Source organism: Paraburkholderia sp. A3BS-1L (genome assembly GCF_051125215.1).
Classification (GTDB): domain Bacteria; phylum Pseudomonadota; class Gammaproteobacteria; order Burkholderiales; family Burkholderiaceae; genus Paraburkholderia.
The window spans coordinates 804,037-859,791 of record NZ_CP120444.1 but is presented as its reverse complement, the minus strand read 5'-3'; the positions used below and the strand labels follow the sequence as shown (position 1 = coordinate 859,791).

The following is a 55,755-nucleotide window of genomic DNA, read 5'->3' as shown; positions in this document are numbered from 1 at the left end:
CAACACGGACAGGCGCGGCATGAACGACACCCCTCCCAAGCCCCTGCGAAGCCAGGCCTGGTTCGGCAAAGCCGGCAAGGACGGCTTCATCCACCGCTCCTGGATGAAGAACCAGGGCATCCCGCACGATGCGTTCGATGGCCGCCCGGTGATCGGCATCTGCAATACGTGGTCGGAACTCACGCCCTGCAACGCGCATTTCCGCGAGCTCGCCGGGTACGTGAAAAAAGGCGTCTACGAGGCCGGCGGCGTGCCGTTCGAATTTCCCGTGATGTCGCTCGGCGAATCGAACCTGCGGCCCACTGCGATGCTGTTTCGCAATCTCGCGTCGATGGATGTCGAGGAGTCGATCCGCGGCAATCCCATCGACGGCACGATCCTGCTCGTCGGCTGCGACAAGACCACGCCGGCGCTGCTGATGGGCGCGGCGTCGTGCAACCTGCCCGCGCTCGCCGTCTCGGGCGGCCCGATGCTCAACGGGCGCTTCCGCGGCCGCGAGATCGGCTCGGGCACGGGCGTGTGGCAAATGTCCGAGGAAGTGCGCGCGGGCACCATGACGCAAGCGGAGTTTATCGAGGCGGAGTCGTGCATGAACCGCTCGCGCGGCCATTGCATGACCATGGGCACGGCGTCCACGATGGCGTCGATGGTCGAGGCGCTCGGCATGGGGCTACCGCACAACGCGGCGATTCCCGCCGTCGACGCGCGCCGCCAGGTGCTCGCGCAACTCGCGGGCCGGCGCATTGTGGAGATGGTGCGCGAAGACCTCACGATGTCGAAGATCCTCACGCGCGAGGCGTTCGAAAACGCCATCCGCGCCAACGCGGCGATTGGCGGCTCGACTAACGCGGTCGTCCATCTGATCGCGCTGGCGCGGCGCATTGGCGTGCCGCTCTCGCTCGACGACTGGGAGCTCGGCTCGGACGTGCCCTGCCTCGTGAATCTTCAGCCCTCGGGTCAGCACCTGATGGAAGATTTTTACTACGCGGGCGGCCTGCCCGCAGTGCTGCGGCAACTGGGCGAGCACGGCCTGCTCCATCGCCAGGCGCTCACGGTCAACGGCAGGACGATCTGGCAAAACGTCGAGGACGCGCCGAACTACAACCACGAGGTCATCACACCGCTCGACCAGCCGTTCAAGCCGAAGGCGGGCATCGCGGTGCTGCGCGGCAACCTCGCGCCCAATGGCGCCGTCATCAAGCCCTCGGCGGCGACGCCCGCGTTGCTGTGTCATCGCGGGCGCGCGGTGGTGTTCGAGAACGTCGAGGAACTGCACGAGAAGATCGACGACGAATCACTCGATATCGACGAGCACTGCATCATGGTTCTCAAGGGCGCGGGGCCGAAGGGCTATCCTGGGTTCGCCGAGGTCGGCAACATGCCGCTGCCGAAAAAGGTGCTGCAAAAAGGCATCACCGACATGGTGCGCATCTCGGACGGCCGCATGAGCGGCACTGCGTATGGCGCGGTGGTGCTGCACATATCGCCCGAGGCGGCGGCGGGCGGCCCGCTCGCGCTGGTGCGCACGGGCGACATGATCGAGCTCGACGTTGCGGCGCGCCGCCTGCATCTCGACGTATCCGACGAAGAACTCGCGCGCCGCCGGGCCGAATGGAAAGCGCCGCCGCTGCCCGAGCGCGGCTACTACCGGCTCTATGTCGAGCACGTGCTGCAAGCCGACCAAGGCGCGGATCTCGACTTCCTCGTGGGCGCGAGCGGCGCGGACGTGCCGCGCGATTCGCACTGAAAGCGCTCGACTGGGCACGCTTCCTTCAGCGTGGGTTCCCTGAACAGACCCCGGTGATTGTTCACCGGTAAAAACAATCAATTCAGCGCGCGCGCCTTTGCAGCGCGCCGGCGCCTCCGTACACTGGCCTGCATCAACCCACTTCGCGAGGAGACGATATGCAGGCCTACACGGATAGCGCGGACGTAGTCCACTTCATTGGCGGCAAGAGCGAGCGCGGCACGGGCGAGCGCAGCCAGCCGGTGTTCAACCCTGCCACGGGCGCAGTGGCGCGCCGGCTGGTGCTGGGCGAAGCGGCCGACGTCGACGCCGCCGTGGCCAGCGCGAAAGCCGCGTTCCCGGCCTGGCGCGACACGCCGCCGATTCGCCGCGCACGCGTCATGCTGCGCTTTCTGGAGCTGATGAACCGCCACAAGGACGACCTCGCGGCCATCATCACCGCCGAGCACGGCAAGGTGTTCGCCGACGCGCAGGGCGAAGTCACGCGCGGCATCGAAATCATCGAATTCGCCTGCGGCATTCCGCAACTGCTCAAGGGCGACTACACCGAGCAGGTTTCCACCGGCATGGACAACTGGACCGTGCGCCAGCCGCTGGGCGTGGTAGCCGGCATCACGCCGTTCAACTTTCCGTGCATGGTGCCGTGCTGGATGTTCCCGGTCGCGCTGGCGGCGGGCTGCACGTTCGTGCTCAAGCCGAGCGAGCGCGATCCTTCGGCGTCGCTGCTGATGGCGCGGCTTCTGAAGGAAGCGGGCCTGCCCGACGGCGTGTTCAACGTCGTGCAGGGCGACAAGGTCGCGGTCGACGCGCTGCTCGCGCATCGCGACGTGAAGGCCGTGAGCTTCGTCGGCTCCACGCCGATCGCGAACTACATCTACGAGACCGGTGCGAAGCACGGCAAGCGCGTGCAGGCGCTCGGCGGCGCGAAGAACCATATGGTCGTGATGCCCGACGCCGACATCGACCAGACCGTGGACGCGCTGATCGGCGCGGGCTACGGCTCGGCGGGCGAACGCTGCATGGCGATCTCGGTTGCGGTGCTGGTGGGCGAAGTGGCCGACAAGATCGTGCCGCGCCTTGCCGAGCGCGCGAAAAACCTCGTCATCAAGAACGGCATGGAAGCCGATGCCGAAATGGGCCCGATCGTCACGCGCCAGGCGCTGGAGCGCATTGAAGGCTGCATCGCGAACGGCGTGGAAGAAGGTGCGACGCTCGTGGTGGACGGTCGCGGCCACAAGGTGCCGGGCCATGAGAACGGCTTCTTCACCGGCGGCACGCTGTTCGACCACGTCACGCCCGAAATGCGCATCTACAAGGAAGAAATTTTCGGACCGGTGCTGGCCTGCGTGCGTGTGAAGGACTTCGCCGAAGCCGTGCAGCTGATCAACGATCACGAGTTCGGCAACGGCGTGGCCTGCTTCACGCGCGACGGCAACGTGGCGCGCGAGTTCGGCCGCCAGATCGAAGTGGGCATGGTGGGCATCAACGTGCCGATTCCGGTGCCGATGGCATGGCACGGCTTCGGCGGCTGGAAGCGCAGCCTGTTCGGCGACATGCACGCGTACGGCGAAGAAGGCGTGCGCTTCTACACGAAGCAGAAGTCGATCATGCAGCGCTGGCCGGAAAGCACCGAAAAGGGCGCGGAGTTCACGATGCCCGTGGCGAAGTAATTCGCATATCGAAGTAATTGCGAAGTCAACGTGCTGCGCCGCTGCTCCGGTGAAACGGGTAGCGGCGCGGCCGTGCATCGCGAATGCGAAATGCACGGGGAAAGCGGTTTTTAGGAATTATCCCGTTCAAGGTCCGAAAAAGGCGTAGGAGGATAAGCGATCTCCGGACAGACGTAGGTGAAAGCATGTCGAATGCCGAATCCTGGCCGACATCTCAGTCGCTTTATTCATCGGGCCATTACGACGAGGCGTTGGCTCGCCTCGATCAACTGCTTCAGAACTCGCCCTCGCACCAGCCGGCCATCGAGCTTGCCGCGCTGTGCCTCCACGAATGCCAGCATGCGCACCGTCGTCCGGTCGATCGACTGGAGGCGCTCAACAATCTCGGCTGCTGGTTTTATGGCCGCAGGCAATGGCCACAAGCGCAGCACGCCTTCGAACTCGCGCTGTCGAGCCATCCGGACTTGCCGTCGGCGCTGAACCATCTCGGCCTCGCATTGCGCGCACAACAGCGCGAGCCGGAAGCCGAGGCCGCTTTTCGGCGTGCACTGGCCGTCGCGCCAGACTATGTCTCGGCCCGAATCAACCTCGCGGTGCTGCTGTGGCACACACAGCGCTTTGCCGATGCCGAAGCCGAATATCGCCAGATTCTCCGCGTTCAGCCCGACCACCCGCTCGCACAGAACAATCTCGGCCTGCTCCTGCTCGACCTCGGCAGGCCAAAGGACGCGGAAGCCGCGTTCCGGCACGCCCTCGCCATCGACGCGAGCGCGCCGGAAATGCACAACAACCTCGGCAATGCGCTGAATCGGCAAGGGCGCGCGCACGAGGCCATTGCGGCCTATCGTCAGGCGCTCGCGCTGCGGCCCGATTACTCGACGGCGCGCGGGAACCTCGCCATGCTGCTGCTCGGGCTCGGCGCCTTCGAGGAAGGCTGGCGCCTCTACGAATCGCGCAACGACGAATCCGCAGGCGCGGTAAACGGGACGCTGCCGCCCGTGCCCTACCCGAAATGGCGCGGTGAGCCGCTGCGGGCCAAGTCGCTGCTGGTCTGGCCGGAACAGGGTTACGGCGACCTGCTGCAATTCTGCCGCTATCTGACCTTGCTGAAGTCGCGCGGCGTCGCGCACCTCGGCCTCGCCTGCCCGCCCGCGCTCACGCGGCTGTTCGCAAGCCTGGAAGGCGTGGACGCGATCTATCCGCTCGACGGCAAAACCACGATTCCGGGCCACGATTACTGGTGCCTGATGCTCAGCCTGCCGATGCATTGCGCCACGACCATGGAAACGATCCCGGCACGCACGCCCTACCTCCACGCATCCGCCGACCTGACCCGCGCGTGGCGCGCACGCTTGCCCGCGCACGGGTTCAAGGTCGGTCTCGTGTGGTCGGGCGACCCGCGCACTCACGATCGCGGCTCGAATGCAATCGACAAACGCCGCTCCGTGCCAGCGCAGGCGTTCCTGCCCTTGCTCGAGCTCGCGGGTGCCACCAACGTGACATTCGTGAGCCTGCAAAAAGGGGCCGCCTCGCAGTCCCAAATCGAAGACTTGCCGCGGCCCCTGCGCCCCTTCGACCCGATGCACGAAGTGCGCGACTTCGCCGACACGGCAGCCATCGTCGAATGCCTCGACCTGGTCATCAGCGTGGACACCTCGGTCGCGCACCTCGCCGGCGCGCTGGACAAGCCCGTGTGGATACTCTCGCGCCACGACGGCTGCTGGCGCTGGCTGCGCGACCGGGACGATTCGCCGTGGTATCCGCGCACGCGCCTGTTTCGTCAGACCGAGCCCGGCAACTGGGCCGGTGTCATCGACCGCGTGGGTCGAGCGCTCGTGGATCTGCGCAAACCGTAAGCTGGACCACCGTGTCGCTCATGACCTCGCTCGCGGCCTCGCGCATGAGTCCACGCGGGGTCACGCCGAGCACGCGGTTCATCCAGTGCGCGAGGTGGCTCTGATGCGCGAACCCCACTTCCAGCGCCGCCTGGGTCGCATTGAGGCCGCCCTTCAGCAGCAGCGCCCGCGCGCGCTCCACCCGGCGCCGCACCACGTATTGATGCACCGGCATGCCCAGCGTCCCGCGAAACAGCACCTTGAAATGGGGCACGCTCAGGTCGACGAGGGCGGCCAACTCAGCGAGCGTGAGACGCGCATCGAGATGGCTCTCGATGTAATCGGTCACGCGCGCGGCGAGACGCGGCGACAGCGCGGCGCGGCGCGCCTGAAGCGGGTCGGCGGCGTCGAGCAGACGCACCGCGAGCGCCGTGCCGATGCTCTCCGCGTAGAGCGGGTCCGAGGCCTCGCCCGCATCGAGTTCGGCGCGCAGCGCCCATGCGAGATGCTGCACGCGCGCGTCGCGCAGTTGCAGGCGCGGTGCAATGGTGGCGGTGTCGGGCTTGCGCACAAGCTGCTCGGCAATCGTGCGCACAAAGGCGTCTTCCAGGCGAATGCTCAGCACGGTGCAATCGGCGTCGTCGACCCATACGCCGTCGAGCCCTGCGGGAACGACATCGGCATCGCCTTGCGCCTGCATGCGCGCGAGACGCCGGCCATCGCAGACGCAATTGGCGCGCACCGGCGCGCCGAAATGCACGCCGACACGATGATACGCCGTGCCCGCAATACGATGGCGGCCCGCCGAAATCGCCAGCATTTGCGCGCCAAAGCCACGCCAGCCCAATGCGTTGCTGCTTTTCAGTACAACCCGGCCGGCGGCCGGCGCCATCGCGTCTTCCAGCACTGCATTCATGGCCTATCCCTTGGCGCGCTATCAGAGCGGCCAGTCTAGTACGGGGCAGGCTGCACGTCTCGAATCCATCATCTAGTTTTGCTCGCCGCGATCCTTCCCTGCGCGTTTCGCTGTCCCGGCCCATTTACGATCATGACGACCACATTCACGAGGAGTCGTCATGTACGTCATTTTCGGAGCGTCGGGTAACGCCGGATTCGCCACCGCCACGGCCTTGCGCGGCGCGGGCCACGCCGTGCGCGCGGTGCTGCGCGAGACGCGTCGCGGTGCGCATCGCAGCGCCCGGCTCAGTTCGCATCGCGGTTCGCATCACAGTTCACATCAGCGCGATCGTCTGGCCGCGCTCGGCTGCGAAATCGCATTCGCGGAGCTGAGCGACTGCGCTTCGGTGGCCGAAGCGATTCGCGGCGCGCAGGCGGTGCAAATCCTCTGCCCGGTGCCCATGGCCGATGCGCATCCCGAGGAGACGATGCGCACGATGATCGACGCAGCCGCCGGGGCGCTGCGCGCGGACCCGCCTGAGACCGTGCTCGCGCTGTCCGACTACGGCGCCGAGCTGAAAGGGAACACCGGCATCACGCGGCTTTATCACTATCTCGAGCAACGGTTGAAGGCCGTGTCCACGCGGCTGATTCTGCTTCGCTCCGCCGAGCACATGCAGAACTGGCGCCGCACGATTCCTGCCGCGCTGGCTTCTGGCGTGCTGGCGAGCTTTCATCATCCGCTTGACAAGCGCTTTCCCACGGTCGCGGCGCAAGACGTGGGCGTGGCGGCAGCCGAACTGCTGCGCGACCCGGCGCACAGGCACGGCACGCGCGTCGTGAGCATCGAAGGCCCGAGTCGCATCAGTGCAGCGTATGTCGCCAATGTGCTTGCCGAGATCAGCAACCGGGAAATCGTCGCGCGGGAACTGCCGCGCGACCAGTGGACGCCCGTGCTGCTGCGCGCGGGGCTAGGCGAGCGGCATGCGCAACTGATCACGGACCTCTACGATGCGCACAACGCCGGCAAGATCGACGTCGAGTTCGGCATGCCCGAGCGGCGCTTCGGCAAAACGGAATTAGTGGAGGTGCTTGCGCCGGTTGTGGCGGGGCTGAATGGCCAGCCGCGCGTGGAGCGGGCATGAAGGCTGGGCTTTATTTCACGGTTTTTCCGCTTGCCGCCTGAGCGATTCCGCCAGCACGAGAATTTGTTGCGCTCGCAACATAACGGGGCGATCGACCATTTTCCCATCCACCGTGATCGCCCCCGCATCGGCCTTGCTTGCCGCTTCAGCCACGCGCGCCGCCCACGCGAGCTCCTGCTCGCTGGGCCGATAGCAGCGGTGCACCGGCTCGATCTGCTGCGGATGAATGCAGAGCTTCGCGCCAAAGCCAAGCCGCTTGCCATTGAGCGCATCGCGCTCGATGCGCGCGAGATCGTGAATATCGGGCGTGACCCCGTCGACCGGCGCATCGATGCCGGCCACGCGCGAAATCAGCGCAAGCTGGCTGCGATAGTGATTGAGCGGCTCACCGTCGTCGGGCATGCCCATTTCGGCGATGAAATCGAGCGTGCCGAACATCAGCCGCTTCACGCAGGGCGCCTTTGCGATGGCCATCGCGTGCCACATCCCCTGGGCGCTCTCGATCAGCGGATAGACCGGCACGCCGCGGCGCGCGAGCGCGATGGCCGACGCGACGTCCTCCGCGCACTCGGCCTTCGGCAGCACGATGCCCGCCACGCCATCGAGCGCACCGAGCTTCGCGTCCTGCTCGAACCACTGCGTCGCGCGCGCGTTGATGCGCACGAGCACCGGATGACGGTGCGATACCCAGTTGGCGATGGCCTCACGCGCCGCGTCCTTCGCGTCGTGCGCGACGGCGTCTTCGAGGTCGACGATAACCGCATCCGCGCCGCTCGCAAGCGCCCGCTCGAAGCGCTCCGGACGACTGCCCGGCACAAACAGATACGACTGCGGCGAGAACGTTGCTCGCCCCGCGTCATCAGCGTTGTTATCGGCAACACGCCCATCGGGCGACGCAATCCCCATTTCGTCTTCTCCACGATTTCATTTGCGCTAGCAGAGCACGCATTACACGTGGGATCGCGGCGAACGGCAACTATCGTTTAACTCTGCCCGTCATAGTTCACGCCTATTGGTAACGAGGTCGCGAGATCGGCACGTTCGGGCGGCGCGGCGAATTTGCGTCCTACAATTTCATCACCCATCCCGCTGGCCGAACCGCCATCCGCGAATTTTTCGACGCCACCTGTCCGCCGGCCCGCGGCTCGCGCGTCATTGTGATGACGGCCCGATATTGCGGCGACCATCACCTGAGCATCGCCCGGCTATCGTTCGGCCGCCTCAACCCCATGACGGAGGCTCATATGCAATATCTATTGCTGATCTATTCGAAGGAAGCCGGCTGGAGCCAGATGACCGACAGCGAGCGGCAGCAAGGCGTTGCCGCCTATCACGCGTACACCGAAGCGCTGAAAAAGGCCGACGTGCTGTTGGGCGCCAACCGGTTGCAGCCAACGAGCACCGCCACCACGGTGCGGCTCGTCGACAGCAAGCCGCAGGTGCTCGACGGGCCGTATTCCGACTCGAAGGAGCAGCTCGCGGGCTACTACCTGATCGACGTGCCCAATCTGGACGCGGCAATTGCGTGGGCATCGCGTTGCCCCGGCGCGGGGCACGGCGTGATGGAGGTGCGCCCCGTCTGGACCGCGCCCTACGACGCGCCCGCCGCTGCATGAGTCCTTCTCGCGGCGGTAACGACCGCGGCGGCAGCGGCGCACGCAGCGCCGGGACCGCCGCGCATTCGATTGCCGGGGCCGTGGCACGCCGCAGCTACGGCAAGCTCGTCGCGCTGCTGGCGATGCGCACGCGCGACGTCGCCGCCGCCGAGGATGCGCTAGCCGAAGCGTTTGCCGCCGCGCTCGCGGACTGGCCCGAGCGCGGCTGCCCCGCGAATCCCGAAGCGTGGCTGATGACGGTCGCGCAACGCAGGGCGATCGATGGCGCACGTCATCGCCGCATCGGCGACGAGGTGTCGAGCCAGCTCGCGATCCTCGCCGACGAGATCGACGAGCATGAAGCAGATGTGCTGCCCGACCGGCGGCTCGCGCTGCTGTTCGCGTGCACACACCCCGCGCTGGACGCCACGATTCGCACGCCGCTGATGCTGCAAGTCGTGCTGGGGCTCGAAGCAAAGACGATCGCGTCCGCGTTCCTGATGTCGCCCGCCGCCATGACCAAGCGCCTCGTGCGCGCGAAGCACAAGATCCGCGAGGCCGGCATTCCGTTCGACGTGCCCGAGCGCGAGGCGCTGCCCGGCCGGCTCGCTGCAGTGCTGGAAGCGGTTTATGCCGCGTATGCGCAGGGGTGGACCGACCCGCTCGGCAATGACACCGAACGCCGCGATCTCGCCGATGAGGCGCTATTTCTCGCGCAGTTGCTCGTCGAACTGATGCCCGACGAGCCGGAGACACTCGGCATGCTCGCGCTGATGCTGTTCGCGCAAGCGCGGCGCGATGCGCGACGCGATGAAGCCGGCGAGTACGTGCCGTTATCGGCGCAAGATCCGTCGGCATGGAACGCGCCGATGATCGACGCCGCCAACGCGCTGCTTCGGCGTGCGAGCGCCTTCAACGCGATCGGCCGCTTTCAACTCGAAGCTGCGCTGCAATCGGCTCATGTGCACCGCTGCCAGACGCGCCGCCCGAACTGGGATGAGGTCGTGCAGCTCTACGACGCGCTGCTCGCGATTGCGGCGTCGCCGGTGGTCGCGGTGAACCGCGCACTCGCGCTCGCGGAACGCGACGGCCCGCAGGCGGCGCTCGACGCGCTCGAACCGTATGCGGACGATCCGCGGCTGGCCGACTATCAGCCGTACTGGGCGGCGCGCGCCAATCTCCTCGCGCGAGCGGGCGCGAAAGCTCAGGCGCTCGATGCCTATGATCTCGCGATCGGTCTCGAACAGGACCCGGCCGTGCGCCGCTTCCTGCAACGCAAGCGGCTGGAATTGTCGTTGGCCGGAGGCTAGCGCGGCAATGCAGCGGTGGCCGCACGCGTAGCGTCGCTTACTGCGTGCACGCCTCATGCAGCACGTTGAGCCTGCGCACCGGGTCCGCCACGAAGGGATTGCTTTCGTCCCATGCGTAGCCCGCCAGTACCGCGCTGATCATGCGCCGGATCGAAGGGGCCTGCTGCGGGTAGTAAATGATGTCCTGCAACTCGCCCGTGTACCAGCGATCGACGAACGCACGGAACGTGTCGATGCCCCTGCGCAACGGCACATCGTATTCGGCATGCCAGTCCACCGTTTCGCCGGCAAGTGCGCGCCTCAAGACCTCCACGGCCAGATGCGCCGATCGCAACGCGATCGTGACGCCCGACGAAAACACCGGGTCGAGAAACTCGCCCGCATTGCCGAGCAGCGCATAGCCTGCTCCGTGCAGGCTCGCGACGTTGGCCGAATAACCGCTGATCTGCCTCACCGGCATCAGGAACGGCGCGTCGCCGATCAGGCGGTTCAGCGTCGGCTCCTCGCGAATCAGCGTGCGCAGGCGCGCCTCGCGCGCGGCTTCCGGAACATCGAGGAAAGCCGCCTCGGCCACGCATCCCGCCGAGGAACGCCCGCCCGCGAGCGGAATCATCCAGAACCACACGTCGCGATGCTCGGGGTGCGTCGCGACGCAGATCTTGTTGCGATCGAACGCGTCGAGCGCCAGCCCATCGCGAACATGGCTGAAGATCGCGGTGCGCGTCGGCTGGCGCGTGGGCGCTTCCAGATCCAGCAGTCGCGGCAGCACCCGGCCGAAGCCGCTCGCGTCGAGCACGAAGCGCGCGTGCACCTCGTAGCGCGCATCGCTCTCGTCGGCGACCTCCAGCACTGGCGCAGCGCCCGTGCGCATGGCCAGCACCGTGTGACCGAAGCGCACTTCGGCGCCTTGCTGCGCGGCGCAACCGATCAGCACTTCGTCGAATTTCGCGCGCTCGACCTGATAGGTCGTGCCCCAGCCCGGACTATGCTTGTCGCGGAAGTCGAACGACGACGCACGGTCGCGCCACACGAAATGCGCGCCGTTCTTGTATTGAAAGCCCGCCTCCACCACGGCCTGCAACATGCCCGCTTCTTCGAGGTAGGCCATGCTTTGCGGCAGCAGGCTCTCGCCGATCGAAAAGCGCGGGAAATGCTGCCGTTCCAGCACCAGCACCGAATGTCCGGCCTTGCGCAATAGCGCAGCCGCCACCGCGCCGGACGGGCCGGCGCCAATGATCGCCACATCCACGGCTTCGTGCCGGGTCGCGAGGGTTTGCACAGCTTCTGCGAGGTTATGTTCCATGCTTCGTTCCGTCCTGTGATCCTGTATATCCTGTGCGTCCTGCACCTTCTAACCCAACGTATGCCCGATATCGCTCTTCGGCGAGCCGTTGGGCATGTGCGCGCCGCCCATGCCGTTCATGACGACACGCTTCATCAGACCATCCCGCCGTTCACGCCGATCACCTGACGCGTGACATACGAGGCCGCATCCGACATCAGAAAACCGACCACGGCCGCCACTTCGGCGGGCTGCCCCACGCGATTCATCGGCACGGCCTTCAGCGCGTGCTCGAGCGGCACGTCGTCGAGCATGCCGGTGTCCACCAGCCCGGGCGCGACGCTGTTGACCGTGATATTGCGCGTGGCCAGTTCCACTGCCAGCGCCTTGGTCGCGCCGATCAGGCCAGCCTTGGCCGCGCTGTAGTTGACCTGGCCGCGATTGCCGGTCACGCCGGACACCGACGACACCGTCACGATCCGGCCACCCTTGCGCGCGCGCACCATCGGCATGATCAGCGGATGGACCACGTTGTAGAACGCGTCGAGGCCCGTTTCCAGCACGATGTCCCAGTCTTCATCGGTGAGCGCCGGAAACGCCGCGTCGCGCGTCACGCCCGCGCAGCAGACGATGCCATAGTACGGGCCGTGCGCGGCCACATCCGCTTCGAGTATCGCGCGGCACGCGGCACGATCGCGCACGTCGAATTGCAGTACGCTGGCCGCGCCGCCCTGCGCGGCGATATCGGCCATCACGGCTTGCGCTTCGTTGAGGCCGGTTCGGCAATGCACGCTGACGGCAAAGCCGTCCGCGGCCAGTTGATGCGCGATCGCGCGGCCAATGCCGCGGCTCGCGCCGGTGACGAGGACACGCCGGCTCATGGTTTGTCATTCTCCTCGATAAAATTCCGAAAAATATTCGACTGAACGGATCGCACGCATATAAGGGGTAAGGTCAACTCCGAACACGCGCTCGAACGCGCAGTCGTTAAAATGCGAGCTATTTTCGCGCCGTTTCAATCGCCCACGCCAGCCCCTCTTCTCACCAACCTTTCATGCTCTCCCTCCCGACCGCCGGACTGATGGCTTTGAGCTGCGCGATCGTGCTCCTCATGCCGGGCCCCACCAACACCCTCCTCGCCGCCGCCGGGCTGAGACAGGGCGTGCGCCGATCGGCACCGCTCACCGCTGCGGAACTGGCCGGCTACCTCGTTTCGATTTCGCTTTGGGGCATTTGCTTCACCCACGCCTCGCATTCGATGAGCTGGCTGCCCAAGCTCCTGCGCGTGGCCAGCAGCGTCTACCTTGCGTGGCTCGCCATTCGCCTGTGGCTCACGGCGGATTCGGTTTCGTCGTCGGCTATCGGCGTGGTCAGCGCGCGCTCGCTATTCTGCGCAACGCTGCTCAATCCCAAGGCCACGCTATTCGCGGGCTCGATTTTTCCTGCCGCAGCGTTTTCACGCCCCGCAACGTGGCTCGCGGCCATGGCGATCTTCTCGGCCCTGTTGGTGCCCATTGGCCTCGTGTGGATCGCCATCGGGGCCGCGCCTCGCAGCGGACGCGTGCCGGGCATTCGGCCCGCGCGGGTTCAGCGTTGCGCCGCGATGGTGGTGGCGACCTTCTCCATGTCGCTGATGTGGCCGCTCGTTCGGTAGGGGTCGGCACCGTCCGTTACCTGGCCACCTGACGGCTGGGCGGCGCGCAGTTCCCCGAAGTTGTCTGCCTGCAACACGTGCAATGCGCGACGCATGATCCTCACTAGGATAAATCCGAAGTTCATTGAAACGGGCAATTTGACGTTTTCTGAGATGCTACCCCTGTAAGGATTTCGAAAAATCTACGGGGTGACGGGATGAACCAGAGTTACAGGCTGGTGTTTTCGCGCGTGCGCAATATGCTCGTGGCTGCCGAGGAAACGGCCATCGCAGCGAGGAAACGGCGCCCACGCTCAATGAACTGAGCGGCTCGATTGCGGCATCGAATCCGCCCGGTGATGCGGATGTGAACACGGCGCTCGGGAATATCGTTGCGAATGTGGTGGCGACGGGTGCCGGCGCGGCGGCGGGAGGTGCGGGGGCGCTCCGAATAGCAGGCGCTGACGAACCTGACTATAAGCAGCCGTACAGAATCAGGCGGCGCGCGGGTAGCGACGCACCGCCCAAAATAGACCGTACATTGCATTGAGATTAGCATCGGTCATGATCGCATCATGGAGAAAAAAGAAGATGTGAAATATACCGAATCCCGGGAATACCGGCGTGCGCACGAGAAACACCACCGTCGCTATTGCATTGATTTCGCTGGCCGCCTGCGGTGGAAGCAGCAGCAAAAACAGCGGCGTTTCCACGAATTCGACCGGCAGCGAAACAGTGGCTGATAACACGAATACGATACCACCAACGCCCTCAACGAACGCCAGCTTCTTCGACGGCATCTTCATGAAGGACGCAGGCGCGGGCTACTACCAGTTCGATCTGCGTCCTGCCAGGTCAGGCCCGATAGATTCGCTGCCCGATCCGACGCCGTCGTCAACCTGGGAGGCAACCTGGTGCGCTCCGTACCCGACCGCTCACAGACCGAGCCGGCGTGGGCACGCTTGCGCCTGACCGTGAATGTGGCCACCAGGCTGAACCGGAGCCACCTCGTCCACGGCGAAGTTTCGTACATACTGCCTTGCCTGAGCCGGATCGAGTTCCATCGCACCCCGTCTGGCGAGCAAGCGGTGTCGATGGAAGACAGCACGGGCTGCATGCACGGCTCAAGGGGCGTAACGGAACCGGCAAGCGACAAGGCCCGGCCGGAGCCGTATATCGTCGCGGGCATTGCGAAGGCGACGCTCGGTCATCGATCGACCGTCAACTGGGACGTGTGGCGGATGACTACTCGCTGGTGCGCGATGAAATCACCAAAACGTACCCCGACATATTTCACGATTTCAATTCGCGCATGTGGGAACCCGGCGGCTTTCATCGCCCTATTCCGGCACAACACCGACAATGGAAGACGAAGTCAGGCAAGGCCGAATTCCTTGTAACGTATTCGCTCGGCGAAGACCCGGACATGCCCGACAAGTTTCCCGAAGGGCTGCGTTTGATGACGCTGCGCAGCGACAGCCAGTTCAACACGACGCTCTATAGCCTGGACGACCGTTTCCGCGGGGTAAAGGGCAGCCGCATGGTCATCCTGATGAATAAGGTCGACATCGAGAAACGCAATCTTGCCGAGGGGCAAAAAATCACGCTCCAGACGATCGCCGACGATGGCATCGATCGACGCCTTGCCGGCCTCGAAATCAAGGCCTACGAAATACCGGAAGGCTGTATCGGCGGTTATTACCCCGAGTGCAATGTGCTATTGCCGCTCTGGCATTATGCGAAGGAAAGCAAGGTGCCGGGAGCGAAGTCAATTCCGGTGCGCATCATTTGACGCCCCGGCGCGTCGATGTATGGAATCGCCGGATCTTCGAGATTATTTCCGCCGATACAGGCTCTCCTGTTGCAAGGGCGAAATCTCGTTTTCTGCTGAGATTTCTGCCTCCGCCCTATGCCAATACTCGTCGGTGTGGTCATCGGGCGAGCCCGCCTTTTCCCACAACTCGTACGCACGCCGCCGAATACGTTCTTCGCGGCTGCTCTGCGCCGGCGTCTCTTCTATCCTCGTGGCGCCCCCGATCGCCGGCGGATCACTTGCTGGAAACGTCGCCTCCACCGCTTTATCGATCTTCCCTTCGGACTTTTGGGTTGCGCTTTTCTGCTCCTGCATTTTCGCCTTCGCCTTCGCCGCCATTTGTGCCTCCGTTTAGGTGATTAGCGCAGAGCGCAAGCGGCGTTCCGGTCTGCGGTCAGTTTGATAGCGCGAATTGAAGTCGTTGTTCTATCTTCCGCCCCTACAAAGTTTCATGCATGACCGCCCAGAATTACATGCCATCGCACAGGCCCCGCATCCTTGACGGGCGCCGCGCTTCGCGATGCGCGATGAGCGCGTCGTATGCAGCAACGTAATCGTCACACATGCGCTCCGCAGTGAAGCGTCGCTCGAACTCGGCGCGGCAGCGCTCACGGGAAAGCAAGGGCAAGCGTGCAACGGCGTCGACTGCCGCATCCGGTCCATCCACGACGAACCCGCTCACGCCATCCGAGAGCACTTCGGCGACGGCGCCGCGGCGGGTGGCGATCACGGGCGTTCCGCTCGCGAGCGCCTCGATCATCACCAGGCCAAACGGCTCGTCCCAACTGATCGGCATCAGCAATGCTTCGGCGCGTCGCAGCAACATCGCGCGCAATTCGCCCCCCACTTCGCCTACGTACTCCACACAGTTGGCGTTGCGCGCGATCAGCGGACGCATATGGTCCTCGAACCATGCACGCTCCCCCGGATGGACTGCCGCGGCCATCTTCAACGGCTTGCCGGCTCGTCGAGCGATGTCTATTGCCCTGTCCGGCCCCTTGCCCGGCATCATGCGGCCCATCCACAGAAGATAGCCGTCGTGAGCCGCGCTGGGCACGAAGAGATCGGAGGGCAAGCCGTGCGCGATCGTCGCTAGCCAGTTCGCGTGCGGAGCGCTCCTGCGCTGCGCTTGCGACAGCGCGACGAGCGCTTCGCCCCGCGATACGTCGAGCAGCACACCCAGGTCCTGGCGGCGGATTACGCCGTGCATCGTGGAGAGCGAAGCGACGTTCAATCTGCACGCGAGCGGCAGATGCAGCGGTTCGGTGTGGAAATGCACGACGTCGAATTCATGCGCGCGCGCGGCCACCCGCTCGAGTTGCGCAACGTGGTGGACCAGCGTGTCGGTTACGTCCCGGTCGTGCCACAGCGCCCGTGCGCAACAAGGTACGAGAACGGCGTGGGTTTGCGAATCGCCGCTCGCGAACAGCGTCACGTCGTGGCCGCGGTCGATGAGTGCTTGGGTCAGGTAATGAACGATCCGCTCAGTGGCGCCGTAACGCACGGGCGGTACGCGTTCATAGAGCGGAGCGACCTGGGCGATACGCATGGCATTCCTTCACAGGACCGGCCGGCGCCGGGGAACGCTATTCCGCACTCGTCGTTCCCGGTTCGGCTGCGTGCAGCGCAGGTCGCTGCACGCGTGCTGCATTTCCCGGCTCGAAGCCTGATGCAATTGCCCGCGTGGCTCGTCGCTGATCAAGCGAACCGTTTGCGCCGCGCCTGAGCTCGCCGGTCGGGTACGCACAGTGCTAATCGAGGCATGTCCCTGCGGAGCGATACCATGAGCAAACCTGAACAATCCACCGACGCGCTGGAGCTGTTGACCGCCGACCACCGCGCCGTCGACAAACTCTTCGATGCCTACCAGGAAGCCGGGCAAGCCACCGAGGACGCCCGCTTCACGATCGTCAAACGAGCGTGCGAGCAACTGACTGTGCATACGATGCTCGAGGAGGAGTTGCTGTATCCCGCCGCAAGCGACGCATTGTCCAAAGATACGCTTGATGTGGACGAGGCACGAGTCGAACACTATCTCGTGAAAATGCTCATCCAGCGCTTCGTTACGCTCACGCCCGCGCACGCGGGCTACGACGCGACGTTCCGCGTGCTAGCCGAACTGGTCCGCCACCATGTACAAGAAGAAGAAAACGGACTGTTTCCGCTCTTGCGCGGCAGCAACGTTGATCTTGCGGCGCTGGGCCGGCGTATTGCGTTGCGCAAGGCCGAACTCGATGCCAAGCTCGAAGCCGCCGGAGCGAAGACCACGGGCGACAAGACGCTGGTGCTCTCGCATTTCGATATGCCGCTTTGAGAGCGAGCCGATGCCGCAAACGCCGCTTCTCACTTGTGGAGAGTCCGACGCGAGGTCGCTCACGTCATTCGTCGTGATGGCCTGGGCATTGTTGCCCCATGCGCTGCGAATATAGGTGAGCACATTGGCGATCTCCAAGTCCGCGAGCGTCCCGGCGAACCCGGCATCGCCTGGCGCGGCGTCCCAGCGAGCGTCGACGGGCTGCTACCGCCCTCAACGAGCAGGCGTATCAGCGACGTCGTATCCTCTGTCAGCACCATGGAGTTGCCCACGAGCGCGGGAAATGCCGGGGCTGGGGCCGCTGCGGCGGCGAGCGCCGCCAACGCCAACGAAAAGAAGACAACGCCATGCTTGTGGTCTTTGTCATATCGCCACACACATGCTGCGGTTTCGGGACGAGTGGGCAATCGTTGCGTGTGCGAACTTCTTTGCGCAAGGGTTGCTGGCGTTGAACGAAAAATTAGGACCTCTACTCTGGCAGTTCCCGCCAACCTACCCCTTCAATGCCGATCGCCTGGAACGGTTCCTCGCACTGCTGCCGCGCGATACGGAAGCTGCGCTACGTCTGGCGAGACGCCACGACTCACGGGTGAAGACGCCGCGGCTCACCATCGACCGCAACCGGCCCATGCGCCACGCCATCGAAATTCGCCATGCGAGTTTCGTTGCCCCCTCTTTCGTGGATCTGCTCCTACGCCATCGCGTGGCGCTCGTGGTATCCGATTCCACGGAGCCCTGGCCCTATGCCGAAGATGCCACCGCCGACTTTACTTATGCACGGCTGCACGGTTCAACCGGAAAATATGCGGGGGCCTACAGCGACGCGGCGCTGGACGAATGGGAAGCCCGCTTCAGAGCATGGCGCGAGGGAAAGCCCGCAGCGCACGCGCGACTCATCGCGCCCGCGCTCGGCAATCGCGAGTGCAAACCGCGCGACGTGTACTGCTATTTCGACAATGATCAGAAGACGGAAGCGCCCTTCGACGCGGGCCGCTTGATGACCCGGTTTGGCTTCGCCGAAGAACCGCTCGCTCCCGGCTCGACATCTCGCGCACCCGCCGCTTTGCGTCGCTCTTCAGAAAAGCGACGAGCGCTGCCTCGTCAGCCTTGAGTCCGCGGCGGCGCGCGGCGGGCAGCGCCTGGGCGAGGGCACCCGCCTCGAACGCTTCGATCACGGCCGGATGGACATAGCATTTGCGGCAAACCGCCGGCGTATTGCGCAGCAGTTGCGATATCTTCTTGATGGTGCCGACGACGTGTTTGCGCGCCTGCGTCGCCGTTTCCCATTCCAGCTTGCGCAGCGCCGCCAGCGCGAAAACGCTGCCCGCCCACGTGCGGTAGTCTTTCGCGGTGAACTCTACGCCGGTGATCTCGCGCAGATACTCGTTGATGTCCGAGGAGCTAACGGAATGCCTCGCACCATCGGCGTCGAGATACTGAAAGAGCTCCTGGCCCGGCAGTTCCATACAGCGCCTGACGATGCGCGCGACGCGCGCGTCGCTGACCGCGACATCGTGCTCGATGCCGCTCTTGCCACGAAACCGGAAGCGCAGCCGGTCAGACGACACCGTCAAATGCCGCTTGAGCAGCGTCGTCAGACCATAAGAGCGGTTCTCCCGAGCATACTCCTCGCTGCCCACGCGAATCAGTGTGATATCGAGCAGGCGCACGACCGTGGCCAGCACCTTGTCTCGCGGCATGCCGTCGAGCGCCAGATCGCGCGCCAACTGGGCGCGCAGTTTCGGCAGCGCCGTGCCGAACGCCAGCAAGCGCTCGTACTTGGTCGCGTCGCGCGTTTCACGCCAGCGCGGGTGATACCGGTATTGCTTGCGACCGCGTGCATCGCGGCCCGTCGCCTGCAAATGGCCGTGCGGATCCGGGCAGATCCACACGTCGGTATAGGCAGGCGGCACCGCCAATGCATTGATACGGCGAATCTCGGCATCGTCCTTGATGCGCTTGCCTCGCGTATCGAAGTAGACGAACGCCCCATCGATCCGCTCGCGCGTGTACCCGCGATGCGAGTCGTCGACGTAGCGCAGGCCCGAGGGCATGACGTCAGTGAAGGATGCGCTGCGCTCGCGCGCGGCGCTTTTGCGGCCCGGCCCTCCAGCATTTTCCTGATTGTTTGCCACGGCTTGCCTCGGTCGATTGGCCTGATTGGGTAACGAACGAGCAATGCCCGTGCCGCGAACGCCGTTGCGATTCTTGCGCGAGACCAGCGCTCAGTCGGACTTGCCGCACTTCGATGAACCGTTGAGCCGAACCGGGAATATTCAATGCGGCAATCCAGCAATGCAGCACGACGGCGAAACACCCGGACACCCGATTCAACCCCAAAGTGGAGCCAATGATGACTGAACCGACGATCGCCCTCCCCGACGCAGGCCCGGGCCAGGCGTCTGAACGCGTTGCGTCACTGAGTACAGGAATGACCGATCTCGCACGCCTTTGCGTCGAGACCGCTGGCCGCATCGTGGAACTCAATAGCCGCGCGTTCAATACCGCCCTGAATGAGCAGCGCGCCATCGCACTGGAATCGGCCGCCGGGCATTCGGCGTTTGACACATGGCGCCTGAATGCAAGCTATGCATTAGCGGGCACTGCAAAGACTGCGGCCTACTGGCGGCACGTCAACGAGATCATGCTTGGCGCGATCGTCGATTGCGTTAGCGGTACTGAAAGCCGTCTTAACCATGACTTCATGGTGTGGACCGCCGCGTTCGAGAGGCCCGCCTCTTAAAGCATCCGCACTGATTCGCACCGCCGGCGCCACCGCCCTTCATCCTGTATTCGGCATCGTTCGGACAAGTGGCGCGGCACGTTCCCTGCGGCAGGACACCTGCTACGTCCGCCGCTCTATTGATTCAGCATCGAACCTCGAGGTGATCATCATGCAACCTGCGAAGCCCGCACCCAGCGAGAACGAGAGCCCACTGAACCCGGGCGACGAAGGCCCCCCGGGCACCCCGGGCGTCGGCGAAGACCTGTGCGGCGCCTGCCATGGCACCGGTCTCGTCGAAGGACAGCGCTGCGCCGTCTGCGGCGGTACGGGCAAGGTCCTGCAGGGCATCGGTGGTGGTTAGTGCGGCCTCCCGGCGATAGCGCGGCGATGTCCGCGGCTGCGTCGCTCGCGCTGGCGACAGGCGAGATTGGCGCGGCCGGGGCCGATGGGGAGAAGGCGCGGTAGCCCGTGTTGAGTCACGCACTATCGCCTGGCGAGATTTATTGCCCGGATAAAAAAACGCCAACCCGTATTACCGGGTTGGCGTTTCGCCTCGGGTACTGCCGAAATCAGAACTGGTTCATCGTGTTGTCCTTACCCGCCGCCTTCAGCGCTGCTTCGCCGCTGAAGTACTCCTTGTGGTCGTCGCCGATGTCCGAGCCCGACATGTTCTGGTGCTTCACGCACGCGATGCCCTGGCGGATTTCCTTGCGCTGCACGCCAGCCACATAACCGAGCATGCCCTGGTCGCCGAAGTATTCCTTCGCGAGGTTGTCAGTCGACAGCGCCGCGGTGTGATACGTCGGCAGCGTGATCAGGTGGTGGAAGATGCCGGCTTCGCGCGACGCATCGGCCTGGAACGTGCGGATCTTTTCGTCGGCCAGTTTCGCCAGTTCGGTCTGATCGTATTCCACGCTCATCAGCTGGCCGCGCTCGTAGGCCGACATATCCTTGCCCTCGGCCTTCATCGCGTCATATGCCTGCTGGCGGAAATTCAGCGTCCAGTTGAACGACGGGCTGTTGTTATACACCAGCTTCGCGTTCGGGATGACCTTGCGGATCTCGCTGACCATGCCGCCGATCTGCGCGATATGCGGCTTTTCGGTTTCGATCCACAGCAAGTCGGCGCCGTTTTGCAGTGCGGTGACGCAATCGAGCACGCAGCGCGCTTCGCCCGTGCCGGAGCGGAACTGGAACAGGTTGCTCGGCAGACGCTTGGGACGCAGCAGCTTGCCGTCGCGCTTGATGATCACGTCGCCGTTGCCCAGTTCGTCAGCCGACAGTTCTTCGCAATCGAGGAACGAGTTGTACTGGTCGCCCAGGTCGCCCGGCTTGTGGGTCACGGCGATCTGCTTGGTCAGGCCGGCGCCCAGCGAGTCGGTGCGCGCCACGATAATGCCGTCGTCCACGCCCAGTTCGAGGAACGCGTAGCGGATCGCGCGGATCTTCGCGAGGAAGTCCTCGTGCGGCACCGTGACCTTGCCGTCCTGATGGCCGCACTGCTTCTCGTCCGACACCTGGTTTTCGATCTGGATGCAGCACGCGCCCGCTTCGATGAACTGCTTGGCCAGCAGGTAGGTGGCTTCGGCGTTGCCAAAACCCGCGTCGATGTCGGCGATGATGGGCACCACGTGCGTGACGTGGTTGTCGATCTTTTGCTGGATGGCGGCCTTGGCGGACGCGTCCTTTGCGGCGTCGAGTTCGCGGAACAGGCCGCCCAGTTCACGGGCATCGGCCTGGCGCAGGAACGTGTACAGCTCGCGGATCAGCGCACTGACCGAGGTCTTTTCGTGCATCGACTGGTCCGGCAGCGGGCCGAACTCGGAGCGCAGCGCAGCCACCATCCAGCCCGACAGGTACAGATAGCGGCGCTCGGTGCTGTTGAAGTGCTTCTTGATGGAGATCATCTTCTGCTGCCCGATGAAGCCGTGCCAGCAACCCAGCGACTGCGTGTACTTCGACGGGTCGGCGTCGTAGGCGGCCATGTCGGCGCGCATGATCTTCGCGGTGTACTTCGCGATGTCCAGACCCGTCTTGAACTTGTTCTGGGCACGCATGCGGGCGGCGTATTCGGGATTGATGGCATTCCAGGCGCTGCCGTTGTTTTCCTTCAAGCCAGCCACTGCCTTGATGTCGTCTTGATACTGGGCCATGTGTCTCTCCTAAGAGCAAAGCGCGTTTGATCAAATGGTTTCAGCGTGCCGCCGCGTTTGTCGAAGCGAACTGCATGACTCAATAGTAACGCCGCCCACCGCGTTTGGGTGAAGTCTTATATAAGACATAAGACATAATTTACGCTTTAAATTCAATAAGATACGCACATGTTTTTGCGATACAAAACAGGTTTTCGAGTGACGAAAAAATCTCACCCCGGAAATTTCCCGCATATCCCGCAATGTGAAATTCACTTTCAGCGGCTGGAGAGTCGGGCTCGCCACGCGCATGGCCGACGATCCGCTGGCCCTCTCGCTCACCACCGCGCGTGAAATCGCGCAACGCAGCCCCGACGCGATTCGCGCCGCCAAGCGCCTGCTGCAGGTCGCGTCGCGCGGCGACGCGGCGGCGCCCTTTAAAGGCAGCCGGTGACAGTCGTGCTCATGGCTGGGGGGCGTGCGTGCGCAACATCGCGATCTGCTCGCGCCAGCGCGCTATCACCTTCTCGCGCTCGTGCAGGCGGAACGTCACCCCGCTCAGCACCTCGGCATATTTCGCGCGATGCACGTCCACACGCTCGACGCGCAGGCGAAACACGCTGAGGTCGAGTGCGGTCTGATGCTCGGCGACGAGGCTTGCCTGCGCGCGTATCTCCAGCACCGCGCCGTCATGCACCAGCGTGAGCGTGAGGCGTGCGTCGCGCTGCATGTTCTGCGCGGTGTTCGAGCGCGGCCATATCGCCACGAGCAGGGTTTGCGCGTCGAGCGCCAGCACTTCCCCCACACTTAGCTGCGCACCGTGCGGCCAGCCATCGGCGCCCACGGTCGAGAGGCGAAAGGCTTCGTCCGCGCGCGTCTCGAGGTGCTCGCCGTCCAGCGCGCGCACGAGCGAAGGCGGCAGCTCGCGCGCGTCATGCTGCGCGTCCGCGTGCTTGCGCTCCGGCGCGGAATCGCGGGTTTCATCTCGATGCATCGATCAGGCTCTCCGAAGGGGGCAAGCGGGTTCGCAAGCGCCACGCCAATCTACCGCATCGCGTACGACGATGGAATTGCTCGGCCAGGCCACCGTCACACTGTACGCGCCGACATTTTCTCGGCATATACTCGGCGTCTTCCCCTCCGCGACGTTCCGACGACTATGAAACGTGTGACCGTCCGGCAATCGCCGGTGCATGGCAAAGGCGTTTTCGCGCTGCTTCCGTTGCGCGCCGGGGAGCGCATTTTCGAGTACAAGGGCATGGTGACCACGTGGCGCGAGGCGGCGCGCTGGAACGCGCGCCGCAGCGACTCGGGCCACACCTTCCTGTTCGGCCTGTCTGACGGGCGAGTGATCGACGGCGGGCGCGGCGGCAATGGCGCACGCTGGCTCAATCACGCGTGCGCCGCGAACTGCGAGGCAGTCGAAGGAAACGGGCGCGTGTTCATCGAGGCAATCCGCGATATCGCACCCGGCGAGGAGCTCTTCATCGACTACGCGCTCGAGATCGAGCAGCAGGCCGACGACGACGCGCAACGCGACTATGCCTGCCGCTGCGGCGCCCCGCTCTGCCGCGGCACCATGCTGGGAGCATTGGCCGCGGGTGCACTTGTTTTAGCGGTGTGAACCCGCCGATGTAAAGCAACCATTCACATCGACGATTTGATCAGGAATCCATATAAATCACGCGATTGCCGCCATTACCCCGGAGGCCGCCGCAACTGGCGGTGAATCCAATGCCGCGCATCGCGGCGTGCCTCAGGCGGCGCTTTGCTTGAGTCTCGCGTACACGAACTGCCCGAAATACCACGCGAGATCGGAATGGCTGAGGATATTCGCGTCCGACAACGCGGAGGCTTCGAGCTTCAGGCGACGCAGCATGAGCTTGCCGGCTTGCGACACGATGTACAGGCGCACGAGTTCCTTGCGGGTCTTCTCGTCGGCAGACTCGAAATGCTCGCGCCCGCGCTGGACTTCATCGTTGCGGCGCGCGCGCGCTTCTTCGTCGCGCGCGGCGATGCTCTGCTTCACGGCGCTGCCGGCCTCGGCTTTCGCCGTTTCCGCCGCGCTCTCGGCCGCCGCCCGCTCGGTCTGGATCGCCACCATCTTGCGCTCGGCCTCCGACACCTGCCAGTTGTGGCTCAGCGCCTTCATCAGGTAGCCCGCCGGGCTCTTGGTGACCTTGCCCTGATTGAGGCGAAAACGCGTGTATTCGATGGCCTGCTGGATCCGCTCGTCGGTCCAGCTCATGCGATGCTCGGCGATCACATCGAACTGCTTGTTGCTCAGGCCGAACTCCTCCTTCAGCGTGAGCAGCAGGTCGTGGGCGTCGGGCTGACGGCTCAGCATGGCCGCAACGGTGTCCTTGCGCTTCAGCCGGAAGCGGATCTTGTTGATCTTGCGCGAGGTTTCGGAGTCGGCCCGTGTTTCGTAGCTCAGGTCGATGTCCGAGAGCTCGTTGATCTGGCGCACGGCCGGATCGAGATACTTCGGCCGGAAGTGCTTGAACTCCGAGGCGCTCGATCCAAGCTTGCCCGGCCAGCGGCGCATGACGTCGAGCTCGATCCAGTCGGTAAAGCCCGCGCTCACGTAGGGCAGCACGTAGTCGTAGATTGCCCGCGCGAAAGTCTGCGAGAAGGCGGCTGTGATGCACAGGTTGAGCCAGTGATGCTTGTCCGGACCGGTGATGTGTCGCAGCATCAGCGGCGGGATGCGAAACTGGATACGCCCCTTGCCGATCTTCACGCTGCCCATCAACTGCTCGGAAATCCACTGGTCCTCTTCGCTGGGCGCGCGATCGGGCGGCGTGTCCGTCACTTCGATGAGCACCCGCTGTGCTTCCTTGATCACGCTCTGGAGATGACGCACGTTGCGGCTCTCGTAGCGCATGAGCCACTTGAAGTAGTTCAGGTCGACGTCGTAGATCTCGCGCGGCAGCGGTTCCTGGGCCGCGATGAAATAGGCGGCATCGATAAAACGTCGCGACGACAGGCCGAGCCCGTTGATCGCAACGAAAACGTTGTTGCGCTGAAAGCCGATCTCCCTCGTGCTCTCATTGATAGGCTGGCCGGACATTTCCTCGAACAACCCGAGCGACATCTGCTGGGTGGTCGTCCTGCGTCCGCTGTCCTCCGACATTCGTGTGCTCTCCGTCGATATTGGCCGCGACTCTATCACTCCCCGAACACAAGTCAACACAATAACCGTTACCTCAAACGGCAGGCTTTGAAGGGTCCGCACAAAAAACGTGCCGAATTGCACATAGACCTCTCCATCCCCAGCACAAAAAACATCACCCTCGTGCACATAAACCAATGCTTTCTGCACATAGACCGGTGCTTTTCAGCAGCAAGTCCTTGAAGACAAAGGATTCGGAGGCGTTCGTTAGTGGGTTAGTGGGTTTTCTTTGTTTAAGTAAACAAACCAACCGCAAGCAGCAAAGACGCTTCGCGCAAAAATTTACGCAAATTGGCTGAGGGCACACGGGCGTATTTCTTATAGGAAAAGCCGCAGGATCCCTCGCCAATGGGGAATTTGAGCGCAAATTTTCGAGGATTTGCTGTGCTACCGGTCGATCAAACCGTACTTGGCCATCATCGAGGGCAACGGTTTATGTGCACCTGTTCGCGCTGGTGGTAATGGTTTGTGTGCGGCCGGCCGGAGGACGGCGTCCGCTGCTGAATTTCTTCTTCCCGATGCCCTCCTCAGTAACGTTTTTTGTGCAAACAGCGGGTGGAGGAACGAAGGTGGAGGTTTTTGTGCAGAAGAGGGAGTCCGAGGAGGCAACGTTTAATGTGCAAGCGCGTGTGATGGGCCGCCATGGACGCGAACGCTAGTTTGGGGCGACGGCCGGTAACGTTTTTTGTGCTGACTCTTGGGGACTTTGGCGTTCGCCCATCTTCTTGAGGCGGCGGCTACCGTCGTTTTGTCTGCGTTCGCGGAGATCTTTGCCTCCGGGACTGCGCGATAGTCACGTTTTTTGTGCAGTTCAGCGCTTGCGCGGTTCCTGTTGCGGCGGGTGTTGGATTGGGTAACGGTTTTTGTGTCAATTTTCAGTGTTGGGGTCGTTGAATCTCGTGTGCGTGCACAAAATCCGTTACTGTGAAACCCGAATCGGTTACTGTCGTTTCGCGGATTAGCGAAGGTGCACAAAAATCGTGACCTCTGAAGATTTTGTCTGCTTATAGGAATGTCCGCGCAGCGCTGCGAATCAAAGGGTGCCGCGATCTCCATCAGAACCGAGAGAATTCCGGCGGGCGCATGCTTAAAAAATAGGCAAATCGGCAGGAATGCCCTTAAATGCCGCGTAGGCGGCCTGGCGGCCTGATGAGGGTGCAAGGCTGGACCGAAGCTCCGGAGCCCGTCATAGCGCAAATAAAAAGGTCGATTTTTTTAAAAATCGACCTCAATCAGTGTGTTTCGATACGCTTTTCCTGTATTCTACGCTTTATCTAAATTCCGATGAAAAGCGTATTAATGGCAAAGACTATCGAATTTCCATCGATTGATCGGCGTGTCGACCTTTCTGCGGTCACGCAGTTTGCAGAGGAAGCCGGTCAACTATCAGAAGAACTTCGGGAAATGATGCTGGCGCCGAAGCCGCGAAAGATGGCGCCCACATTCACGTCCGCGCAAGTTGCCGAACTGTGCGGCATCGACCGCATCAAGCTCAACAATCTGCTCGCTACACGCGAGGGCCTGCCACAAGGCGAGGCCCAAGGCTCGGGGCGCAGCCGGGTGTTTACCTTGCCTGAAGCGCGCACGTGGGTCCAGCAGGTTTCGGATATTTATCAAACGCCACTTCATACTGGCGTGCGCGATGCCGACGGCAAGGTCATTCTGGTCGCCAACTTCAAGGGCGGTTCCACCAAGACCACCACCACGATGTGCCTCGCCCAGGGCTTGACGCTGCGCGGCCGGCGGGTGCTGCTTATCGACCTCGACCCACAGGCATCACTCACTGAGCTTTGCGGCCTTTATGCGGAAAAAGAAGTCACGGAGGACAGCACGGTCCTGCCGTTCATTTACGATCCGCAGATGGAAGGCGGCCTGCGGAACTTCGTGCAGCCGACCTATTGGGACGGGCTCGACGTCATTCCGGCGCACCCCACGCTCTTCTCGGCGGAGTTCCATATTCCCGGCACCGTCATCAAGAATCCCGGCTTCAAGTTCTGGGACTTGCTGCGCCAAGGTATTGAGTCACTGCGTCAGCACTACGACTACATCATCCTCGATACCGCGCCGTCGCTGTCCTACCTCACCATCAACGCGCTGATGGCCGCCGATGCCATGGTCATGCCGCTAGTTCCGGAGAGCCTCGACTTCATCAGCTCGGTGTCGTTCTGGAGTCTTTTCTCCGATCTCGCGCACACGATCATGGAGCGCGGCGACGAAAAAACCTACGACTTTGTTTCGGTGCTGCTGTCGAAAGTGGATTATGGCAAGACGTCGTCGGCGCCTGTGGTTCGCTCCTGGGTGCAGCGCACCTACAAGGATTGGGTCAGCGCCGTGGAAGTGCCGGCTAGTTCGGCTATGAGTAATGGTGCTCTGGCGATGGCCACCGTGTTCGATATCAGCAAGGGCGATCTCGCTGACAAGACCGTCGCGCGCGTTCGGCAGCCGCTCACCGATTACGTGCGCTGGATCGATGATCTTTATGTAGAGCAATGGAGGGCCGGAAAATGAGCTCGTTTCGCGACAAAATGGCGGCCAAGACCGCCGAGCTCGGCTCTGCTTCGGAGCGCCAGGCGACCGAACGGCCTGTGCCCGCTGCACCGGAGCCACGCCGCAGCAGCGCGTTCAAGACGGGCCCGGGAATGCTGGGGGCGCTGGCCGTGGCCCAGCAGCGCATCCAGGAACTCGAAAGCACAAGCGACAAGCTCATGCTTCCCGTCAGTGCGATTCAGCCCAACCCGTGGCAGCCACGCAAGATTTTCAGCGATGAGGGTCTTGCATCGCTGGCTGAATCAATTCGCGAAGTGGGGCTGGTGGAGCCGGTTGTCGTGCGGCGCGCCGACAACGGCTATCAGTTGATTGCCGGTGAGCGGCGTTTGCGGGCGCACGTTTTACTGCACGAGGAAGAGATTCGTGCGTCGGTGATCGAGTGCTCGGATCAGGACATGGCCGTGCTCGCGTTGGTCGAGAACGTGGGCCGCGAAGATCTGACTGATTATGAGATTGGCCAGTCGCTGCGCCGCGCCGAGCGGGAATTTCCGACGCGCACGCGGATGGCGGAGGCGCTGGGCATGTCGCGCAAAGGCTTGTATCGATTCCTCGCGTTCGAGAAGCTTCCCGACTTTATTCGCCGTGACCTTGATCTAAATCCTCGCTTGCTTGGCGGATCCGCCGCGGACGAAATCGTTTCAGCGCTCAAGAAGCACGGTGCACAAGGTTTGAAGGCAGCGCGCGAGCTTTGGCCGGCGGTCGTGGCAGGGACGCTTGATCAAGGGAAGCTGGCTGCAGCCATTGGTGCGCAATCGGATCGCGGCGAGAGCGAGCAGAGCGTTTCGGAGCGGAGTATCGAGAAGATTTTCTCAGGCAAGAGCCACGCAGGCAGCATCACGAAGGATACGAATAGCTTCACCGTGAAGCTGAAGACTGGCGTTCTTTCAGATGCACAGGAGACGCAGATTCGCGAACTGATCAGCCAGTTGTTCAATGTGAAGCCCGGCTGAGGATGACTTCCAGGTTGTTCGATGGTGTTAAAGGCCCGCGCAAGCGGGCTTTTTTTTATGGGCCGGCTCCTGGTGTGTCGAGTCGACACACCGAACTTTGGCTGTGGAGTGGCCAATCCTGGTGGTGAACAACTGTGTCGACTCGACACAGTTGTTTAGGAAAGATCGCTCGTGTCCCCCTGGCGGCTTTCGGATGAGAACTATTATGGGCGGCGCGCGTGGCTGTATCTCCGTGATGCTGTGTTAGTCGTGGCGAATGTGTGTCGAGTCGACACACGATACTTCAGATCCGAGTGGCCGATTCTGTTGGGCGCGGCCGTGTACATCAAGTCGATAGCAGCAGCACATGATGATGGCCCAAGCGCCACTCGCCAAACACCGGAAACCGGATAGGTCGATCCAGTGAGGCTCAACTCTTTCCCGAGTGCCAGACGCGCAATCGAACGGCGGCTGTGTGTCGAGTCGACACACAGAGCAAGCCCTGGTTCAATGTCCCTCAGCTGCGCTGCCGCGACACGTGGAAATCAGCAGCGAGCATGCCCAATTCGATCGGTGGTGGTTCGAAGCCAACAGCGCTGCCTACACACCATTTTTACCTTGCACAGAGTGCGATTGGTGTGTCGACTCGACACACAGGCCACTCACGTCGGCGTGCATAATTCCGTGCGCCCAAAGACGTATGTTCGCCCGACGCATCCAGCATCACGTGATATCGCTACGACTTCGCGCAAAAAAAGTGTCGACTCGACACACCGCATAATGCGGAGGCCGTTGCCTGCCTTCCTGTAAGCAACGACGTCTTATGTGAAGGCCGTACTCGGGTATGGCGAGACACGATACCCGGAAGTGGCCTCGGGCAAATCCAGCGACGCGACGCAACTCACGCCGTTCGCGAATGTGTGTCCACTCGACACATTCTGGGCAGGAGGTAATGTTGTGCGCGTCGAGTGATCTCGCCTCGCCAATTTGCGGCGACAGCGAGGCATCTGATGCTGTCACTGAGCTACGCTGAGATGGGCTGGCTCAGTGATCTTGCTGAAGATGAGATGTCCGCAGGAAGAGTGAGAATTGCCTGTTCGATCGTGAGCGGGTGTAAGCGTATCGGGACGCATTCGATCAAATTTTCATCAGGGAGTCAGGGAGCCAGTTCAGTATCGGGAGAGTCAGGGGCGTAGTCTGTCGACTTATCGAGTTATGCCCGAGTAGAAAGCCTCATGCCAGTCGAGGCTATGCCCAGCCTGGCTAATTACCACATGCCATGACAGCAAATCATTAATGCAACTAACCGTCCAACGGGCTATGCAGCATGATGGCGCATCCGCAATACACCGATGTGGGGGTTCGCTCGTCAGCGCGAAGCGCAACTTGATGCGAGTTCAAATCTCACAATCCGTTGCTGCAAAGATTTGAAATAGAAGTTCGTCGGGCCACGCAAATAGTCAGACGTCACCGCTGCTCGCGCAGACAAAAACGGAGGCGTCCCCAAGCGAAGCTATAAGAGCTTCCTTCTTCAGGGTGGGGTTACGGAGGTATTCGCTAATTCCGCAAACCCGCTCACCCCGTTCCGTGAAACATTCAATGAAATTCCGGGAAATCTACGAAATCCTTATGGCACGGTGGTTTCAGCGCATTGCAGGCACCCACGGGACATAATGTTTCACGGAAAAATGCGTTTCCCGACCCCAAAAGCGCGCTCCTCGAGGCACTCACACGACAAGTTCTAAAAATTAACCCAGAGCCGTATCGTTCAATACGTATTTTGTAATATGTCAGAGGCCGGCGCATGCGCATTACCGTTGCCTATGCCTTATCCAGCAAACTCCCGCGCCTTAATGGCATCGCTGGCCAAAGCAAAAATCCCGGCACCGAGGTGATGGATCGTGTGCAGGTCGCGGTTGCCGCTATCGAACACCCAGTGACCCCGGTCGAACACGCGTGAATCGGCCGCTGCCGACACCACCTCGCAGAAACACGTGTCATAGGCGTCTTCGGTGTGTCGCTCGGGAATGAGCCGGCATTCCAGCCACGCGGCGCAGCCCGCTTCGAGCAGCGGCACGCCGAGCACCGGCCCACGAACGGCTTCGATATCGAAACGCCGGAATTTGTCGGCATCACGTCCGCTGACGCTTCCGACCGCGTAGGTCAAATCCATAGCAGCCGCGCCCGGCACGCAGATGCCGAAGGTTCCGCTCGCCTGAATCAGTTCGCGCGTGAAAGTTTTCTTGTCGATCACGATCGCGATACGTGGCGGTGTGAACTCCACCGGCATCGACCACGCGGCGGCCATTACGTTGCGACGCGCGCCATCCGCGCTTGTGACGAGCACCGTGGGGCCGTGATTAATGAGGCGGCTCGCATGTTCGAGCGCTACGGGCTTGAAGCGGGAGAGGGCGTCCATTGTGCAGTGTGTCCGTGTCGTGTCGAAGTCCGACGGACTGTACACCAGGTGGAAATAGTCTGCGGACCGCGCTTGCAGTTCGCGTGAAACCGCACCGCAAGTCGAGAGCCTCACGTGAAGGCGCGGCGAGATGCTTGCGCACGAGGCTGCTCGCATAGCCACGCGATTGCATTTCGGCTAGACGACTCGTGGTGCGAGAAACATCGTGCGCGCCGTCGAGTCCAGTGAGCGCCGCGCGAATCGGCTGATCAGAGGCGATGAATAGCGCATGCTTGCGGTCGTAAAAAATATCGACGAGCCACACGAAGCGCTGCAGTACATCGCGGCGCTTGAGCATCTCCGTCTCCAGACGATCGACGATGACGCCGCGCCAGCGCTCGGCAAGCGCAAGATAGTCGAGATGCGAGCGGCGCGCGCCGCACAGCGCATCGAAGTCGACCCACACCAGTTGCTTGCCCGCCGCCGTGACGGGCAGCAATCGTCCAGCCACTTCCATGGTAGTCGGATGAACGGCTGCTTGCGCTTCGTATTCGCCAAAAATTTCCCACAGCGGTTCGCGTGTGCCTTCTAGTGGCGCGAAAAAACGCCGCTCGATGGTTGCCGCGCCGCTGGCATCGCTTTGCTCGCGATAGTCACGCTCACCATCGAACGTGACGATTTTGAAATGCTGTTCGATTCGTTCGATCGTGGGTTCGAAGCGTTCGTGAAACTCGGGGTCTGGCAGCAGACTGCGCGGGCTGTAGTTCGACGTCAGCACGATGCGCGTGCCGCATGCGAGCGCCGTCTCCAGAAAGCGGCCCATCAGGAACGCATCGGCGATGTCGTGCACATGGAATTCGTCGAAATAGAGCAGTTCGATGTCCTTCAGCCATGCTCGCGAGACGTCGCCGAGCCGGTCGTCGCTTTTGGGCGCCTGCACGAGCAGACGGTTCACATCGCGAATGAACTGATGAAAATGGAGCCGCCGCTTCGTGCACGTGGCAAGCGCATAGAGGGTATCGACGATCAGGCTCTTGCCGCGACCAGGCAGACCGTGACAGTAGACGCCACGATACTGCACCTCGTCAGCATGTGCGCGTTCATCGTCGAGCAACACGCATAGTGCGTCGATCGCCCGTTGCTGGCTCTCGTCCGCGACGACACCTTTTTGGGCGAGCACACTGGCAATGGAGGACGGGGCGATCATGCGGTGACGAGGACTCGGGGAATGAGCAGGCCGAAGGCGTGCGAGACGGCGCGTGCGACAGCGTAGTTTAACAGGGCACCTGTGGACCGTCTCAGCGACCTGGTGGACTCGAATGCATATGGAACGAGTAGGAAGCTGGCTTCGAATATATCGGTGTACTAATCGCGAAACTTAACGATCTGCGGCTATATCGCGCACTTAGATCACGCGTTCTTCATGGACGTCTCCTCACGACCTATCGGATCAATTTCCATGCGGCGCGCCGGCGCTGTCGACGATAGCCGGAGGCAGGTGCCGTGGATCTTCTGAAATGGTCCGCGCATTAACGTCGCGCGCCACCCCAAAGGCGCCGTGAGAAGTCTTCGATCTTGCCGCTGACGCGCCGCCTCTGCAGGGTGCGAGTCCAGCTCGCCGATAGTCCTGCTGCGCTCAGCAGCCGCAGACACTGTTCGTCGTTAAACGGCGAATGCCAGGCGATGGCGGCGGCGTCGCGCAAGGAAACGTTGCTGACGCGAGAAGCCAGTTCCAGCGGTGCATCGGGGCTGACGCGACCGGCAGCAATTACGCGGTAGAGCCAGCCCACGCGCGCCGCGTTCTGCATGTGCTGCGAGAGGTCTTCGATGTCGAAGTGAAAATTCACTTTGAAGCAAGGCGAGCGCGGCTGCGTGACCTGAATCAGCGCTTCGCCCCAGCCAAAAATATCGCCGATAAAGACGTTTTCTTCGGTCAGCCCGACGGTAGAGAGGTTTTCCCCGAAGGCCGGCGCGGAAAATTGCCCGGCCTGCGCGGGAAACTCATACGCCCAGTGAGCGTAGTGCTCGCGTGGATAGTGGCACAGCGCGCGGTCGGGGCCGCCGTGAATCCCGGGCTCCGCATGCTCGTCCCCTTCAAGGCCCTGCTCGGTCAACATCAGCGTGCCGTTCACTGCGCGCTTGGCGATTGCGCTCGGGCGGCTGCCGGGGTAATCGCGAATCGGGCCGGCAAAGACGGCTGCGGGATAGTTCATGTGCGACTTCATCTGCGTGAGCCCACATGCTCCGCGTTTTGGCTTTGCCGCGCAATTCGAAATGGCGAGGGGCAGGCATTAGGCGACGTTCGGCCGCGCGCAATCGAACGCGCAGCCGCACTAACGCGCTCCCTTCGCCTCCCTCTCCAGCAAATTAAGCAGCACCCTGGCCGCCTCGCTCATCTGGCTCGCGTCGCGATGCACGATGCCCACGTCGCGGTGAAACGTGTGATGCCCGAGGTCAAGCGCGCGCACCCCGGCTGGCCAGCGCGTATACGTGGCAGTCTGCGGGACGAGCGCCACGCCGACGCCGTTCTCTACCAGCTTGACGATGGCTTCCAACTCGTCGAGCTCGCACGCGTCCTGCACGGGCAACTGCATGCGCCGCAAAAAACGGTCGACCTGCCTGCCGCCGAACGAAGCGCGGTCGTAGCGGATATAAGGCTGCGTGGCGATCAGCTCCATCCAGTCGCTGCCCTTCATGCGGCGCGGCACGATGAGCCGATACGGCTCTTGCGCAAGCGGCGTCCAGCGCATATCGCTCTGGAGTGCGAACGGTGGACGGATGAGGGCGGCCAGTTCGATTTCACCCGCATCGACGAGGTTGAGCAGTTCCATCGATACACCCGGAATCACGCGCGTGCTCGCGCCGGGGCACTGTTTGCGGAATGCCGCCAGGGCGTCGGGCAGCAACGCGCGCTGCACCGAGGCGATTGCGCCAATATTGACTCGCACGGCCACGGCCGGGTCCACGGTCACGGCGCTCAGGTTGCCATAGAGCCGGATCACTTCCTGCGCCTGCACGAGAATCTGCTGGCCGCGCGCATTCAGGCGCGCGGTGCGTCCTTCGCGGTCGAACAGCGCGAAACCCAGTTCGGCTTCGAGGCGTTGCATCTGTGCGCTCACGGCGGCCTGCGTGAGACCGATCCGGTTGCCGGCGGCAGCGAACGTACCCTCGCGGGTAACGGCGATCAACGTCTTCAACTCGCGGATCATTCACAAATTCCGTTTGTGGATGACGAAATTATATATTGATTTTATTTTTAAACGGCGTCGCCTATGATGGCCCGATCAAACGCTAAAACCTGTTGCATGCCGAGCATGGAGTCAAGCATGAGCCTTTCCCCGTTTCACCTGGCTATTCCTGTCTATGATCTTGCCGCTGCGCGTGATTTCTATGGCCGCGTGTTCGGCCTCGAAGAGGGCCGTTCGAGCGATCAGTGGGTCGATTTCGATTTTTTCGGCCATCAGCTCGTGATTCACGAGCATCCGAAAACCGTTTCGCAGGAGAACGCGCATACGAATGCGGTGGACGGGCATGACGTGCCGGTGCCGCATTTCGGCGTGGTGCTGGAATGGGGGCAGTGGGAAGCGCTCGCGCAGCGACTGCGCGAGTTCGGCACGCAATTCGTGATCGAGCCGTATATCCGCTTTCAGGGGCAGGTGGGCGAGCAGGCCACCATGTTTCTGTTCGACCCGTGCGGCAACGCGCTCGAATTCAAGGCGTTCAAGGACATCGGGCAGCTATTTGCCAAATGAACCCCGGCGTCGCCGGGGGCAGCCGTGCATCAACCTTGCGTGATGAAGTTGCGCACGTGCGTATTGAACAGATCGGCGTGCGTGGCGTTCATGCCGTGCGACGCGCCTTTCATCGTGATGCGCTGCGCGAAGTCGATCCACTCTTCGAGCGCTTGCGCGTTGTTGCGGAACATGAGCGGGCTGCGCTGGCCGTCGATCAGCAGCGTGCGGCACTTGACGTCGGCTGCGGGGCTGCGCATATAGGCGGGCAGCGGGTCGAGCAACTGCTTGGGCAGCGTCGTGGCGTTGGCGATGGCCATTTCGCGGAAAGCATGTGGGCTCTTGCGCCAGGCGCCGGGCATGCTCACCGAATCCACGAACAATTCAAGCCCTTCTTCCAGATCGCCGCGCTCGATGAGGTCGGCCGCGCGTGTACGCAGCGCATTGGTGGCGGGCGGGAGCACGTCGGCGTCGTCTTCGACGCGGCGCAGCGGGCCGCCCGGGTCCGCGAGCACGAGCGTGCGCACCAGACGCGGATAGCGGCGCGCAAGGTGATACGCAATCGATCCGCCGCGCGAATGACCGACCAGATGCACCGACTCGAGTCCCATCGCGACAATGAAATCGGCCAGTTCGTGCAGATGGCTTTCCCAGCCGAACTCGCCCTGGATGCAGGCGTCGGCGGCCGGCCAGTAATGGCTGAGGCTTGGCGCGATGCAGCGGAAATCGTTCGCGAGCCCGTCCAGTTGCGGCGCCCAGTAGCGGTAGTCGCACAGCGAACCATGCACGAACAGCAGCGGCTCGCCTGCGCCCCGTTCGAGGTAGGGCAGAACGACGCCCGAATCCAGCGTCGCGAACGACAGATCGGGCGGGGCAAGTAGGGACGGGTCAATGCGTTGATTCACGGAGATCACTCCAGTCGCGGAGATGACACTTTGCCGCATGGCAACGCTTAAGGGAAACGCAATAAATTGAACGTCGCAATCAGATTTACTGATTGAAAATAAACTGAAAGGAACCGCTTATGCCGGCCGCGGTGTGGCGTTGGTAGACTCCGCCGGCATTCAGTACCTATTTACCGGAGTTCATTCATGCCTCGAAACCTGCTTCGCGCCTGTCTTGGCGCGGCCATGTGTTTGCTCGGTGCTTGCAGTGCTGCGAGTTACACACCCTCGTCGAATGCGGTCGGCGCAGATCGCGACGCACACGGGTGCATCGGATCCGCAGGCTATTCGTGGTGCGAACATACGCAACGCTGCGAACGCCCCTGGGAACTCGCGAAGCAGAAAGGCTTTGCCGCATCCGAGGCGAACTTCGCGCAGTACTGCTCCACCGGAGCGACCAAGTAAACGGCGAACGGCCCCGCAGGGCCGGTTTCTCAAACACGCAAGCTTCTGATAGTTACTTAGGATGCCGTTGTATTTGCACCTTTCAGAAGAGAGGCGGCGCGATGGACCTCCTTCATGATCCATCACGTATCCGGCGAGCGTCAGGTCTGAAAATCAGGCTTTCTTGACGTACGAGTTGCACCACCCCTTTGCATACACCAGCTTGCCGCCGTAGGCGAGGCAGGGTCCGGTCGCTCCGCCGGGTTTGCCCTGATACAGCTGACAAGAGGCGCAGGTCTGCCCGACCTGATAGCGGGGGAACTTTGCTTTGTCGACCTTGGTGGCGTCTTCCTTGTAACCGAGAGCCTGGGCCGTGGGATCGCTTTCGGAGAGCAGCGGGGCGTCGGCGCGCGACTCGGTGGAAAGCACCGTGGTCGACGCGACAGAGGCGGCAATGATCATGAAGCGTCGGCGAGAGACTGGCATGACATGGACTCCTGTATGGGGGGGGATCCAACGGGAGCCGGCGGAACACCATGCGCATGTCAAGCATGGCTCTGGGTCCGCGTACGTCGAGTGTCTCCCGTCGTGCATCGACTTCGACAACACGTGCAGAAACCAATGTATCACGGCGTGACATGAACATGCACGCCGTGTGTGAGCGCCGGGTCACCCGTGGGCTTGCGCCTCTCGCAAGCGCGCAAGCGATTCGCGCTGATTGCCTTCGGCGTCGAAGTTGCCTGCGTCGAGCCACGCTTCGAACCCGCGTTTCACAGCGGGCCAGTGTTTGTCGATGATGGCGTACCACGCGGTGTCGCGGCTGCGCCCCTTGTAAACAATGGCCTGCCTGAAAATACCTTCGAACTGGAACCCGAGTCGCAGCGCGGTCCGGCGCGAGGGCGCATTGAGGCTGTCGCATTTCCACTCGTAGCGGCGGTAGCCCAGTTCGTCGAATGCGTAACGCATGAGCAGATACTGTGCCTCGGTGGAGAGCGCTGTGCGCTTGAGCAGCGGGGAGAACGTGACGTTGCCGACTTCGATCACACCGTTCGACGGATCGATGCGCATGAGCGAGAGCGTGCCCACGGCCTTGCCGCTCGCCCGGTCGACGATGGCGTAATGCAGTGGATCGGCAGAGGCCGCCGCGCCCGTGAGGTACGCGCGATACGACACGAGATCCGTGAACGGGCCGATCGTCAGGTAGGTCCAGTCGCGGCCGTCGGTGGCCTGGCTGTACGCATGGAAAAGGTCGGCGGCGTGCCGTTCGACGTCGATGGGCTCGAGGCGGCAGCGCGCGCCCTCAATGCTCACGCGCGCGGGCCGCTCACGCGCCGTCCAGCCGGATAGGGCAACGCCGATGGGTTGTTCGTACTCGTTCGTTCTCGTTGCCATGCCTGACATGCTCCGTTTGCGCGACACCATTGATCGGGAATCAGCACTAAAGTACCGCGCGCGTGGCCCCTTGCAAAGATCCACGGAGCGTGCCTTCGTTGGGGCCACATGGCTGCAGTGCGCATGCCGCATGAAAATTCGCGCGGGATGTAACCCGTTGAGCGTTGGCGACGAATTAGCTTGAACGGACCCGCAAGCGGGTGGTGGGTGGCGCAAGGCGTGCGCGTGCAGGTTCATTGGCGGAGAACGAAAGCGTGAGCTGGGCGGACACAGCGGCGGGATGGATGCAGGCCGATGAGCACGACATGCGAGACACGCGGCGGACGCGTGGCGCGGGCCGCGCCGCCCGCGCTATTGCGGCGGTGGACGGCATGGGCTACGCTCTGTCGACCGCGCCCGCGCTGGACGGCGGCAATCCCGGCGCCGCCGCGTGCAAGCCTGCCGCAAGCTTCACTGCGGGTGCGGAGCTTGGCGCTGGGGCGCCATCCCTTCGGCCGGAGCACACAGGACGCCCTTTGCATCCCGCGGAAATCCGTCTCAAAGCGCTGTTCGTCGACGGTCTCGAAGGCGACGCCGACGCCTACCGCCTTTTCCTCCAGGAACTCACGCGGCATTTGCGCGGCTTTTTGCGCCGCCGCATCCCGCAACTGCACGAGGACGTGGAAGACCTCGTGCAGGAGATTCTGCTCGCGGTGCACAACGCGCGCCACACCTGGCGTTCCGATGAACCGCTGACCGCCTGGGTGCACGCCATCGCCCGCTACAAACTGATGGATTTTTTCCGCTCGCGCTCGCGCCGCGAATCGCTGAACGACCCTCTCGATGATCACACCGACCTGTTCGCCACCGCCGACGACGAGCCGGCGCAAGCGCGCCGCGACATCGGCAAGCTGCTCGACCAGTTGCCCGACAAGCAGCGCCTGCCCATCGTTCACGTGAAGCTCGAAGGACGTTCGGTCGTGGAGGCCGCGCAGCTCACGGGGCTCTCGGAGTCGGCCGTGAAGGTGGGCATCCACCGTGGCCTGAAGGCGCTCGCCGCGCGTATCCGGGGGGCGCAATGAAAACCGACGATCTCATCAACCTGCTTTCCACGGGTGTCGTGCGTGTGGATCACAAGGCGGTCCTGCGCCGCTTCGCGCGCGCGCTGCCGCTCGGGCTGGCCGGATCGCTCGCGATCGTCATGATGGTGTTCGGCGTGCGGCCCGACCTCATGAGCGTGGCGCAAACGCCGATCTTCTGGGCCAAGCTCGCCTTCCCGCTTGCCGTGGCGCTCACCGCCTCACTGGTCGTGAGCCGGCTGGGACGCCCGGGCGTGCGCGCCGGCTATGCGTGGGCGCTGGCGGCCGTGCCCTTCGTTAGCGTGTGGCTGGCAGGGTGGCTCACGCTGGGCGCCGCCGCGCCCGCCGAGCGCGTGCCGCTCGTGCTCGGCATGTCGTGGCGCACCTGTCCGTTCAACATCCTGCTGCTTTCGGTGCCGACCTTCGTGGCGGTGTTCTGGGCCGCGCGAGGCCTCGCGCCGACGCGCCCGCGCCTTGCGGGCGCCGCTGCGGGCCTCTTTGCGAGCGGGCTGGCCACCATCGCCTATTGCGTGCACTGCCCGGAAATGAGCCCGGCGTTCTGGAGCATCTGGTACGCGATCGGCATGCTGTTGCCTGCTGCGTTGGGTGCGTGGCTCGGACCGCGGCTGCTGCGCTGGTAAGTTGGCCGCGTGCTGGCAGGCCGGCGCTCGCGTGGCCTAACCCGAAGCAAGCAAAGCGCCCCGCCAGACATGCTCAGCGCCCCTCGGTACCGCACGAGACTGCGGCGTTGCTCTCCAGTTCTCGCGCATCGCCGGTTTCAGGCTTGATGTCTTCGAGCGCGGCGCGGCTCGTTTCCACGCGCAGCACCAGAATGGCCGCGCACAGCACCGCAAGAACGCCGCTTACCATCGCGATCACGCCCGACACGCCGAATCGCTCGTACAGCAGCAACGCGAGCCACGGCGTGATGATCGACGAAGCACGCCCGACCGTTCCGGCTACGCCCGTGCCGCGCAGCCGCACTTCGGTGGGGAACAGCTCGGGAATGTAGCCGAACAGGCCCAGCGTGCAGATCGTGTAGATCGCGCTCACGAGGCAGAAGCCCGCGAGCATGATGGCGGCGGGGTCGCGCAGTGTCACATAGACCCAGCCGAGCGCGACGCTCACGACCGAAGAGATCAGGATGCCACGTGCGCGGCCCACGCGATCGGCGATCAGATAGCCGATCAGGCCGCCCACCGGCGAGCCCACCGACATCACGAACACGAAGCCGAGCGACTTGACGACCGAGAGCCCTTGAGCAACGAAAAACGTCGGCAGCCATGCGATAAATCCGTACAAGCCCACATTCACGCCAACGGCCGTGAGCGCCGCCACGACCGTGCGGCTGCGCATGTCCTTCGCGAACAGTACGCCGAGCGGCACCTTGCCCTTGTTCAGATCGACGGCGCGCTGCACGGGCGGCAACTCGCCCACCTGGTCGCTCACCTCGCGCTCGATTGCCGCGAGCGTGGCTTGCGCCTCGTCGAGCCGGCCGACCGATTCGAGCCAGCGCGGCGACTCCGGCATGCGGTGCCGCAGGAACCAGACGACGAGCGCGCCCACGCCGGCGAGCGCGAACATATAGCGCCAGCCGAGATGCGGAATGACCCAGTAGCCCGCCGCGAGCGCGGCGAACAGGCCGCTATTGGTGATGATGGCAAGCAGCGATACCCACTTGCCGCGCGTGGCGGGCGGCACGAATTCCGCGAGCGTGCCTGCCGCGACGACGAGCTCGGCGCCCAAACCGAGACCCATGACGAAGCGCAGCCCGATGAGCCATTCGATGTTGGGCGCAAAGCACGCGGCGATGGACGCGAGCCCGAACACGGCAAGATTGAGCTGATACGAATAGCGCCGGCCGAGCCGGTCGCCGAGCCAGCCCGCAACGAACGCGCCGAGCATCATGCCGACGAACGTGGACGACACGAACATCGCGCCGTGGTGAAGGTCGGTGAAACCCTCCTTGACCATCGCCGCGACCGAGCCATTGGCGAGATAGATGTCGAAGGCGTCGAGGAATGCGCCGCCGGCGATGAGGCCGAGAATTTTCCAGTGGAAGCGGGAAATGGGTAGCCTGTCCAAACGCCCGGCGGCGTTGACCGCGTGTTGCATGGTGTCGTCTCCTGAATGGATTTGCCGCGAAGTTGGCTTTTTGGCGGCTTGCGTACCGTCCAATAAATTCTGGACTACTACGGTATTAAGTGATTTGTGGCCGATCAGTGTCGATGGAGCCGCGTTGCGAGATCAAACCGTACCGCTCTCCCGCAGCGTGCGGATGCGCGCTTCGTCGTAACCGAGTTCTCGCAGGATCGCATCGGTGTGCTCGCCGAGCGCGGGCACGGGGTCCATGCGCGGGTTATCGGCGAGCGTCGCGCCCGGCGGCAGCAGCGCGGGAATCTCGCCTGCCGGCGTGCCCACGCGCGTCCAGCGCTCGCGCGCGGCGAGCTGCGCGTGCGCCCAAACCGCGTGCATGTCGTTGATATGCGCGTTCGCGATCTTCGCTTTTTCCAGCCGTTCGATCACGTCGCCGGCCGTGAGCGCGCCGAACGCCGTTTCGATGAGCTTGCCCAGTTCCGCGCGATGCGTCACGCGGCGGCTGTTCGAGCAGAAGCGCTCGTCCCCGGCCAGCGCCGGTTGGCGCAGGACCGTCTCGCAGAAGCTCTTCCATTCCCGTTCGTTTTGCAGGCCGAGCATGACGGATTTGCCGTCGCCGGCCTTGAACGGTCCGTAGGGATAGATCGTTGCGTGCGCCGCGCCGTTGCGCTGCGGCGGCGTCTGGCCGTCGATCGCGTAGTAGAGCGGGTAGCTCATCCATTCGACCATGCTTTCCAGCATCGACACGTCGATGCGCCGGCCGCGCCCGGTCTTGCCGCGTTCGATGAGCGCCGCAAGGATGCTCGAATACGCATGCATGCCCGCCGAGATATCGGCGATCGAGCAGCCGGCCTTGGCCGGTTCGTCGGGCGAGCCGGTAATGCTGAGAAAGCCGGATTCGCTCTGGATCAGCAGGTCATAGGCCTTCTTGTCGCGATAAGGGCCGTCGCTGCCGTAGCCGGAGATATCGCAGACGATCAGGCGCGGGTAGCGCTCGCGCAGCGCCTCGTAGTCGAGCCCGAGACGCTGCGTGGCGCCGGGCGCGAGATTCTGCACGAACACGTCGGCGTCGGCGAGCAGCGCGTGCACGATGGCGAGCGCCTCGGCGCGCTTCACGTCTAGCGTGAGGCTTTCTTTCGAGCGATTGGTCCAGACGAAATGCGAAGCGAGGCCGTGCACGCGTTCGTCGTAGCCGCGCGCGAAGTCGCCCGCGCCGGGGCGCTCGACCTTGATGACGCGCGCGCCCAGATCCGCGAGCTGGCGGGTGCAGAAGGGCGCGGCGATCGCGTGCTCGAACGTGATGACCTTGATGCCTTCGAGAGGGCGCATGAGAGTCTCCCTGGTGCAGTCACAAGCGATCAGAACGAACGCGGCAGGCCGAGAATGTGCTCGGCCACGTACGAGAGAATCAGGTTCGTCGAGATCGGCGCAACCTGATAGAGGCGAGTCTCGCGGAACTTGCGCTCCACATCGTATTCGCAGGCGAAGCCGAAACCGCCGTGGAATTGCAGGCAGGCGTTCGCGGCTTCCCACGAGGCATCCGCCGCGAGCAGCTTGGCCATGTTCGCCTGCGCCCCGCAAGGCTCATGCGCATCGAAGCGGCGCGCCGCCTCGAAACGCATCAGGTTGGCGGCTTCCACGTTCACGAACGCGCGCGCAATGGGAAACTGCACGCCCTGGTTCTGACCGATCGGGCGGCCGAATACCTGGCGGTCCTTCACATATTGCGAGACCTTGTCGATGAACCAGTAGCCGTCGCCGATGCATTCGGCGGCAATCAGCGTGCGCTCGGCATTCAACCCATCGAGGATGTACTTGAAGCCCTTGCCTTCCTCGCCGATCAGGTTTTCCGCGGGGATTTCGAGGTTGTCGAAAAAGAGCTCGTTGGTTTCGTGATTGACCATGTTCAGGATCGCCTGCACGGTCAGCCCTTTACCGATCGCTTCGTGTAGATCGACCATGAAGATCGACATGCCTTCGCTCTTCTTCTTCACGTCCGAGAGCGGCGTGGTGCGCGCAAGCAGGATCATGAGGTCGGAGTGCTGCACGCGCGAGATCCACACCTTCTGGCCGTTGATCACGTAACGGTCGCCCTTGCGAACGGCCGTGGTCTTGATCTTCGTGGTGTCGGTGCCGGTGGTGGGCTCGGTCACACCCATCGATTGCAGGCGTAGCTCGCCGCTCGCGATCTTGGGCAGATACTTGCGCTTTTGCTCGTCCGAGCCGTGGCGCAGCAGCGTGCCCATGTTGTACATCTGGCCGTGGCAAGCGCCGGAATTGCCGCCGCTGCGATTGATCTCCTCCATGATGACCGAGGCCTCGGTAAGGCCGAGGCCCGAGCCGCCATATTCCTGCGGAATCAGCGCGGCGAGCCAGCCCGCTTTCGTGAGCGCATCGACGAAGGCTTCAGGATAGCCGCGCTCCTCGTCGATCTTGCGGAAATACTCGGCCGGAAACTCGCCGCACAAATCGCGCACGGCTTCGCGGATGTCCTGATATTGATCGGTTGCTTCGTTCATTGCACGGATTCCTGCGTTTATTCGGATGGGTTGCGTTCAGGCGAGCATGGCGCGCGAAGCGCGTCCTGTGTCGAGCAGCAGCGTGGCGACGCGCCGTGGCAAGCCGGGATCGGGAAGGAAGCCGCCCATGTGCGGATGCCGTCCGGGCCCAGCTCAGCTTGCGGCGCAGCGGACCAGAAATGGAGCCAGTGCCAGATGGGCGGACGCGCGTCGCCAGTTTCCGGCGTGCAGCCGTTGTCGAGCGTGGCGGCCAGCGCGGCGGCGCGGGTCGGAGGGATGAGGTCGGTGATCGTCTGAAACGGCTGTATGAGCGATGCCGGCAGGGGTGATTCATCGCCGTCTCCAGCGCTGGTTAGGCCAACGCATTGCTATAGAAAAGATGAGTCGACTGTAGGCGAATGTTCCGCGACGCGGAAATACGGATTGAATGTGCCGGTCATAAGCGTATCCTATGGCTCTCGCATCGCAAGAGCAGGAAGGGCCCGGGCTCATGGACGTTCGCCAGCTTCGTTACTTCGTGCACATCGTCGATTACGGCAGTCTCGGCAAAGCTGCGGAAAAGCTCTACGTGGCGCAGCCGTCGCTCAGCCAGCAGATCGCGAAACTGGAAGACGATCTGGGCGTGCCGCTGCTCGTGCGCAGCCCGCAGGGCGTGAAGCCCACCGCCGCGGGCCAGGCGCTGTACCGTCACGCGCGCCTCGTGCTGCATCAGATGGAGCAACTGCGCCAGGAAGTGCGCGAGGGCGTGGGGGCGGAATCGGGCACGGTCGCCATCGGCTTGCCCACGACCATGGCCTCGGTGCTGGCGATGCCGGTCTTCGAGCGCGTGCGCGAGCGCTACCCCGGCATTCGCCTGCAGTTCTTCGAGAGCATGAGTGGCTATCTGAACGAACTGCTCGCGAACGGCCGTCTCGACCTGGCCATTCTGTTTCGCGACACGGCCACACCGGGCATCTCCGCGTTGCCGGTGCTCGATGAAGAGCTTTACGTGCTCGGCGAGCCTGGGCTGCCCGCCAGGGCTCGCACGTGTGCGCTCGCGGCGCTCGCCGACGTGCCGCTGGTGGCGCCGGGCGTGGCCAACGGACTGCGCCTGCTGCTCGAACGAATCTTCGCACGCGAGCAAGTGCCGTTGAATATCGTCGCGGATGTGGACTCGCTGCCTATGCTGCTCTCGGTCGCGCAGTCGGGCGCGGCATGCACGATACTGCCCGCATCGGCGCTGGCGCTGCGCGCACCGGCCGAGCGGCCGAAGATGCGGCGCATCGTCGATCCGGTGATCAGGCGACCGGCGAGCATCTGCTGGCCGAATGCGTTGCCGGTGAGTTCGGCTTCGCTTGCCGTGCGGCGCACGCTCTGCGAGTTGATCGAGGAGCTTCGTGCGAGCGGTGTGTGGACGGGGATCGAACTGCGGGAGGCAGGGATGGGGGCGGCGGGCTGAGGCGCGGCGCGAGACCGCTTGGGGTTCGGAGGCCAGCCCGGTGAGACTGGCCTCGCGCGCGATTAGTGCTTGTTATCGACGCGCTTGGGCTTGGGCGGCGAGTCGATCTTGGCGTACTGGAATGCCGGGGTGGCCTTGAGCGCCTCCTTGGTTGCGCCCGGCAGATACAGGTTGCCGTTGCGCACGTCGAGCGAGGCGATAGGCACGGCCACGTCATGCGCGGCGACGCCGAGGAAACCGCCCGCTGCGACGATGGCGGCCGACACCGTGCCGTCCGGCGCGACGATGAGATCGCGCACCGTTCCGATCTTGGCGTTGTCGTCGTTATAGACGGCCTTGCCGAGCACGCTTTTCTTCACGCTCCAGCCTTCGAGCAGCGCCTGCGATTGCTCGACCGTCACGGAAAGCGGCTGTGTGCCGGCTACCTGGGCTTGCGCACCTGCGCTGGCCACGCTTGCGGCCACAACCGCAACCGTCAACATCGTCATGCGGAAAGACATTTACCGTACTCCTGATTCAAGGTTCTGCTTCAAGGTGAATGCGCGGCGGGGGCTGCGCGGAACAACAATCGAGCCGTAATACTAGCGGGATTGAAGAAGCGGCGTGGGCAAGGTGCACGCTGGCTTGACGCGTTGAAAGGAAGCACAAGTAACGCGCCATCCACGCGCAGTCCCCACTTGACACCTTGAATTTCGCGTCTTAAGGTGTGGGCGCAGATCTAGATAAGAGACTATCTGTAAGGTGGTCTCTTATGCGCGTCGCAATTGCATTGGCCTCTTACAGTACACATACTGGAGGCAGATTGTGCAATCGGTCGCGATCAAGATTCGTGGCGTCGACGACGTCATTTCCTTCATCGATTCCTGTCGTGGCATTCCCGGTCGAGCCGGCGTTGTGTGGTGGCTCGCACTAGGCGGACTGTTTCTCGACGCATTCTCCAATTCCGCATTGAGCGCAGGCCTCGGGCCCATGGCTCGCGATCTTCATCTGGACGCGGCGCAGGTCGCGCTGATGACGTCGTTCGCTTCATGGGTCGCTATTGCGTTCAATCCCATTGGCGGCTGGATGGCCGACCGCTGGGGCCGCGTGCGTCCGCTCGTGCTGGCGAAATGCCTGGCCGTGACCGGCGCCGTGCTCGTGATGTTCGCACCGGGCTACGCGGTCATTCTCGCGGGGCGCTTCTTCGTGGGCATGGCCTACGGCATCGACTTCGCGATTGCGATGGCGATGCTCGCGGAGCTCACGCCCGCGCGCCTGAAAAGCCGGCTCAATGCATGGCAAGGCATGTGGTACACGGCCGTCTGCCTGAATCTCGTGCTCGCGCTGCTATTTCATTCGTGGCACGTGGGCGATTCGATCTGGCGTTATTCGATTGCGGCCACCGCGATATTCGGCGTGGCGATTCTGGTGCTGCAATTGCTGTACCTCGTCGAAAGCCCGATGTGGCTCGCGCGCAAAGCGCGTCTCGACGAAGCCGCCGATGCGTTGAGCCGCATCTATGCGCGGGCATTCGTGGCCGCGCCGTTGGGGGAGCGCATTCCTGTGCTCAATCAGGCGCAGCGCGGCTTCGCCAACATTGCGCTGATCTTTCGCGGCGTTTATCTGCCGCGCACGATCCTGGCGGCCACGGTGCAGATCGCGCAGTCCATCCAGTACTTCGCGATTGGCTGGTATCTGCCGCTCATCAGCGCGTCGCTGTTCGGCAAGGACTTCGTCTATGCGACGCTCGGCGCGCTGCTCTTCAATCTCTTCGGCATTGTGGGCGGGTTCATGTCGCCGGTCGTGGGCAAGGTCATCGGCTTGCGCCGCGCTTCCGCGTTCGGCTTCGCGGCGGTCTTCGCGATGTTGCTGATACTCGGCCTTTATAGCGCGAAGATGCCGTTGTGGCTTGCCGCCATCGTGCCATCGCTGTTCATCCTGTTTCATTCGTCCGGGCCGGGTGCGAACGGCAAAACCCTTTCTTCGCTGTCGTTTCGCAGCGAGTTGCGCGCGGGCGCCAATGGCGTCGTGGGCGCGCTCGGCTCGATTGGCGCCGCGCTCGGCTTGTTTGTTTTTCCGCTGTTTCGCGCGCGCTACGGGCTCGAACATACCTTTCTCATTCTCGCCGTCGTGCCGCTCGTCGCCAGCGTGATCTGCTTCGTGATTCGCTGGGATCCCACGCGCACGACCATCACGCCCGATAACGAGTCCGGCGCGCCGCAGTTTGGCGGCGACGCGGCGCGCGAGAGCACCTTCATGAATCCTGCGATGGAGAAGTCCCAGCGATGACCCGAACCCAGCAAGTCATTCTCGCCATCGACGAAGGAACGTCGGGCACGCGCGCCGCCGTGGTGGATGCGCGCGGCCACGTGTCCTGTCTCGAGTATCGTCCGCTGCAGGTGCAAAGCCCGCGGGCAGGCGTCGTGGAGCAGGACGCGAACGTCACGCTCGCGAAGACCATCGAGGTCTGCCGGGCGACGCTCGCATGCGCCGCAGCCGAGGGCCTGGAGGTGGTGGCGCTGGCCATTGCCACGCAGCGCGCCACGGCGGTGCTTTGGGACACGCAAAGCGGACGTGCGCTCGTGCCGGCGATGGTCTGGCAGGACACGCGCTACGCCGGCGAGCTCGCGGAGCTGGCAGAGCGCTGGGACCGCACGCTGCTCGAGCGCGTGGGGCGTCCCGTGGGCGTGCGCTCGCCGTATCTGTGGGCCGTCCATCATCTGCGCGAAACGCCTGCCGTGATCGAAGCGCAGCGCGCAGGACGGCTCGCTTTCGGCACTGTCGACAGCTGGCTGCTGTGGCATCTGTCGAACGCAGGCGTTTGTGTGACCACGCCCACCAATGCGACCTCCGCGAGTGCCTATGTGCTTGCCGAGCACCGCTATTGCGCGGACTGGCTCGATGCGCTGGGCTTTCCTCATGCGCTGCTGCCGCAATTGCGCGAGGACGCCGACATGTTCGGTCACACGCGCGCCGACGTGCTTGGCATCGACGTGCCCATTCTCGCCTGTGCCGGCGACCAGCTCGCGGGTGCGGTGGGGCTCGGCTGCCTCGACCGCGGCCAGTCGCTGTGCGTGCACGGCACCGGCAGCTTCGTCGACTTGTTGATCGGCACTGATTTGCCGCACGACGCGGGCGGCCACGAAGGCACCTTGACCATGACGGCGCGCCGCCACGACAAGGTTTCGCATTTCTCGCTCGAGACCTTCGTGCCGACCACGGGTTCCGCGCTGAACTGGATCTGCGAAAAGCTTCAATGGTTCGACGAGCCGAAGCAGATCAGCGCGCTTGCGGCCACCGTGCAGGGCTCGCGCGGCGTGGCGTTCCTGCCCGCGCTGACCGGCATGCGCGTGCCGCAATTGCAGCCAGGGGCGCGCGCTTCGCTCGCGGGCCTGTCGATCGCCACCACCAGGGCCGAGGTGGCCTACGCGATTCTCGAAGGCATCGCCCAGTCGGTGGCGCTGTGCAACGACGCGAACGCAGCGGTGGCCAAGGTGAACGCCGCAGAGCTGATCGTGGGCGGCGGCTTGTGCGCGAGCGACACGCTGTTGCAGGTTCAGGCCGACTTGAGCGGCGTGCCCGTGCGGCGCATGCGCGGGAGCGATCGCGCGAGCCTGCGCGGCGCGGCTTTCCTGGCGGGCGCGTCGGGCCTGCTGTGGGAGTCGCTGGACGCCGCACGCGCAACGCTTGCGATCGACGCGGTGTTCGAGCCGCGCGCGTCGGCGGACGCCCGAGAGCAGCGCCGCGCCTCATGGCGCACGCGCGTGGAGCATGAGCTTGCCCACGCGAATGCATTCGAACAAGGCTGAGCAGGAGAACGAACTACATGGTGTGGATTCCATCGAGAAAGGCCAATCGCGAGCGGGCGAGCATGACGGGAACGGCGCCGCTGCGTCTCGTGCGGGCCGAGCAGCTCGACCGGCTCGCGAGCGAGACGTTCGATATCGCCATCGTGGGCGGCGGCGTGACCGGCGCCTATGCGGCGCTCGACGCGAGCTTGCGCGGCTATCGCGTCGCGCTGGTGGAGAAAAGCGACTTCGCCGCGGGCACCTCGTCGAAGTCGTCGAAGATGGTGCACGGGGGCCTGCGCTACATCGAGCAAGGCAATCTCGGCCTCGTGCGGCATTCGCTGCTCGAGCGCCAGCGCCTGCGCCGCAACGCGCGCCATCTCGTGCAGCGCTTGCCGTTTCTGTTCCCGGTGATGGAGCGCGACGGCGTGTTCGACAAGCGCCTCGCCAAGGCCTTCGAAAGCCTGCTGTGGACCTACGACCTCGCGGGCGGCTGGCGCGAAGGCATCCTCCACCAGAAGCTCACCAAGGCCGAGGTGCTCTCGCATTGCCCCACCTTCAACGAAACGCATTTGACCGGCGGCTTCATGTACTTCGACGCGCGTGTGGACGACGCGCGGCTCACGCTCAATATCGCGCGCACGGCGGCCTTTCACGGCGCGGCCGTGGTCAATCACGCGCAGGCGATGGAAGTCACGCGCAACGAGCAAGGGCGCGTGGATGGCTTGATCGTGCACGCGGATGCCCGCGAGCTGCGCGTGAGGGCGGGCGTGGTCATCATGGCGACGGGAGTTTGGCTGCGCGACTGGAGCGGCCGCAGGAAGGGCGATCAGCCCGCTCTGCAGATTCGCCCGGCGAAAGGGGTGCACGTGGCCATTCCGTGGCTGAAGATCCGCAACGACTGCACGGTGACGATTCCCGTGCCGGGCCGCAGCCGGCGCGCGACCATCACGCGCTGGGGCAACGTCTCCTATCTGGGCACAACCGACGAAGACTATCGCGGCGATCTCGACGACGTTTGTTGCACGCGCAAGGAGCTCGATTTTCTGCTTGAGGGCGCATGCTCGGCGCTGAAAACCGACTTGCGCGCCGAGGATGTGGTGGGCAGCATCGCCGGCTGCCGTCCACTGGTCGGGCCGCCCGGTGGAAAGACGCTGGAAATGAAGCGCAATCACGAGATTCACGTCGCACCCGATGGGCTCGTCACGATCGTCGGCGGCAAGCTGACCACCTCGCGGCACATGGCGGAGCAGACCATCGACGCCGCCCAAAAAGTTATCGGCAAGCGCACCCGCTGCACGACGAAGTCGGCGTATCTGCTGGGCGCGGCGGGCTATGACGCTCAGGCGATCGTCGCTTCGGGCGGACTGGGCGCGCATTTCGGCGAACGTTACGGCACGGAAGCGCGCTTCGTCACGGATCTGGCGCAGGCCGATCCGCAGCTTTTGCGGCCCATTGTCGACGGCCTGCCCTATACCGAAGCCGAAGTCCTCTACGCCGCACGCCACGAACTCGCCTGCACCGTCGACGACGTGCTGTCGCGGCGCATGCGCGCGCGCCTGATGGCGCGCGATGCCTCAGCGCGCGCCGCCGCGCGCGTGGGCGACATTCTGCAGGCCGAGCTGGGCCTGCCGCCTGCCACCGTTGCAAGTCAGGTGAGCGACTACGTCGCCGCTGTCGAGCACGATAAATCCGTCCTTATGGGAGATACCGCATGATCAGCAAGGAAGCCATCAAGCGAGGCTATAACCGCGGCAATTACATCGTGGGTGCGCACACGCCGCCACCCTGGGCGGCAGGCATCGACAAGCCCGGCACCGAGGCGGGCCTGCAGCGCGACCCGGTGGCGCTCACGCGGGAGCAGCTCGACGCGCTGCGCGCGGCCGCCGACGAAGTGCTCACGCAGAACGCCGAGGTGGTCGCGTTCACGCGCGACTGGTGGGCGCGCTCGATGGTCACCGAGACGGCGGGCAAGCCCGCCACGCCGCATGCGGTCATCGTGCGCGTCTCGACGGTGGAGCAGGTGCAGGCCGTGTTGCGCATCGCGCACGCCGGTGCGATACCGGTGACGCCGTCGGCGGGCCGCAGCAACGTCACAGGCGCGGCGCTGCCGTTGCGCGGCGGCATCGTGCTCGACGTCTGCGGGCTGAACCGCTTCATCGGCTTCGATCGCGAGAGCCAGATCGTCGAGGTCGAAGCGGGCATGTTCGGCGACATCTTCGAGGAGACCATCCAGCGCGAATACGGCATGACGATGGGGCACTGGCCATCGTCGTATGCGATCAGCACGGTGGGCGGCTGGGTGGCGTGCCGCGGCGCGGGGCAGCTTTCCACGCGCTACGGCAAGATCGAGGACATGGTGTTCGGCATGGACGTGGTATTGGCCGATGGCCGGCTCGTCAACGTGGGCGGATACTCGCGCGCGGCCGTGGGCTCCGATCTGCAGCAGCTTTTCATCGGCTCGGAAGGCACGCTCGGCGTGATCGTGCGCGTGCGCCTGAAGCTGCATCGCCTGCCCGACTATGGGCGCGCGATTGCATACGGCTTCGAGTCGTTCGCCACCGGGCTCGACGCATGCCGCGAGATCCTGCAGCGCGGCGCGAACCCGGCGGCGCTGCGGCTCTACGACGAACTCGAAAGCGGCGTGCAATTCGGCCTGCCCAATACAAACGTGCTGCTGGTGGCCGACGAAGGGCCGCGCGAGATGGTGGATGCAGTGCTGAAGATCAGCGAGCGCGTGTGCGCGGCGCTCGGCGAGCGGCTCGATCACGAGGCCATCTTCGAGCGCTGGCTCGATACGCGCTACCTCACGGGCAAGAGCGCCGAAGGCTTCAAGCGCAGCCCTGGCTTCGTGGCCGATACGCTCGAAATGATCGGGCCGTGGAAAGATCTCGCGGCCATCTATCGCGACGTGGTGGCGGCCATCAACGCGGTGCCGGGCACGCTCGCGGGGTCGGCGCACCAGTCGCATGCCTATGTGGACGGCGCGTGTCTCTATTTCTCGCTGCGCGGCGACGTGGACGTGGCCTCGCGCGCGCAGTGGTATTGCGCGGCATGGGATGCAGCGAATGCGGTGATCATCCGGCACAATGCCACGCTGAGCCATCATCACGGCGTTGGCCTGTTGCGCTCGCCGTACATGAGCGATTCGCTGGGCTCGGCATTTCCCGTGCTGCAGGCCATCAAGCGCACGCTCGACCCGCAGAACATCCTCAACCCCGGAAAGCTCGGCTTGACTGACGAGTTGCTCCACGAAACCCAGTAACGATACCCATGGACAGGTCACTTGGCGGGCGCCTCACGCGCCATCCGGTCATTGCGACGCTCTACGGCGCCGACGAGATCGACTGTTTCGTGCAAAGCGCGGCGGAAGTCGCCATCGTTGCGAACGTCGATCTGCGCAAGCTGCACCGGGTCGTGGCGGCGCTCGCGAAGGCGGACAAGTACGTCATCGTCAATATCGACAGTTGCGACGGCCTTTCGCAGGACAAGGGCGGCGTGGAATATCTGGCGGACATTGGCGTGACGAGCCTTGTTTCCACCCGCGTGGCCACGATCCAGCGCGGCAACCGGGCCGGTCTCGTCACGATGCAGAAGGTCTTCGTGACGGACCGCTCGACCTGGCCGCGCAGCGTGAAGGCGCTCGAGCAGAGCGACCCGAACCTCGTGCAGCTGATGCCCGCGCCCATGCTCGCGCGGCTTTCGGCACAGGACCGCAAGGCGTTGCCTCCCATTGTCGCGTCGGGCTTCGTGTGCAACGAAGCGGACGTGCTTGGCATTCTCGGCGGCGGCGCCGTGGCGGTGTCGACCAGCGACACCGAACTCTGGAATCTCGACCTCGAAGGTCGCACTCTTGGCATTGCAGGAGCAATGAATGGCTAAGCGTTATTTGCAGGTGATCGCGCATTACTACGCAAAGGCGGGCAATGGCGATACGGTGGCGGCGCGGCTCGCCGAACTGGCGGTGGCCACGCGCACCGAGCCGAAGAACCGCTATTACGAGTACTTCCGCTCGCCGGAGCGGCCCGTGCACTTCGTGATTCTCGAGCAGTACAGCGATGCCGATGGTCTCGCCGAGCATCGCGAGACGCCGCATTTCCAGCGCATCGGCGTGGGGGAGATCATTCCGCTGCTGGAGCGGCGCGAGGTGAGCAGCTATATGGTGGAGGAGAGCGCCGCATGATCGTGCGGGCGCACGACCCGGGCCTGCGTGAAGGCGGCTCGCGTCGTGAAATCGCGATCAGGGCACGCGCGTGCGCGTGACGTCGACCATCGGCGCCACCGGTGCGACTGGCGCAACCGGCGCCGCATCCACGCCCATCTCGTCGGCGTCGAACGCCATCGCCTGCGGCCGGCCTTTTGCGCGCCGCAAGCCCTTCCCGATCATCAGCAGGTGGTAGTAGAGCCGCGCGCTCAATCCGTACCGGTACGCGTGGAGGTTGCCTAGCGCGAGGCTCAGGCCTTCGCGCGCCTGGCTGTTGCGCGCGTAGAGCGAAACCACGATCGGCACGAACCGGCGCATGGCGAGCTTGCGCGCGGGCTCGAGCTCGGGCGGCAGCGTCAGTCCGTGGAGGAAGCGCCAGGCCGCGAGCGACGAAGCGCTGGTGGTATTGCGCGTGGACTGCGAAACCGAGACATCGGTTTTCCGGTAGTACGAGACATGTTCGTCGATGTAGCACACGCCCCGCGCCGCGAGGCACAGGCGCACGCCGAAAACGTAATCGCAGCACACGGCATGCTGCTCGTCGTAGCTGATTTGCTTGACGAGCGCGGCGTCGGCGAGCCAGCCGTTATTCGGGAACATCTGCACGATGCCGGTGCGCCCCGGCAGGGCTTGCAGCCCAGCCGCCGCGCTCGTGCGGTGATACGCGTGATTCATGTGCTCGCTCGAGGCGTGGTCCACGCTGCCGTCGTGGTCGACTTCGTATTGATTGCCGAACGCGGCCTGAATCCCGGGATAGCGCTCCCATTGCGCGAGCAGGCGCTCGATGCAGCGCTCGGCGAGGTAGTCGTCGTCGTGGATCAGCAGGATCTTGTCGCCGGTTGCGCGCGCAAACAGGCTCGCGACGTTGCGCGCCTGACCGAGCGCGGGCGTGTTGCGCCGATACGCGATGCGCGCGTCGTTGCCGTACCGTTCGGCGATCATGCGTTCGGCCTGGTCATCGGGCGAGTCGTCGCCGATCACGATTTCGATATTCTTGTGCGTCTGCGCAAAGCACGATTCGATGCAGTCGATCAACAGATCCGGCCGCTTGTACGTGGGCAGACAAATCGAGACTTTGGTTGTTATCGTCATGGGCCTACCCCTTGTTCCTTCGGGACGATGAAGAGGTTCGCATTGCGAACGCCATTCGGCTGGCATGACGGTAAGCCAACAAAACTAGAAAGAAATGAAAAATAAATCGTAAGCCGGAGTCATGCGGGAAAACACGCATCTGGCGGGAATTACGCGCGAATGGTACGAGAATTTGAAAAGAAAATCGAAAGCCGGCAGCAAGCGCCGTGCCGCGCGGCCCGCAGGCTTGAGCGGCCGCCGGCAAAGCCGCGCCCGGCGGGCTTCTTGCCCTAAATTCGCATAGGTCTGCACGGCGCCGGAAGAGGCTCGAAAAAGCCGTATGGAAGGGGCATGCATCGCGCCTGGCGCCGTGGGGTTGGCGCCACCGGATTATTTCCTTTAAGAGCGGCGCCTATTAACAGTCGAACAGAGAAAATAATTCTGCGGCTGGCCGGCGGCGGCCGGAATTATGAAAACACTTTCTACAGTCTGCCGCGTAGCATGATCGTCCATTCAATCAGCGACAGAACAACGGATCATGGGCGACAAACTGCACTATTTCGATTACGCGGCCACGACGCCGGCCGACCCGCGCGTGATCGCCGCGATGGGCGAATGCCTTGGCATCGAGGGTGCATTCGGCAATCCGGCCTCCAGTTCGCACGCGGCGGGCACGAAGGCGCGCGGTCTCGTGGAAGCGGCGCGCGCACAGGTGGCGGCGCTGATCGGCGCGGCACCCGACGAAATCGTCTGGACCTCGGGCGCCACCGAATCGAACAATCTCGCGCTGAAGGGCTATGCCGATGCGGCCACGGGCGCGCGCCATCTGATCACGAGCTGCCTCGAGCACAAGGCGATTCTCGACACCATGGCGAATCTCGAGCAGCGCGGCATGGCGCTCACCTATGTGCGCCCCGATGCCGACGGCACCATCGGCGTGGAGGCCGTGAAGGCGGCGCTGCGCAGCGACACTGGTCTCGTTTCGCTCATGCTCGTGAACAACGAGATCGGCACGCTCACGGACATCGCCGCGATCGCGCCGATCGTGCACGAAGCGGGCGCGCTGCTGCACGTGGATGCGGCGCAGGCGCTCGGCAAGACGCCCATCGACGTGAAGGCGATGGGCATCGACTTGCTGTCGATGTCGGCGCACAAGGTCTATGGGCCCAAGGGCATTGGGGCGCTCTATGTGCGCCGCGAGGTGGCCGCGCGCATCGCGCCGCAGATGCACGGCGGCGGCCACGAGCGCGGGCTGCGCTCAGGCACGCTGGCCACGCACCAGATCGTGGGCATGGGCACGGCCTGCGCGCTGGCCGCTGCACAGATGGAGGCCGACACGCAGCGCATCGCGGGCCTGGCCGCACGCCTGCTCGACGGCGTGCGTGGCCTCGAAGGCGTGACGCAAAACGCGCGCGCGGCGCGCCGGATCGCGCATACGCTGAGCCTCACCATCGACCTGCCTGGCTTTTTCCCGTTCATGTTGTCCGCCGATCTTGCCGTGTCGTCCACTTCGGCGTGCAACTCCGCCTCGGGCGCGCCTTCGCACGTGCTGAGCGCGCTGGGGCTCGACGCCGAGGCGGCCAGCCGCACGCTGCGCTTCAGCATCGGCCGCTATACGACGCAGGAAGACGTCGATCATGCGATCGCGTGCATTCGCGCCGTGGTGGCACAATCCGCGACGAACGCGGCGCCCTGTGCGCGCGCCGCGTGAACCGTGATCGATGACCGGTGACTGGCAAGGGGGCGTAGGCCGATTCTTTTTCCCGGCGCGTCCCGCTTGCACCTCGCAACGCCTCGTGCAGGCGTTCAAGCAGACCCTTGCATCGATTGGCTGACCTTCAATCGCCTGAATCGAGCGCGTGAGCGCGCTTACGAAAGCGGCTTCGAATCCGGCGTCGGATTGCCCAGGTCGTCGGTCGGCAGCCATTGCTGATCGAACGCCGCCACATAGAGCGCCCACTGCGGCGCGCCCAGATCGACAAGCAACGCGCCGTCCTGCCAGA

Annotated in this window: 49 protein-coding genes and 4 pseudogenes (1 of these 53 only partly in view); 29 read left to right on the top strand and 24 right to left on the bottom strand. The window is 63.8% G+C overall.

Annotated elements, in window-relative coordinates:
• Positions 1–19: 19 nt before the first annotated feature.
• From P5W99_RS29005 to P5W99_RS28995, 3 genes are all read left to right on the top strand, one after another.
• A complete protein-coding gene (locus P5W99_RS29005; protein WP_421027293.1) occupies positions 20–1,747 on the top strand; it encodes an IlvD/Edd family dehydratase in 1,728 nt (575 codons plus the stop codon).
• A gap of 158 nt (positions 1,748–1,905) precedes the next feature.
• A complete protein-coding gene (locus tag P5W99_RS29000) occupies positions 1,906–3,417 on the top strand; it encodes a CoA-acylating methylmalonate-semialdehyde dehydrogenase (RefSeq protein ID WP_421027292.1) in 1,512 nt (503 codons plus the stop codon).
• Positions 3,418–3,602: 185 nt separating this feature from the next.
• Positions 3,603–5,273 carry a tetratricopeptide repeat protein gene (locus tag P5W99_RS28995; protein WP_434664615.1) on the top strand — a complete coding sequence of 557 codons (1,671 nt, stop codon included), beginning with the start codon at positions 3,603–3,605 and terminating at the stop codon, positions 5,271–5,273.
• Here P5W99_RS28995 and P5W99_RS28990 read toward each other — a convergent pair.
• On the bottom strand, positions 5,227–6,168 hold the full coding sequence (locus tag P5W99_RS28990) for a helix-turn-helix domain-containing protein (protein WP_421027290.1): 942 nt from the start codon (positions 6,166–6,168) through the stop codon (positions 5,227–5,229). The genes P5W99_RS28995 and P5W99_RS28990 overlap by 47 nt on opposite strands.
• Before the next feature lie 160 nt (positions 6,169–6,328).
• Between P5W99_RS28990 and P5W99_RS28985 the strand changes: the two genes are divergently transcribed.
• The gene (locus P5W99_RS28985) at positions 6,329–7,294 is read left to right on the top strand and encodes an NmrA family NAD(P)-binding protein (RefSeq protein ID WP_421027289.1); all 966 of its coding nucleotides are present in this window, start codon (positions 6,329–6,331) and stop codon (positions 7,292–7,294) included.
• A gap of 15 nt (positions 7,295–7,309) precedes the next feature.
• On the opposite strand, the gene P5W99_RS28980 is transcribed toward P5W99_RS28985, so the two are convergent.
• Entirely contained in the window at positions 7,310–8,200 is an 891-nt protein-coding gene (locus P5W99_RS28980; protein ID WP_421027288.1) for an HpcH/HpaI aldolase/citrate lyase family protein, read from the bottom strand.
• Positions 8,201–8,538: 338 nt separating this feature from the next.
• Between P5W99_RS28980 and P5W99_RS28975 the strand changes: the two genes are divergently transcribed.
• Together P5W99_RS28975 and P5W99_RS28970 are read left to right on the top strand one after the other, a co-directional pair.
• Positions 8,539–8,910, top strand: a complete 372-nt coding sequence (locus P5W99_RS28975) for a YciI family protein (RefSeq protein ID WP_421027287.1) — start codon at positions 8,539–8,541, stop codon at positions 8,908–8,910.
• Entirely contained in the window at positions 8,907–10,199 is a 1,293-nt protein-coding gene (locus P5W99_RS28970; protein ID WP_421027286.1) for an RNA polymerase sigma factor, read from the top strand. Before P5W99_RS28975 ends, P5W99_RS28970 begins: the two co-directional genes overlap by 4 nt.
• 37 nt (positions 10,200–10,236) lie before the next feature.
• Here P5W99_RS28970 and P5W99_RS28965 read toward each other — a convergent pair whose 3' ends face one another.
• Entirely contained in the window at positions 10,237–11,502 is a 1,266-nt protein-coding gene (locus tag P5W99_RS28965) for an NAD(P)/FAD-dependent oxidoreductase (RefSeq protein ID WP_421027285.1), read from the bottom strand.
• A gap of 134 nt (positions 11,503–11,636) precedes the next feature.
• On the bottom strand, positions 11,637–12,362 hold the full coding sequence (locus P5W99_RS28960; RefSeq protein ID WP_421027284.1) for a 3-ketoacyl-ACP reductase FabG2: 726 nt from the start codon (positions 12,360–12,362) through the stop codon (positions 11,637–11,639).
• Positions 12,363–12,535: 173 nt separating this feature from the next.
• Between P5W99_RS28960 and P5W99_RS28955 the strand changes: the two genes are divergently transcribed.
• Positions 12,536–13,135 (top strand): LysE family translocator, encoded by a 600-nt coding sequence (locus tag P5W99_RS28955; RefSeq protein ID WP_421027283.1) that lies wholly within the window; start codon positions 12,536–12,538, stop codon positions 13,133–13,135.
• Positions 13,136–13,332: 197 nt separating this feature from the next.
• Entirely contained in the window at positions 13,333–13,440 is a 108-nt protein-coding gene (locus P5W99_RS28950) for an ESPR-type extended signal peptide-containing protein (protein WP_421027282.1), read from the top strand.
• A 168-nt stretch (positions 13,441–13,608) separates the two neighbouring features.
• Here the strand turns inward: P5W99_RS28950 and P5W99_RS28945 are convergent, their stop codons facing one another.
• Complete coding sequence (locus P5W99_RS28945) at positions 13,609–13,920, bottom strand: hypothetical protein (RefSeq protein WP_421027281.1); 312 nt, start codon at positions 13,918–13,920, stop codon at positions 13,609–13,611.
• Positions 13,921–13,998: 78 nt separating this feature from the next.
• Between P5W99_RS28945 and P5W99_RS28940 the strand changes: the two are divergent.
• Positions 13,999–14,906: pseudogene (locus P5W99_RS28940) on the top strand (FdhF/YdeP family oxidoreductase); the annotation flags it as partial.
• Positions 14,907–14,948: 42 nt separating this feature from the next.
• Here P5W99_RS28940 and P5W99_RS28935 read toward each other — a convergent pair.
• The gene (locus tag P5W99_RS28935; protein WP_421027280.1) at positions 14,949–15,266 is read right to left on the bottom strand and encodes a DUF2934 domain-containing protein; all 318 of its coding nucleotides are present in this window, start codon (positions 15,264–15,266) and stop codon (positions 14,949–14,951) included.
• A gap of 130 nt (positions 15,267–15,396) precedes the next feature.
• Positions 15,397–16,476 carry a glycosyltransferase family 4 protein gene (locus tag P5W99_RS28930; RefSeq protein ID WP_421027279.1) on the bottom strand — a complete coding sequence of 360 codons (1,080 nt, stop codon included), beginning with the start codon at positions 16,474–16,476 and terminating at the stop codon, positions 15,397–15,399.
• Positions 16,477–16,710: 234 nt separating this feature from the next.
• On the opposite strand from P5W99_RS28930, the gene P5W99_RS28925 reads away from it, so the two are divergent.
• Both P5W99_RS28925 and P5W99_RS28920 read left to right on the top strand, forming a co-directional pair.
• Complete coding sequence (locus P5W99_RS28925; RefSeq protein WP_421027278.1) at positions 16,711–17,241, top strand: hemerythrin domain-containing protein; 531 nt, start codon at positions 16,711–16,713, stop codon at positions 17,239–17,241.
• Positions 17,242–17,524: 283 nt separating this feature from the next.
• Positions 17,525–18,184 (top strand): annotated as a pseudogene (locus P5W99_RS28920) (DUF72 domain-containing protein); the annotation flags it as partial.
• Here P5W99_RS28920 and P5W99_RS28915 read toward each other — a convergent pair.
• Positions 18,135–19,295, bottom strand: a complete 1,161-nt coding sequence (locus P5W99_RS28915; protein WP_434665377.1) for a DNA topoisomerase IB — start codon at positions 19,293–19,295, stop codon at positions 18,135–18,137. The pseudogene P5W99_RS28920 and the gene P5W99_RS28915 overlap by 50 nt on opposite strands.
• Before the next feature lie 377 nt (positions 19,296–19,672).
• On the opposite strand from P5W99_RS28915, the gene P5W99_RS28910 reads away from it, so the two are divergent.
• Positions 19,673–19,984 (top strand): hypothetical protein, encoded by a 312-nt coding sequence (locus P5W99_RS28910; protein ID WP_421027277.1) that lies wholly within the window; start codon positions 19,673–19,675, stop codon positions 19,982–19,984.
• 151 nt (positions 19,985–20,135) lie between these two features.
• The gene (locus P5W99_RS28905) at positions 20,136–20,327 is read left to right on the top strand and encodes a hypothetical protein (RefSeq protein WP_421028005.1); all 192 of its coding nucleotides are present in this window, start codon (positions 20,136–20,138) and stop codon (positions 20,325–20,327) included.
• A 208-nt stretch (positions 20,328–20,535) separates the two neighbouring features.
• Here the strand turns inward: P5W99_RS28905 and P5W99_RS28900 are convergent, their stop codons facing one another.
• A complete protein-coding gene (locus P5W99_RS28900; protein ID WP_421027276.1) occupies positions 20,536–22,119 on the bottom strand; it encodes an isocitrate lyase in 1,584 nt (527 codons plus the stop codon).
• Positions 22,120–22,408: 289 nt separating this feature from the next.
• On the opposite strand from P5W99_RS28900, the gene P5W99_RS28895 reads away from it, so the two are divergent.
• Positions 22,409–22,552 carry a hypothetical protein gene (locus P5W99_RS28895; protein ID WP_434664610.1) on the top strand — a complete coding sequence of 48 codons (144 nt, stop codon included), beginning with the start codon at positions 22,409–22,411 and terminating at the stop codon, positions 22,550–22,552.
• Between the two features lie 9 nt (positions 22,553–22,561).
• Here the strand turns inward: P5W99_RS28895 and P5W99_RS28890 are convergent, their stop codons facing one another.
• The gene (locus P5W99_RS28890; protein ID WP_421027274.1) at positions 22,562–23,092 is read right to left on the bottom strand and encodes a pyridoxamine 5'-phosphate oxidase family protein; all 531 of its coding nucleotides are present in this window, start codon (positions 23,090–23,092) and stop codon (positions 22,562–22,564) included.
• Positions 23,093–23,257: 165 nt separating this feature from the next.
• Between P5W99_RS28890 and P5W99_RS28885 the strand changes: the two genes are divergently transcribed.
• Positions 23,258–23,722: an SET domain-containing protein gene (locus tag P5W99_RS28885; RefSeq protein WP_421027273.1), complete on the top strand. Its 465-nt coding sequence runs from the start codon at positions 23,258–23,260 to the stop codon at positions 23,720–23,722.
• A 132-nt stretch (positions 23,723–23,854) separates the two neighbouring features.
• Here the strand turns inward: P5W99_RS28885 and P5W99_RS28880 are convergent, their stop codons facing one another.
• Positions 23,855–25,234, bottom strand: coding sequence for a replication initiation protein (locus tag P5W99_RS28880; protein ID WP_421027272.1), 1,380 nt, complete (start codon positions 25,232–25,234; stop codon positions 23,855–23,857).
• A 1,338-nt stretch (positions 25,235–26,572) separates the two neighbouring features.
• Here P5W99_RS28880 and P5W99_RS28875 point away from each other — a divergent pair.
• Together P5W99_RS28875 and P5W99_RS28870 are read left to right on the top strand one after the other, a co-directional pair.
• Positions 26,573–27,781 (top strand): AAA family ATPase, encoded by a 1,209-nt coding sequence (locus P5W99_RS28875; RefSeq protein WP_421027271.1) that lies wholly within the window; start codon positions 26,573–26,575, stop codon positions 27,779–27,781.
• Positions 27,778–28,770 carry a ParB/RepB/Spo0J family partition protein gene (locus P5W99_RS28870; RefSeq protein WP_421027270.1) on the top strand — a complete coding sequence of 331 codons (993 nt, stop codon included), beginning with the start codon at positions 27,778–27,780 and terminating at the stop codon, positions 28,768–28,770. Before P5W99_RS28875 ends, P5W99_RS28870 begins: the two co-directional genes overlap by 4 nt.
• 1,807 nt (positions 28,771–30,577) lie before the next feature.
• Here the strand turns inward: P5W99_RS28870 and P5W99_RS28865 are convergent.
• The 4 genes from P5W99_RS28865 to P5W99_RS28850 all read right to left on the bottom strand — a co-directional run bounded on the left by P5W99_RS28865 (position 30,578) and on the right by P5W99_RS28850 (position 34,356).
• Positions 30,578–31,168, bottom strand: a complete 591-nt coding sequence (locus tag P5W99_RS28865) for a flavin reductase family protein (RefSeq protein ID WP_421027269.1) — start codon at positions 31,166–31,168, stop codon at positions 30,578–30,580.
• A complete protein-coding gene (gene zapE / locus P5W99_RS28860) occupies positions 31,110–32,354 on the bottom strand; it encodes a cell division protein ZapE (protein WP_434664609.1) in 1,245 nt (414 codons plus the stop codon). Before zapE ends, P5W99_RS28865 begins: the two co-directional genes overlap by 59 nt.
• Before the next feature lie 322 nt (positions 32,355–32,676).
• Positions 32,677–33,360, bottom strand: a complete 684-nt coding sequence (yiiM, locus tag P5W99_RS28855) for a 6-hydroxyaminopurine reductase (RefSeq protein WP_421027267.1) — start codon at positions 33,358–33,360, stop codon at positions 32,677–32,679.
• 120 nt (positions 33,361–33,480) lie between these two features.
• Positions 33,481–34,356: a LysR family transcriptional regulator gene (locus P5W99_RS28850; RefSeq protein ID WP_434664608.1), complete on the bottom strand. Its 876-nt coding sequence runs from the start codon at positions 34,354–34,356 to the stop codon at positions 33,481–33,483.
• A gap of 117 nt (positions 34,357–34,473) precedes the next feature.
• Here P5W99_RS28850 and P5W99_RS28845 point away from each other — a divergent pair, with 117 nt between their 5' ends.
• Positions 34,474–34,899 (top strand): VOC family protein, encoded by a 426-nt coding sequence (locus P5W99_RS28845; protein WP_035533721.1) that lies wholly within the window; start codon positions 34,474–34,476, stop codon positions 34,897–34,899.
• Positions 34,900–34,928: 29 nt separating this feature from the next.
• Here P5W99_RS28845 and P5W99_RS28840 read toward each other — a convergent pair whose 3' ends face one another.
• On the bottom strand, positions 34,929–35,783 hold the full coding sequence (locus P5W99_RS28840; protein ID WP_421027265.1) for an alpha/beta fold hydrolase: 855 nt from the start codon (positions 35,781–35,783) through the stop codon (positions 34,929–34,931).
• 186 nt (positions 35,784–35,969) lie between these two features.
• Between P5W99_RS28840 and P5W99_RS28835 the strand changes: the two genes are divergently transcribed.
• Positions 35,970–36,227 carry a hypothetical protein gene (locus P5W99_RS28835; RefSeq protein WP_434664605.1) on the top strand — a complete coding sequence of 86 codons (258 nt, stop codon included), beginning with the start codon at positions 35,970–35,972 and terminating at the stop codon, positions 36,225–36,227.
• A gap of 153 nt (positions 36,228–36,380) precedes the next feature.
• Here P5W99_RS28835 and P5W99_RS28830 read toward each other — a convergent pair whose 3' ends face one another.
• A complete protein-coding gene (locus tag P5W99_RS28830) occupies positions 36,381–36,692 on the bottom strand; it encodes a high-potential iron-sulfur protein (protein WP_421027263.1) in 312 nt (103 codons plus the stop codon).
• Between the two features lie 192 nt (positions 36,693–36,884).
• Positions 36,885–37,598, bottom strand: a pseudogene (locus P5W99_RS28825) (GNAT family N-acetyltransferase); the annotation flags it as partial.
• Positions 37,599–38,113: 515 nt separating this feature from the next.
• On the opposite strand from P5W99_RS28825, the gene P5W99_RS28820 reads away from it, so the two are divergent.
• Positions 38,114–38,659 carry a sigma-70 family RNA polymerase sigma factor gene (locus P5W99_RS28820; RefSeq protein WP_035533777.1) on the top strand — a complete coding sequence of 182 codons (546 nt, stop codon included), beginning with the start codon at positions 38,114–38,116 and terminating at the stop codon, positions 38,657–38,659.
• A complete protein-coding gene (locus tag P5W99_RS28815; RefSeq protein WP_421027262.1) occupies positions 38,656–39,297 on the top strand; it encodes a DUF1109 domain-containing protein in 642 nt (213 codons plus the stop codon). The genes P5W99_RS28820 and P5W99_RS28815 overlap by 4 nt, the downstream gene beginning before the upstream one ends.
• A gap of 73 nt (positions 39,298–39,370) precedes the next feature.
• Here the strand turns inward: P5W99_RS28815 and P5W99_RS28810 are convergent, their stop codons facing one another.
• The 3 genes from P5W99_RS28810 to P5W99_RS28800 all read right to left on the bottom strand — a co-directional run bounded on the left by P5W99_RS28810 (position 39,371) and on the right by P5W99_RS28800 (position 43,272).
• Positions 39,371–40,771 carry an MFS transporter gene (locus tag P5W99_RS28810; protein ID WP_421027261.1) on the bottom strand — a complete coding sequence of 467 codons (1,401 nt, stop codon included), beginning with the start codon at positions 40,769–40,771 and terminating at the stop codon, positions 39,371–39,373.
• Positions 40,772–40,903: 132 nt separating this feature from the next.
• Complete coding sequence (locus P5W99_RS28805; RefSeq protein WP_421027260.1) at positions 40,904–42,082, bottom strand: CaiB/BaiF CoA transferase family protein; 1,179 nt, start codon at positions 42,080–42,082, stop codon at positions 40,904–40,906.
• Positions 42,083–42,111: 29 nt separating this feature from the next.
• Positions 42,112–43,272: an acyl-CoA dehydrogenase family protein gene (locus P5W99_RS28800; protein ID WP_421027259.1), complete on the bottom strand. Its 1,161-nt coding sequence runs from the start codon at positions 43,270–43,272 to the stop codon at positions 42,112–42,114.
• 490 nt (positions 43,273–43,762) lie between these two features.
• Here P5W99_RS28800 and P5W99_RS28795 point away from each other — a divergent pair, with 490 nt between their 5' ends.
• Positions 43,763–44,710, top strand: a complete 948-nt coding sequence (locus P5W99_RS28795; RefSeq protein WP_421028004.1) for a LysR substrate-binding domain-containing protein — start codon at positions 43,763–43,765, stop codon at positions 44,708–44,710.
• A gap of 62 nt (positions 44,711–44,772) precedes the next feature.
• Here P5W99_RS28795 and P5W99_RS28790 read toward each other — a convergent pair whose 3' ends face one another.
• Positions 44,773–45,198 carry a PRC-barrel domain-containing protein gene (locus P5W99_RS28790; RefSeq protein ID WP_421028003.1) on the bottom strand — a complete coding sequence of 142 codons (426 nt, stop codon included), beginning with the start codon at positions 45,196–45,198 and terminating at the stop codon, positions 44,773–44,775.
• A gap of 316 nt (positions 45,199–45,514) precedes the next feature.
• On the opposite strand from P5W99_RS28790, the gene P5W99_RS28785 reads away from it, so the two are divergent.
• Genes P5W99_RS28785 through P5W99_RS28760 form a run of 6 tightly spaced genes read left to right on the top strand, consistent with a single transcriptional unit; the run spans position 45,515 to position 52,660 of the window.
• The gene (locus P5W99_RS28785; protein ID WP_421027258.1) at positions 45,515–46,978 is read left to right on the top strand and encodes an MFS transporter; all 1,464 of its coding nucleotides are present in this window, start codon (positions 45,515–45,517) and stop codon (positions 46,976–46,978) included.
• The gene (locus P5W99_RS28780; RefSeq protein ID WP_421027257.1) at positions 46,975–48,498 is read left to right on the top strand and encodes an FGGY family carbohydrate kinase; all 1,524 of its coding nucleotides are present in this window, start codon (positions 46,975–46,977) and stop codon (positions 48,496–48,498) included. Before P5W99_RS28785 ends, P5W99_RS28780 begins: the two co-directional genes overlap by 4 nt.
• A 17-nt stretch (positions 48,499–48,515) precedes the next feature.
• Complete coding sequence (locus tag P5W99_RS28775) at positions 48,516–50,195, top strand: FAD-dependent oxidoreductase (RefSeq protein WP_434664603.1); 1,680 nt, start codon at positions 48,516–48,518, stop codon at positions 50,193–50,195.
• Entirely contained in the window at positions 50,192–51,742 is a 1,551-nt protein-coding gene (locus P5W99_RS28770; RefSeq protein ID WP_434664602.1) for an FAD-binding oxidoreductase, read from the top strand. The genes P5W99_RS28775 and P5W99_RS28770 overlap by 4 nt, the downstream gene beginning before the upstream one ends.
• Before the next feature lie 8 nt (positions 51,743–51,750).
• Positions 51,751–52,359, top strand: a complete 609-nt coding sequence (locus P5W99_RS28765) for a glycerol-3-phosphate responsive antiterminator (protein WP_421027254.1) — start codon at positions 51,751–51,753, stop codon at positions 52,357–52,359.
• Positions 52,352–52,660 (top strand): putative quinol monooxygenase, encoded by a 309-nt coding sequence (locus P5W99_RS28760; RefSeq protein ID WP_421027253.1) that lies wholly within the window; start codon positions 52,352–52,354, stop codon positions 52,658–52,660. Before P5W99_RS28765 ends, P5W99_RS28760 begins: the two co-directional genes overlap by 8 nt.
• A 57-nt stretch (positions 52,661–52,717) precedes the next feature.
• Here P5W99_RS28760 and P5W99_RS28755 read toward each other — a convergent pair whose 3' ends face one another.
• Positions 52,718–53,773, bottom strand: coding sequence for a glycosyltransferase family 2 protein (locus P5W99_RS28755; RefSeq protein WP_421027252.1), 1,056 nt, complete (start codon positions 53,771–53,773; stop codon positions 52,718–52,720).
• A gap of 517 nt (positions 53,774–54,290) precedes the next feature.
• On the opposite strand from P5W99_RS28755, the pseudogene P5W99_RS28750 reads away from it, so the two are divergent.
• Positions 54,291–55,442: pseudogene (locus tag P5W99_RS28750) on the top strand (cysteine desulfurase family protein); the annotation flags it as partial.
• Positions 55,443–55,621: 179 nt separating this feature from the next.
• On the opposite strand, the gene P5W99_RS28745 reads toward P5W99_RS28750, so the two are convergent.
• Positions 55,622–55,755, bottom strand: partial view of a DUF2278 family protein gene (locus P5W99_RS28745; protein ID WP_421027251.1) — the 3' portion only. Its footprint extends 532 nt past the window's final position; only the last 134 of its 666 coding nucleotides appear in the window; the start codon falls outside the window, past its right edge; it ends in the stop codon at positions 55,622–55,624.

What these genes read in the sequence shown, in the direction of transcription:
- zapE (WP_434664609.1), bottom strand. Translation starts at nt 32,354, where the DNA reads ATGATCGCCCCGTCCTCCATTGCCAGTGTGCTCGCCCAAAAAGGTGTC.
- P5W99_RS28935 (WP_421027280.1), bottom strand. Translation starts at nt 15,266, where the DNA reads ATGGCGGCGAAGGCGAAGGCGAAAATGCAGGAGCAGAAAAGCGCAACC.
- P5W99_RS28830 (WP_421027263.1), bottom strand. Translation starts at nt 36,692, where the DNA reads ATGCCAGTCTCTCGCCGACGCTTCATGATCATTGCCGCCTCTGTCGCG.
- P5W99_RS28900 (WP_421027276.1), bottom strand. Translation starts at nt 22,119, where the DNA reads ATGGCCCAGTATCAAGACGACATCAAGGCAGTGGCTGGCTTGAAGGAA.
- P5W99_RS28775 (WP_434664603.1), top strand. Translation starts at nt 48,516, where the DNA reads ATGGTGTGGATTCCATCGAGAAAGGCCAATCGCGAGCGGGCGAGCATG.
- P5W99_RS28780 (WP_421027257.1), top strand. Translation starts at nt 46,975, where the DNA reads ATGACCCGAACCCAGCAAGTCATTCTCGCCATCGACGAAGGAACGTCG.
- P5W99_RS28910 (WP_421027277.1), top strand. Translation starts at nt 19,673, where the DNA reads ATGACCGATCTCGCACGCCTTTGCGTCGAGACCGCTGGCCGCATCGTG.
- P5W99_RS28970 (WP_421027286.1), top strand. Translation starts at nt 8,907, where the DNA reads ATGAGTCCTTCTCGCGGCGGTAACGACCGCGGCGGCAGCGGCGCACGC.
- P5W99_RS28760 (WP_421027253.1), top strand. Translation starts at nt 52,352, where the DNA reads ATGGCTAAGCGTTATTTGCAGGTGATCGCGCATTACTACGCAAAGGCG.
- P5W99_RS28845 (WP_035533721.1), top strand. Translation starts at nt 34,474, where the DNA reads ATGAGCCTTTCCCCGTTTCACCTGGCTATTCCTGTCTATGATCTTGCC.
- P5W99_RS29005 (WP_421027293.1), top strand. Translation starts at nt 20, where the DNA reads ATGAACGACACCCCTCCCAAGCCCCTGCGAAGCCAGGCCTGGTTCGGC.
- P5W99_RS28815 (WP_421027262.1), top strand. Translation starts at nt 38,656, where the DNA reads ATGAAAACCGACGATCTCATCAACCTGCTTTCCACGGGTGTCGTGCGT.
- P5W99_RS28950 (WP_421027282.1), top strand. Translation starts at nt 13,333, where the DNA reads ATGAACCAGAGTTACAGGCTGGTGTTTTCGCGCGTGCGCAATATGCTC.
- P5W99_RS28890 (WP_421027274.1), bottom strand. Translation starts at nt 23,092, where the DNA reads ATGCATCGAGATGAAACCCGCGATTCCGCGCCGGAGCGCAAGCACGCG.
- P5W99_RS28990 (WP_421027290.1), bottom strand. Translation starts at nt 6,168, where the DNA reads ATGAATGCAGTGCTGGAAGACGCGATGGCGCCGGCCGCCGGCCGGGTT.
- P5W99_RS28875 (WP_421027271.1), top strand. Translation starts at nt 26,573, where the DNA reads ATGGCAAAGACTATCGAATTTCCATCGATTGATCGGCGTGTCGACCTT.
- P5W99_RS28975 (WP_421027287.1), top strand. Translation starts at nt 8,539, where the DNA reads ATGCAATATCTATTGCTGATCTATTCGAAGGAAGCCGGCTGGAGCCAG.
- P5W99_RS28810 (WP_421027261.1), bottom strand. Translation starts at nt 40,771, where the DNA reads ATGCAACACGCGGTCAACGCCGCCGGGCGTTTGGACAGGCTACCCATT.
- P5W99_RS28835 (WP_434664605.1), top strand. Translation starts at nt 35,970, where the DNA reads ATGCCTCGAAACCTGCTTCGCGCCTGTCTTGGCGCGGCCATGTGTTTG.
- P5W99_RS28930 (WP_421027279.1), bottom strand. Translation starts at nt 16,476, where the DNA reads ATGCGTATCGCCCAGGTCGCTCCGCTCTATGAACGCGTACCGCCCGTG.
- P5W99_RS28755 (WP_421027252.1), bottom strand. Translation starts at nt 53,773, where the DNA reads ATGACGATAACAACCAAAGTCTCGATTTGTCTGCCCACGTACAAGCGG.
- P5W99_RS28925 (WP_421027278.1), top strand. Translation starts at nt 16,711, where the DNA reads ATGAGCAAACCTGAACAATCCACCGACGCGCTGGAGCTGTTGACCGCC.
- P5W99_RS28885 (WP_421027273.1), top strand. Translation starts at nt 23,258, where the DNA reads ATGAAACGTGTGACCGTCCGGCAATCGCCGGTGCATGGCAAAGGCGTT.
- P5W99_RS28880 (WP_421027272.1), bottom strand. Translation starts at nt 25,234, where the DNA reads ATGTCGGAGGACAGCGGACGCAGGACGACCACCCAGCAGATGTCGCTC.
- P5W99_RS28980 (WP_421027288.1), bottom strand. Translation starts at nt 8,200, where the DNA reads ATGGGGATTGCGTCGCCCGATGGGCGTGTTGCCGATAACAACGCTGAT.
- P5W99_RS28955 (WP_421027283.1), top strand. Translation starts at nt 12,536, where the DNA reads ATGCTCTCCCTCCCGACCGCCGGACTGATGGCTTTGAGCTGCGCGATC.
- P5W99_RS28985 (WP_421027289.1), top strand. Translation starts at nt 6,329, where the DNA reads ATGTACGTCATTTTCGGAGCGTCGGGTAACGCCGGATTCGCCACCGCC.
- P5W99_RS28905 (WP_421028005.1), top strand. Translation starts at nt 20,136, where the DNA reads ATGCAACCTGCGAAGCCCGCACCCAGCGAGAACGAGAGCCCACTGAAC.
- P5W99_RS28895 (WP_434664610.1), top strand. Translation starts at nt 22,409, where the DNA reads ATGGCCGACGATCCGCTGGCCCTCTCGCTCACCACCGCGCGTGAAATC.
- P5W99_RS28865 (WP_421027269.1), bottom strand. Translation starts at nt 31,168, where the DNA reads ATGGACGCCCTCTCCCGCTTCAAGCCCGTAGCGCTCGAACATGCGAGC.
- P5W99_RS28870 (WP_421027270.1), top strand. Translation starts at nt 27,778, where the DNA reads ATGAGCTCGTTTCGCGACAAAATGGCGGCCAAGACCGCCGAGCTCGGC.
- P5W99_RS28960 (WP_421027284.1), bottom strand. Translation starts at nt 12,362, where the DNA reads ATGAGCCGGCGTGTCCTCGTCACCGGCGCGAGCCGCGGCATTGGCCGC.
- yiiM (WP_421027267.1), bottom strand. Translation starts at nt 33,360, where the DNA reads ATGAACTATCCCGCAGCCGTCTTTGCCGGCCCGATTCGCGATTACCCC.
- P5W99_RS28965 (WP_421027285.1), bottom strand. Translation starts at nt 11,502, where the DNA reads ATGGAACATAACCTCGCAGAAGCTGTGCAAACCCTCGCGACCCGGCAC.
- P5W99_RS28765 (WP_421027254.1), top strand. Translation starts at nt 51,751, where the DNA reads ATGGACAGGTCACTTGGCGGGCGCCTCACGCGCCATCCGGTCATTGCG.
- P5W99_RS29000 (WP_421027292.1), top strand. Translation starts at nt 1,906, where the DNA reads ATGCAGGCCTACACGGATAGCGCGGACGTAGTCCACTTCATTGGCGGC.
- P5W99_RS28850 (WP_434664608.1), bottom strand. Translation starts at nt 34,356, where the DNA reads ATGATCCGCGAGTTGAAGACGTTGATCGCCGTTACCCGCGAGGGTACG.
- P5W99_RS28795 (WP_421028004.1), top strand. Translation starts at nt 43,763, where the DNA reads ATGGACGTTCGCCAGCTTCGTTACTTCGTGCACATCGTCGATTACGGC.
- P5W99_RS28995 (WP_434664615.1), top strand. Translation starts at nt 3,603, where the DNA reads ATGTCGAATGCCGAATCCTGGCCGACATCTCAGTCGCTTTATTCATCG.
- P5W99_RS28805 (WP_421027260.1), bottom strand. Translation starts at nt 42,082, where the DNA reads ATGCGCCCTCTCGAAGGCATCAAGGTCATCACGTTCGAGCACGCGATC.
- P5W99_RS28770 (WP_434664602.1), top strand. Translation starts at nt 50,192, where the DNA reads ATGATCAGCAAGGAAGCCATCAAGCGAGGCTATAACCGCGGCAATTAC.
- P5W99_RS28790 (WP_421028003.1), bottom strand. Translation starts at nt 45,198, where the DNA reads ATGACGATGTTGACGGTTGCGGTTGTGGCCGCAAGCGTGGCCAGCGCA.
- P5W99_RS28915 (WP_434665377.1), bottom strand. Translation starts at nt 19,295, where the DNA reads ATGCCCTCGGGCCTGCGCTACGTCGACGACTCGCATCGCGGGTACACG.
- P5W99_RS28945 (WP_421027281.1), bottom strand. Translation starts at nt 13,920, where the DNA reads ATGAAGATGCCGTCGAAGAAGCTGGCGTTCGTTGAGGGCGTTGGTGGT.
- P5W99_RS28800 (WP_421027259.1), bottom strand. Translation starts at nt 43,272, where the DNA reads ATGAACGAAGCAACCGATCAATATCAGGACATCCGCGAAGCCGTGCGC.